Origin of the sequence: Paenibacillus sp. VTT E-133291, from assembly GCF_002264395.1 — a bacterium.
In the GTDB taxonomy this organism is placed as follows: domain Bacteria; phylum Bacillota; class Bacilli; order Paenibacillales; family Paenibacillaceae; genus Paenibacillus_AQ; species Paenibacillus_AQ nitricinens.
Window position 1 is genome coordinate 1 of sequence record NZ_NFVA01000001.1, and the last position, 57,671, is coordinate 57,671.

Genomic DNA, 57,671 nt, shown 5'->3' on the forward strand with positions numbered 1-57,671 from the left:
CACTGTGAAGCGCTTGCTCGGCAGAGAGCCCCTACGCTAAATGCTTTTCTGCATGAGTGGTAGAAAATTTCCGGTAGACGCGGAGTCCACCTATTTTGAAATTTGTGTCGTCGTTGGCAGCATTTTATTCCGATCTCAGACAAGTCTTTGAGCTGACGAAAAACGATACTTTAATAAATAAGCAGCAGTCTAGGGCATTATTTTCCTTGAACAAGGGTAATGGTTCTAGAGTATGATAGCGGAATTCTTGGATGAGAGATCAGGATTACTGATGTACAAGGTAGAAGACAACTGAAAGTAGAACAAAAGAGTGAATTCCTTCCAAAAGCGCCGTAAGGCGTTTTTCATTGTGCAGTTTGTCTTTGAAATCCGATATGATACTATAAGCTTAATGTGCTGAAAACGTATAAAAGAGAGGGATACATATATGACCAACAAGCTATACTACAATTCTACATACCTTACTGATTGGGAGACTTGTATCGCTGAAACCATAGAACGAGAAGATGGACTCTATGTTATTTTGGAGGAGACGGCTTTTTATCCGCATGGCGGTGGGCAACCTTGTGATTTAGGGACTGTTGGGGATATCCCGGTACTTGATGTAATCAGTGAGGAAGATCTTGTCCTGCATAAGCTGGAACGTCTGCCTGATGATTTATCCGTCACTTGTCAAATCGATTGGAAGAGAAGATTTGATCATATGCAGCAGCATAGTGGACAACACTTGCTCTCAGCCACCTGTCTCGACTTGTACCAGTTTATGACTCTAAGCTTTCATTTGGGTGAGGATTATTGCACTATTGATATTGAAGCGCCAGAACTGTCGCCTAAACAACTTCATTCCATAGAGTGGGAGGTTAATCGGCAGATTTACCAGAACCATAACATCCTTAGCTATTTTGTAACAGGGGATGAGGCTTCACAGCTTAAACTGGTCAAACAGCCAACGGTGACGGAGAATATCCGGATTGTAGAGATCAAAGATGTTGAATATAACGCTTGCGGTGGTACACATGTATCTGCAACAGGTGAGATTGGTATGATTAAGCTACTGAAAACAGAGAAAATAAAAGGGAATACACGGATTTATTTTAAATGTGGATACCGTGCTCTAGCGGAATTTAATAACACACAGCACATCCTAGGAACATTATCTTCCAAATTGAAGACGGGAAAAGATGAAATCATCGATCGCATTGAAAAATGGGAGAATGAACAAAAGCAGCTGCAGGCTGAAAATAACCTTCTTAAAGAGAAAAATGATGATTATGTCGTACAGGAACTTTTAACACAACTAGAAGGAAAGCAGATCGCTAAAGTGTTCGAGGATAAATCGCTGAAAGATTTACAAAACTTAGCGAATAAGCTGACTGCCAAAAGTGATGTTCCGGTATTGTTGGCTACTTCTGCAGAGAATAAAGTTGTATTTGCACAGAATGGCAGCGCGAAGGTCTCCTGTGGAGCCTTTTTCAAAGAGCATCTCAGTTCCTACAATGGAAAAGGTGGAGGCAGTGATAAATTAGCACAAGCTGGATTCCCGACATGGGGAGACGCTTTGGCGTTTTATGAGTTTGCTAGGAGTTAAGATTGCTTTATAAAAGACAGAAGACCTGACTACGGTAAACTACTGTGGATCAGGTCTTTTTTATGCCTAAAGCGAAAACAAGAAACTTTTTCCAAAATATACCGTCTAATTACATATAATTTAAAGCCGAGGGAGACGAAAAGAAATGAATAAATGGAAGGTAACGTTAGGAATCTTGACTGTTTTGATTTTAAGTACGGGGTATGGATCGGTATCAGCCCAAGCAGAAAAGCAAATTCAATTCAACTATAAAGAAATCGGAATCAGCAGTAAACAGGTGATCACGGAGAATACAACTTTTGTGCCCCTGAAATCACTCGCAGATGCTATGGGGTATACATTATCTTGGGATCAATCATCCCAAACGGCCAAGCTTGTTCGTCCTGAGCGTGAGGTTATCTTCACAGCCGGTACTGTAAAGTCAAAAGTGAACGGGGCGGTAATGACCTTAACAACATCCCCGCGTATTATAAAAGGCACGGTGTATGTGCCATTGGTCTCAGCGGTCAGTGTACTTGGAGGTAAAGCGGGGCTTAATAAAACGGATGGCGTTATCCAAATTGTAGATGAAGCTAAATTGGTTTCTGCTTCTGTAGATGGAAGATCCTATTGGATATCTCAGAAAAACGGAAATTTGTATTACCGTGCTACGTCAGCTGGAAAACCCGTAATTATTGGGCAACTACCTTTTAAGGAATCTGCGTACAACTACGCTTTTGAGATTAAAAAAATGGCCAATGGTACGGACCTACTCCAGTTGACGGACAATCATTATGCCATGTTCACGGATTTCAATAGCAGTTATCAAGTATTGGTCAAAGCGGGCACTATTCTCAAGCAAATGGACTATCATTACAACAACTCGGCTTATATCCATGCACCACAAGTGCCTTCCACTCAGGTGTATATGACCGATGGGAAGAATGTGCAATATATTTCTAAGGATGGCGGTTTGGGCAAGTTATTTGAGATGGAAAAGTTAACAGGAGCAACTGGAGATTTCATAGTGGAGTATGCTGCGGAAGATGTGGCGCTCATACGTTTATTAGATACGACACACTTATATTTGGTTTATAGCAGCAGTGGGAAAATCATCAATCTCAGCGAACAACTCATTACCAGTGAGGATCGTAAAGAATGGGATAGAGTAAATGATGGCAGAGATCCATATGTATTGACCAGAATGTTAGTGTTGAAGAGTCGCAAAGGGAATGTAATGACATTCACCTATACTCCAATCCTTGAGGAAAAAACAAAAACAGTGACATTTACACTTCAAACAAATTAATTTCAATCACTTTTATGTAATAAGTAAAAAGAGAGCGATGTTTAAAATCGCTCTTTTTTGTATTTTGGATTATTTCATCATCATCGTACTTCCACCCTTAATCTGAACAGGTTGATCATTTACGGATACCCAGACATCTATAGCCGAGTTGTTCCGGATGACCGTTTTGTCAGCACTCATTTTCAGTGAATATAGCGCAGCAACGTAATCATAAATCTCTATATTGGTAGCGTACCAAATATCCGAATGTCCACCTGCTTGTTGGCAAAAGGATTCGATAAGCTCCCAATTGTTTTGCTGTGCAAATTCATAACTATGACCCCAAACATAACAGAGTCTCAATTTCTGGGATGGCCCTTCCATTGTAAATCGCTCCCATACGTGATGCAGATCTTCTATATGATGACATGTTGGATGCCACTCCATGAAATTCAAAGGCATATCAAACTGTTTGGTAGAATGGACAGTTCGGCTATATTCAATCCCAACAGACTGTAGAGGAGCAATGATCTCCTGAGAATATGTACCGTAGGGATAGGACATGCCTCGTACCGGATAATCTACTAGTTTCTCCAGTCGCTTACGATCTTCGAACAGCTCATCGATTACCATAGGTAAAGGTAGACGCTCTAGATGTGGATGGGTAACGGAATGGGCAGATACTTCATGGTTTTTGAGCGAATGTTTAACATCAGCAGAAGATAAGAACCCGGGTGCGTTTATCATAGCGCTATTTAAATGGAAAGTTCCTTTAATCCCATATTGATCAAAAATCTCCGCCAAGCGAATATCGTGTTTTTGTCCGTCATCATAGCTCATGGTGAGCGCCTTGGGCAATCCGCCCGGGAATAAGTTAAATTGAAGTTTCATGAATGTACACTCCTGTTCATTTGGTTATTTCGAAAATTACCTCTTCCAATTATAATCATTAAACGTTATAATCGGTTTCCACATCTAAACAATGAAAGTGTTTACAGAATGGAATACACTTATAAGGAGAGATGCTGCCTGCCTGACTTTCTCTATGTTGTAAAACTATTATATGTGAAAGACAGAAGAAACTCACTTTTATATTTTATCACTAACTTACTGAGTGCCCCAATCCTTTTTGCAGAATTGTTCACAACGAAATATGTGGTCGACCTCATTCAGAACTTCAATCCTAACGCCTACCAACATATTTTGTTATTAGTGAGTTTGCTTATCCTAATGGTATATCTCGCGGGCATTAATAGTTCTCTTCGAGCCATTTCTATCACCAATTTAACATCCACTTGTATCTATGAACTGGAACATAGTATTTTGGAAAAGACTTCTAAATTATCTACGGCACTTTTGGAAGACCCCACTACAAAAACTAAAAGAGAAAAAGCGAAACGACTTTCTTTGATTGATCTGTTAGACCTATGGACGAGCGTAACAGTTCACCTAATAACATTAGTTGCGTTAATGGTTGTCTTATCTGTTTATGGCTTCTATATTCTGGCTTTGATTATTTTAGGGGTGCAGATTCTACAGCTTTATCTTATGAAGCGAATGTCACAGAAAGTAGAGTCCATTTCAGCGGATCAAACCTCCTCTATACGTATGATCAACTATTTAGTTGATTTGTTAGTTAATAGAAATACGATTCCAGAAGTAAGCATGTATAGAATGTCCTCCTATTTGTTTTCCTCAATGAAAGAGAGCTTTAAGAGTAACTTCAAACAAATGCACCGTAAGGTTATTTATTCTGAAAGCCTCAACTTCTCCCAAAGCTTAATCATGATCTTATTAAATGGGACAACGATTGCCATTTTGGCGATCACGATTGGAAGTAGCGGACAGAGCGCTGGACTGTTTGTGTTATTACTTCAGATATCCAGTCAATTATTCATCGTTATTCCTGCATTCACAAGAGTTTACGCTGATTTGGTGAAGAGTCGTTTACGGTACGAGGATTATACGTCTTATTTAGATTTGGAAGAGCAGGTACTTAGAGATCAGGAGGTGAACTCAAATAGAAACACGGATCCGATGAAGGTCCAAGTTCACCAGTTGTTTTTTAGATATCCGACCAACGCCAATAACACCCTTAGTAATATAAACATGACTATTCATCCAGGTGAACGAATTGCTTTTGTAGGTGAGAATGGCTCGGGTAAATCTACGCTTGTTAAGTTGATCTTAGGGTTGTATCCTGCAACAGCTGGAAACATCCAGTGGTTTAAAGGTGCGCATGAAGTCTTAGCGCATAATGTGACACAGGATACCAGAGTTGTTTTTCAGGATTTCATTAAGTTACAAAGACCAATTAGAGAAAACATTGCGTTAGGTAATATGGCTACTATTCATGACGATTCAAGACTATTATCCGCGATGAGAACAGCAGAGGCTGATCATTATGGTGTTGCGTTGGACTCCTTAGTAGGTCCTCAGTTTGGAGGGATAGATTTATCTGGGGGGCAGTGGCAAAGACTTGCAATTGCGCGAGCCTATCTCAATGACGGTGCTCTAATGATTTTTGATGAGCCGACTGCTGCCTTGGATCCTTATGCAGAACAACAGGCGTTTGATACTTTTATGAAATTAGGAGAACAGCAGACTTCCATAATTGTGACTCATCGGCTGTATATGTCCAAATTCGTCGATAGAATTTTTCTGTTTGAGCATGGAGAAATCGTGGAAAGTGGAACACATGATGAATTAATGAGGGTGGATGGTAAATACAAAAAGATGTTTAATCGCCAGTCCTCTTTATATGTATGAGAAAGGAGCGATTCATGCTGAAGTCTGACATATCTAATTTTGTAATAATACTCATGAGAATGGTTAAAAAAAGTCCGATGACCTCAACGATCACTATCATAGTCCCTATAATCAGTGGATTATTAACTTTTTATTCTTACGCTGTCCAAGTGAATATCATCAACGGTGTGGCTCGCGGTGTTATGACCCTGCTCCCTATTCTATGGTTTGTTGTGATTCATGGCGTACAAGCTTGTTCATTAAGCATAACCAACATGATGAAGAATCGAATGAATGCGGAACTAACCCTAGCTTTTCAATCCGAATTGATAGATATTGCAAACCGGGTTGATTTTGAGGATTTTGATGATGAAGAGTTTGGAAATAAACTGCAAAGAGCTAAAAAGGTAGTTGGAGAAGATTTAGAGGGATTACAGGTTTTTTGGTATCGAGTGTAGGAATTATCTCAGGATTAATAAGCATCATCTGGTTGTCGGCGACAAGTGGTTATTTCTTGGTCACATTCGTAGTAACACTAATGATCGTGACTACCTTATCCATTCGATTATTTACGGAAATTAAAGTGAGAAGAACAGGAAGAGAGCTCACCTTTGATGGAAGAATGGGTGACTATCTTGCTAACACTTTGGAAGACCCTAATGCGATTAGAGAAATGCGAATGTATAACTCCATCTCTTATTTTACAAATCTCTGGGCAATGATTATGAAGAAGCAGCATAATAAAAGATTTAGCGCCAGAAAATTCGAGATCAAAACAGGGATGGTCGTGGGTATGGTCCAGACGAGTGCTATCTTTGTAGTTCTAGTGTACCTGTTAAACAAAATGGGGGATTCTAATACAGTTACAATTGGAACAATTTCGGTGTTATTTCTAGCGCTGTTATCGAGTGGTGGTAAGATTATGAGTTTGACCTGGCCATTAAGCAAGCTTTACATCAGCAGTAGCAAATTATATGACTTAAATGAAGTACTTACATATAAGAACAGGGATTTTCGCAAAAATAACATCAATAATTCAACTGATGCTATGCTCCCAATTAGCGTTTCAAATGTCTATTTTAAATACGCCAAATCGAACAAGAATGTCTTATCTAACATCAATATGACCATAAAGCCAGGTGAGAAAATAGCCATCGTCGGTGAAAATGGAGCAGGGAAATCTACGTTGATTAAAATGTTGTTAGCTCAATATAGACCAAGCTCCGGAACGATTTGCTGGAAGGGTCATTTAGAACCTCACGGAAAGGTGTCCGTCGTATTCCAGAATGCTGTAAAGTTTGAACTGACACTAAGAGAAAATATCCTATTGGGCGATGCGAATACACCTTCAGATGATGCTAAAATACTAAGGGTTCTAGAACAATGTGAGCTGATAGATTTGCTCCATGAATTAGGCGGATTAGATGTGAATTTGGGGCAATTAGTAGAAGGAAGCAGGCAGCTATCAGGTGGACAATGGCAAAAGCTGGCGATTGCCCGCGCGTTATACAATGATGCGGAGCTTATAGTATTCGATGAACCTACTTCTGCGATTGACCCGAATGCCGAGATGGAGATCTATACGAAATTATTAGAAATCTGCCAAGATAAAGCAGCTATTTTTATTTCACATCGCTTGGGTTGGGCGAAGAATGTTGATACGATCTATGTTATGTATCATGGAGAAATTGCTGAAGTAGGAGATCATCAAGACTTAGTACATCACAATGGGATTTATGCAAACATGTACGCTTTACAATCCTCTTGGTATAAGTAGCTTATTAGATGTGATTGCGGTTGATATAAGATGGCATATTCTCCTTAACTATACTCATGAGGTTTACTAAAAAAATCCACAACAAATTTCTGGAATTGTATAGCCGCTTGCGATAAAAAGTGTTTTCTGCTCCAGGCGATGCCAAAAGTGCGCTGACAAAACGGATCGGTTATTTTCAATTGAACGATTTCTGTGTTTTTACTTCTCCTGCTTAAGGCTAAAGGGAGAGTAAAGGTGATACCCAGCCCCATCTCAACTAAGGTTTGAACGGCACTTACTTCTTCGAGCTCGAAAGCAATTAGTGGTTCGAATCCAGCTTGACGGCAAAATGCATCTGTAATTTCACGGAAATTAGATCTAGAAGACAAAGAAATGAAATTCTCACCTGCAGCTTCAATCAAAGAAATACTTTCGCGATTGGCAAAACGATGATTCTTCGGCACACTTAAACATAATTCCTCTTCTGCTAAGGTAAACCATTCGATGTCTGGTCCGGTAACAGGTGTCGAAGATATACAAAAATCAATCACTGCACTCTCCAGATCGTTTCTCATTTCTAATGCTGAGCCAAGCTGACGCTGAATGATCCGAACGTGCGGGTGAAGGGTAAGAAACTCTTTTAGTAAAGTGGGCAATACATACGGTAGTGTTACTGCTATAGATATTACTCCATGTTCAAGTCCGGCCATATCCGTGAGCTGATGCTGACCTTCATCCAGTTCCAGAAATGCTTGCTCCACACGACGAAGATATATTTTTCCGAATTCGTTCAATTTTAAATTTCTGCCTTGGCGTTCAAATAAGGGAACACCTAAGCTTTTCTCCAAACGTTGGATGGAATTGCTAAGTGAGGGTTGAGATACATTTAATTCTTTGGCGGCATTAGTCATGTGCTCAAGACGAGCAACTACACGGAAATATTGAAGCTGAAGGAATTCCATAACATTGACCTCTCTTTATTCATAACTCTAATATGATATATCCATCATATAATATGTATTTTACTTAATTAATTTTCGGTCCTATACTATTGTAACATATAAAAAGATATAGGTAGGATGGAGAGAGTCTGCTGTGATTAGAGAGAAAATTTGGACCCGGAATTTTATTGTTGTTTGTTTGAGTAGTTTTTTTATGTTTCTGACCTTTTACATTCTGGCGACTGCATTCCCGTTATACGTGAAGGAAAGCTTGCACGGGAATCAGCAGCAAATGGGGTTAGCCATTACCATCTATGTCCTCGGAGGTGTATTGATCCGTCCTTTTTCAGGACAATGGGTTGATAAATTCGGTAAAAAGAAAATGGCGGTTATTGGGCTGGTCTTATTCCTACTCGCCTGTATAGGATACTTCGGAGCTAATGGAATTGTATTGTTTCTGGTGATTCGTTTCATTCACGGTATGAGTTATGCGGTTGCTTCGACAGCGACAAGTACAATAGCTTCCACACTAATCCCGTACTCACGCCAGGGTGAAGGCATCGGTTATTTTAGTATGTTTATGAGCATTGCGATGGTCATTGGACCAGCTTTGGGTCTTTTTCTATGGAAAGATGAGAACATTCATGTATTGCTGTTAGGTGTATGTGTGATTGCTGCGCTTTCGCTGTTATTCACATTAGGCGTTCGTATGCCCAAAGAAGCGAAGGATACGGTTAAAGAGGCCATTAGGGAACCTGTGAAGATGCGAAAGGGTCTTCGCTGGAGTGATGTCATTGAACCCAAAGCACTGCCCATCTCGCTTGTCGGATTTACGCTTGCGTTCTCCTATAGTTCTTTATCTGGTTTTATCGCTTCTTTTACAAAAGAAATTAACCAATCACAGCTTACCGGTTATTTTTTTGTGGCCTTTGCGATTATGATTGTGCTGTTTCGACCGCTAATCGGTAAAGTATTCGATAAATATAATGAACATATTCTCATTTATCCCGGAATTCTGATCTTTGCTGTAGGTCTGCTTAGCTTAAGTCAAGCTAAATCCGGATTCATGCTGATGTTCTCAGGCATCATTATGGGGGTTGGGTATGGCGCACTTATGCCATGCTTTCAGACGCTTGCACTAAAATTAGCCGATAAAGAACGTAGAGGAAGCGCAAATGGAACCTTTTTCTTGTTATTTGATTTGGGGTATGGAGCGGGTTCTTATATTATGGGTGTAGTTGCTTCTTATACAGATTACCGTATGATGTACGAAGTTGCAGGGTTCGTGACGCTTATCTCAGTTGCTGTATACTATTTGCTTCATCACCTACCTCAATCTAAGCTTCGCGTTCAAAAATCTAAAGCTGACGTTGCATAAATGTATACGTTCAGCTGTATGATATAATTGTTGAAAAAAAAGCATGGGGAGAACAATATGACTACAATCATTGATAAAATCGCCTGGATTCATATCGAGAATGGACAAGTCTTATGTGCGCGTTCCAAAGGGAAAGATATGTATTATTTACCTGGAGGAAAAAGAGAAGCGGGAGAAACAGACGAAGAGACACTCGTGCGCGAAATCGAGGAAGAGATTTCTGTTCAGATCAAGACAGAGACGGTCTCTTATTTTGGCACGTTTGAGGCAGAAGCTCATGGTAAAGCAGAAGGTGTTATAGTTAAAATGACCTGTTATATTGCGGATTATGAAGGGACATTAAAGCCAGCGTCCGAAATCGAGGAATTATCTTGGTTAAGCTATAAGGATCGGGATCGTGTGTCTGTTGTTACCCAAATTATTTTTGATCAATTGCATGAGAAGAATTTGCTCTCATAATCAACCATATATAGTATTTGAAGTCCGTTTTAAGCCAGCAAGTTGGCTTGAGACGGTCTTTTTATTTCTACGTGTAACGCTCGTTCGTTGGACCATAGCAACGTTTCTTCTCATTAAGGACAGATGTCCTTTTTTAAACCCTTGAATTGCTATTTAATATGTAAGAGATCGAAGTTGAGGAGAGAGAGAAATGAGAGGAATTATATTTGCGTTTTTAGCGGGGGCTTGTATTACACTACAGGGCGTATCAAATGCTCGAATTAGCCAGGATATCGGGACTTGGCAGGCAGCGACAATTACACAGTTAACAGGGTTCATCATGTCCTTCCTAATTCTTTTGTTCGTTAGAGATGGGAAATGGGGAGGATTTAAGCAAGTAAAACCCTTATATTTGATCGGCGGCGCTTTTGCAGCTGTAATTATTTTCAGTGAAGTAACGGCCATTCAGCAAATCGGTGTTACGTTTACAATATCCTCGTTATTGATTGCTCAGCTATGTCTGACGTTCTTAATCGATATTAAAGGCTGGTTTGGAATGGAAAAGAGAAAAATGAGACTGCCGCAATTCATCGGCATCGGGGTGATGATCGTTGGCGTAGTGATACTGAAATTCTAATGGCCTTGTGCAAAGTTGATAAATGGAGGAGTTAAGTTATGATTATTGGTTTGATATTAGCGCTTATCGCGGGATCATTCGTGAGTCTGCAAAATATATTTAATACAAAAGTTAATGAAAAGGTTGGATCTTGGGCCACGACAACTTTAGTGTTAGGGATGGGATTCCTCGCTTCATTTATCATGAGTCTTATCGTTGAAGGAAACCGCATATTTACTTTGAGAAATATGGAGCCTTGGTATTGGATCAGTGGTTTGATCGGGGTTGGGGTAGTAATATGCCTTGTGCAAGGTACAAAACGGCTCGGCCCAACGTATGCGATTTCGATCGTATTAATCTCTCAGCTTGGGTTTGCACTGCTCTGGGATTCACTAGGCTGGTTAGGGCTTGAAAAGGTTCCTTTTACTTGGAAGCAGTTGGTCGGAGTGATTGTTATTGTTGGAGGTATTCTCGTGTTTAAGCTAGGTGGCGAACGGGAAACGCAGAAGGCGGCTTAGTCTTCCCCTCAGTCGCATGTCTGTCAAAATAGAAGTGATGGCAGTCACACGAGGATGGAAGTAAATGAAATTATACTTGGGAAAGTAATAGCTCAATTATAAATAAGGAGTAGATCATCCTATGTTCATACAATTGAACTCCCAAACTATTGAAAAGTTAGAAAAAAGCCTTGATGAACGACCAGGATATTTTAAATTATTCTTCGATACAGAGGGCTGTGGTTGCAATGGCGTAATCGTAATTCAAATCATTAGTGAACCTCATCACACAGATATCCAAGTGCAGAAAGAGCCTTTTACTTTTTTGGTTGACCGGCAACAGGAGTCTTTATTTGATGAACAGATGCGACTTGAAGCAGATGAGAATTACCCGTCATTCCGATTAAGTAGTGATTCGAGTTTGTTAGGAAGTAATATTCGTCTAAAAGATATTCGTTAGGCAGGTTGGAGCAGTTGAATGTAGAGTGTGTAGAATAGCTGATGAAGCGATTCTACACACTTTTTTTATTTTTCGAGAAATAATATTGCAGACTATGTCACGTCGTGATATAGTCACGTTAAGACATATTTGAATTCGACGTATTCATAAAGGGAGCTGGGCATGTTGAACCCTGAGAAAGTATTGAAGAAATATGTACCCATGACCGAAACGGCATTCTATATTCTTTTATCCTTAGATGAGCCACGACATGGATATGGAATAGTGAAGCATGTGGAGAAAATTACGAAAGCCCGTCTTTTGTTAGGCTCTGGTACAGTATATGGCACGTTAACGAAGATGCAAAAAGATGGGATGATTACTGTTTTTGCGGATGAAGAGAGAAAAACGGTTTACGAAAGAACAGACATAGGGATGCTAATTCTTGCTACGGAGATTAATAGACTTAAAGAGCTACACGAGAATGCTATAAAATATGGAGGTGACGTAGATGATCATCAAAGTATGTAGACCCTTTTGGACTTATGATGTTCAGAAAACCGAAGACTGGTTGGCTTCTATGGCGGAAAAAGGCTATGCACTTATCCGACTCAACCGTTTAACTAGATATTTTTACTTTGAGCAGGGCGAACCGAAAGCAGCTACCTATCAGATCGTATTTGATAAAGTTCCAAATCAGTCCCTTTCAAAAGGATTATCAAATTTTGGATGGACGAAGGTGTTACAGAGCGGCAAATGGGTTGTGACGATGAACAGGCTGCCTTTAGAACAAATAAGAACATTTCCTGATCGAGAAGGGATCGTAAAGCATAACAAGAAGATCATGTATATTTTTATGGGGATATTGATTTATTTAATGGTTGCATTCCTCAATGTAATTTTGATAAGTGCAATAGCCATGAGTGTTTCCGAGTTTGGCCATTTTAATGTCTTTAACGGACCGTATGGTTTTATTCCTGCTACTGCATTAGGGCTTAGCGTGATCTTATGTATTTTCACCGTATATTCGCTGATCACATTAAACAAGACTAACAAGAGATTAACAGGGGAATTCATACAACCAAACAAGAAAAATGGCCAAGGGACATCCTTTCTGAAAGACAGGTTAAGTAAGAATGAAGAGAAACGTCTGAAAAGTTCAGGTCAACTTGTTATGAAGTGGAAGCTTGGATGGATGTATGCGCCGGATCGTCTTGAGGCGTGGCTAGAGGAAATGGAAGAAAAGGGATATAATCTGTACAGAGTTGGCAAAACAGGAACTGCCTTTTATTTTAAAAAAGGGAAGCCTCGTAAGATCTGTTATTGTGCGGACTTACAAAATACTGCTGATACCAATTATTTCAACATTCACACGGATTCTGGCTGGGTATGTCTGTATCATTCGAGTTCATGGAGTCAGAAATGGGTCTTATGGGGCCAAGAATATGTGCCAGGCGAAGTAAAACCTCGAATTTATAGCGATAAGTTAAATCAATTGAAACTGGCTAGACGTATAGCTTTAACGTATACAGCCATGTTCTTACCCCTCACTATTTTATATGTGTATATCATAATATTAAATATAAAATTATCGACTTACTCGAATTTGGATCGATTGCAGCTCATGAATTTGATCTTGTACGCCATCTTAATTCTAATGTTTGGCTCATATGTTAGTCGAACTTGGCTATATTACAACCGGCTTCGTAAACATCATCAATAATATCGTGGAGGTGGATCATGCAACAGAACATTTATGACAACTCTGAGTTTTTTCAAATGTATAAGAACTTAAGGGAATCAAGAATTACATACAATGACTTTATTGAACAACCTGCAATAAGAGGTTTGCTTCCAACTCTACAAGATTTGAATGTTCTCGACCTGGGTTGTGGTTTTGGTGAAATGGCAAACTATATGATTGATAACAATGCTTCACACGTAACAGGAGTAGATATATCAGAGAAAATGTTAGCTATGGCAGGGAAACGACCTCAGATCCGTTATGTACAGGGCTCTATGGAGGAAATCGATTTTAATAGCAATGAATTTGATTTGGTAGTAAGTTCGTTAGCTTTTCATTATGTCGAGGATTATAAAACCCTCATTAGTAGGATTTCAGATTGGATTAAACCCAATGGGCACCTGGTATTTTCAACAGAGCATCCGGTTGTTCTATCGAATAAGAGCCAAAGTGGGTGGGTTAAAGATCCCGATCAAAATATTCTTCATTGGCCTATTGATAATTATGGCGAAGAAGGTCTCAGATCACAGTTTTGGGGAATCGATGGAGTTATTAAATACCATAGAAAGCTTTCAACATTACTTAATACTTTGATCCAAAATGGACTCGCTATTGAAGAAATTGTTGAACCTGAATCTAACCTTGAGGGTCTTGAGAAGATGCCCAAATTAATAAATGAAAGAAGGAGACCTTCATTCATATTAATTAAGGCTAGGAAAACAGTTATGCATGGACAGTAATTTTCAGTTATGAATGAATTTTACCAACCGATTAAGGACGATTACTTTATACTTATGTATACAGCATCTGCAAGGAAATTAAGGGGAGTGTTTGTATGCATGAAATACCTCATGAGGATTATTATAAAGTGAAGCCACTACTTCAAGGAGAGCATATCCATCCCGAAATTCTCTCTTTAATTGAAGGCAATAATCCAGGTTGGATCTTTGTCGATCAACTTACAGCACCAAAGAGTGCGTTAGTGTGGAGTCAGGGGATTGAAGGGTTTTATCTTATCGGTAATCACACCAATCAAGCCTTTATCCATGCACTGGACAGTTATGTAACAGATCATATTGTACCTAGAATGAAGGAACTGGGGATGGAACATTTCGAAGTTTCTGGTCAACATGATGAATGGAATCTGGAATTGATGTTTCCTTCTAGGAAGCTATATCCTTTTGAACAGATGGTGTTCAAGTTACTTCACAAGCCGCCTGCGACGCAGACTAATGGGATTAGAACTATAAATCTTAAAATGCTGGATTGGGAGAACTCAGATCTAAAGAATATAGAATTTGTACATGAAAATATTGATTTATTCTGGTCATCGAAAGAAGACTTTGCCGAAAAAGGCTACGGATATGCTGCTGTTGAGGGATCTGAGGTTATGGGTGTGTGTTATTCTAGTTTTGTTACACAGGATACACACGCAATCGGAATTGAAACCCTTCCTAAATATCAGAAACAAGGAGTAGGGGCACATTTAGCAACGCTAGTAGTTGAAGATGTGCTTGCCAATGGCTTTATTCCTTACTGGGATTGTTCTACTGATAATGAAGCTTCGAAAAAATTGGCACTACGGCTAGGGTTTCAACAGATACATCAATATAAGTGTGGTGCTTTTGCAATATAATCCTTTTAGAGACGTCTATTCCATGGAGTAGACGTTTTTATTATATTTACCGTGGAGTTGTAAATACTTTAATATGAATAGTAATTTGGTATAACTCTATAATTATGAGAGAATGATCATCGGAACCAATGGAACGATTGAATATATTATAAGGTTAGGATGATCATCCATGAAAATTTTTCTTGTCGAGGACGATAGAACGATAGCATCAGGACTTGAATATTCATTACAGCAGGATCATTTTGAAACCCTTCTATGTTATGACGCCTCCTCAGCCAAGGCGGTGTTATCAGAGCAGTTATCAGAGCTCACCTTATGCATCTTTGACCTCTCACTTCCAGATGGCAGCGGTTATGAATTGTGCAAGATCGTGAAAGCGCAAAGTGATATACCGGTAATTTTTTTAACGGCGATTGATGATGAGGTCAACGTGGTGATGGGACTCGATATGGGGGCAGATGATTACATAACCAAGCCTTTTCGGATTCGGGAGCTGCTATCGCGGATTAAATCCGTCTTAAGGAGATATAACAAGCAGGCTCAGACCCAATCCATTATCGAATTAGAGAATATACGGATTAACACGCTTGAAGGAAAGGTTTATAAGAACGGCGATGAAGTGCTATTGACCGCATTAGAATATCGATTATTACTGATCTTTGCTAACCATGTTGGTCAGGTTCTCTCAAGAAATCAATTGTTAGAACGGATTTGGGATGTGGCAGGTGAATTCGTGAACGACAATACATTATCGGTTTACATAAAAAGACTTAGGGAAAAGTTAGAAGATAACCCCCAAGAACCAACACTGATCAAAACAGTTCGAGGGTTGGGTTACAAGGTAGGTGATTAGGATGCTTCGTAATAGAGAATTTAGATGGTTATTGTTTACGATGTGCTTGATCAGTCTTGTGGCTACAGCGGTGGCGACATTTATATCGTTAGAGGCGGTAGGGCTCACAGCTGGGACTTCAGCTTTGCTTATAGCTTGTAGTGTATTGTTTACCCGCTGGAGATATGGTGAAATTGAAAAGCTCTCAGGATATCTACGTCAAATCAGCAGTGGAAATTATTCGCTCGATGTTCGTGATAATCAGGAAGGTGAGCTTAGTATCCTGAAGAATGACATTTATAAAGTGACGCTGATGTTATCCGAGCAGAGTGCGCAATTACAAGAAGATAAAATGAAGCTCACCAATGCGATTTCAGATATCTCTCATCAGCTCAAAACCCCGCTTACTTCCATGACCGTGATGGCAGATTTATTAAGTGATCCTGAGCTGCACACTGAGAAGAGAATGGAGTTTACCCGGAAAATTACGATCCAACTCGAACGAATTGGTTGGCTAGTCTCCTCTTTATTAAAGTTTTCCAAGATCGATGCTGGAACCATTCATTTTAAAAAAGATCTTGTTGCGGTGACCAAGCTTGTTCAAAAATCGTTGGAGCCCATGTTAATTCCAATGGATATTAAAGAACAACGCATCTTGATTGATGGAGAAGATAGCACCACATTTGCGGGCGATCTCAATTGGACAACTGAGGCGATCATTAATATTCTGAAAAACTGTGTAGAGCACACACCTGCTGGGGGAGAGATTTCGATTTCTTTTGCAGAAAATACACTGTTTACGGAAATTATCATTACAGATAACGGCAAAGGAATCCCAAAGGCAGAGATCCCCTATATCTTCAAACGATTCTATAAAGGTAAGAATGCAAGCGAAGATAGTGTAGGGATTGGACTTGCCTTGGCACAAAGCATTATCACAGGACAAACCGGAACGATCGATGTGAAGAGTGAAGTGGGGAAGGGTTCACAATTTCAGATCAAATTTTATAAACAAGTCATTTAGCACATATGGCTTAGTGACTAGAATGTCACTTTAGAGTCACTGGATAGTCATTGTAGACAGATATACTGATCTCATCAACAAATGGAGGTCTAACAATGGACATTTTAAAGATTGAACATCTGTCTAAAACATATGGAAAAGGCGAAACAGCGGTAAAGGCATTGGATGATGTATCTTTTTCGATTAAAAAAGGGGAATTCGTAGCGATTATCGGGCCATCTGGCTCCGGGAAATCGACCATTCTGCACTTATTAGGCGGAGTGGATAGACCGACAAGCGGCAAAGTATTCGTAGATAACACGGATATATATGAATTGAATGAAACACAGCTGGCGATCTTTAGACGCAGACAAATTGGGCTGATTTATCAATTCTATAATCTTATACCAGTCCTAACGGTCGAAGAGAACATCACTCTCCCTTTACTTCTTGATCAGCACAAGGTAGATAAGAAACAATTTGCGGATACTGTAAAGGCGTTGAATTTGGGAAATCGCTTAAACCATCTTCCGAATCAGCTCTCAGGCGGGCAACAACAGCGGGTCTCTATTGGTAGAGCGTTAATTAGTAATCCCGCAATCATGCTGGCAGATGAGCCAACCGGTAATCTGGATAGTAAGAACAGTGGTGAAATTATAGATTTATTAAAAATGTTTAATAAAACCTATAATCAAACGCTGATTGTCATTACTCATGATGAACGGATTGCACTGCAAGCAGATCGAGTCATTACCATTGAAGATGGAAGGATCGCTAAAGATGAGGTGATTCGTCCGTGAATATCGTAAATAAATTAACACTTAGACATTTGAAGCAGAATAAGCGAAGAACCATGGTTACCATCATTGGAGTCATCATTTCTGTGGCTATGGTGACGGCTGTGGCAACGCTTGGTTTTTCATTTATGGAATTAATGAGGAAGCAGAGTATCTCGACTAATGGAGAATGGCATGTCCAATATAGAAATGTTACTAAAGCTCAGCTCAAAGCGATAGAAGATGATGATGCAACGAAAACACTTGTCATCTCAAATGATCGTGGCTATGCCCCTTTAGTGGGGGGACAGAATGAGAACAAGCCCTATTGGTATATCAAGGAATATAATGCAGCTGGTTTTAAACAATTTCCGATTAAACTTCTGGAAGGAAGACTCCCGAAAACTAACTATGAAGTAGTCATTTCTGAAGAAATTGCAAAAAATGCTAAAGTAACCTACAAGATTGGTGAAACTTTAACGCTCGATGTCGGAGAGCGAGTCACTAGGGATGATAAAAATAGTGGTCAGCCCTTATCTCAGAACGAACGATTACGGACTGAAGAGGATACCCTGAATGAAGAGATCATTCATAAAAAACCAATGAACTACACGATTGTGGGAATGATAAAGCGTCCCACTTGGGAACCAACATGGTCTCCGGGTTATACTGCCCTAAGTTATGTGGATGAAAGTTTGATTGGAGCAGCCGAAAAAGCTACAGCGACAGTTGTATTAAACAAGGTGGATAGCTCCATATACAAACATGCAGAGGAATTGGCGAAAGAAAACAATATAGAGTCGATTTCTTATAATAATAGTCTGCTGCGCTATTATGGTGTGACGAATAACGATGGCTTACGTAATGCACTTCTTTCATTGTCGGTCATCGTTATGACTGTGATTATCATTGGCTCTGTTTCTTTAATCTATAATGCATTCGCGATTTCTGTCTCGGAACGTGCACGTCATTTAGGAATGCTCTCCAGCGTAGGTGCTACAAAGAGGCAGAAGAAGAATTCGGTGTTTTTTGAAGGAATGATCATCGGTTTAATTAGTATCCCTATTGGGATCCTTTGCGGAATTGCAGGAATCGGGATCACTTTTATGTTCATCAATACGATGATTCAAGATGTACTAGGGATAACTGAAAAATTAACAATGGTTGTTACCCCGCTGTCCCTATTCACCGCTTGTATAGTATCGATACTGACGATTTTTATATCCACCTTTCTTCCAGCTAGAAAAGCTTCAAAGATTTCGGCGATTGATGCAATCAGACAAACAACCGATGTTAAGCTCTCTGGTAAAGCGGTGAAAACATCTAAGTTCGTTCGCAAGTTATTTGGAATTGAAGCGGAAATTGGTTTGAAGAATTTAAAGAGAAATAAACGCAGGTATCAAGCAACTGTGTTCTCCCTTGTCATTAGTATTGTTCTATTTTTAACCGTATCATCATTCACTACAAATATGAAAAAGTCGGTAGAACTCTCACAGGATGGTTTGAACTATGATATTCAAGTTTATATGGGGACAGAGGACGCTCAAAAAGTAGATCGGCTGACGAAATCGATATCTGCCTTACCCAATATAACGGAATATAATGTGGTCAGGGAACTAAGCTTGAGTTCATGGATTGATGAAAAAGATATGGCAAAAGAATTGCAAGAGATCGTGGAGAAGGATAGCAGTATTTTAAAGAATGGGAAATATCCTTACTACATTCAGATCCATGCCCTAAATGAACAGAGTTTGAGAACCTATGCAGAATCCGTCGGTGTAAGTTATGAACAATTAACGAATCTCAATCAGATGTCAGCTATTGTGAATGATACCGTCACCTTTGAGGATGAGAACGTCAAAAAGATTATTGAGACCAAAGCTCTTCATTCGGAAATCGGTCAGAAGCTTGATTTAATTTATACGGATTGGAACACAGAGAAAGAGACGAAATTACCACCAGTAGAAATTGTCGCATTAACTGATAAACGTCCTATGGGTGTTCATTCAGCACTAGTTGGTGGATTAAACATCATTGTCTCTGAACAAGTCTTCGATCAATTAACAAATGATACGATGAGTAACGATATACAGAGCCGACTAAACCTGAACAGCTCTGATCCGTTAGCGACACAACAGGCCATTGAGGAAATGAAAGAACGGAATGTCTATGTTCAAAATGTGTTTCAAAATAGACAAAATAGTGAGCAGATGATCATGTTAATGTCTATTTTTACCTATGGTTTTATTGCTTTGATTACATTAATATCGATTGCGAATATTTTCAATACGATATCAACCAGTATATCACTTCGTAAAAGAGAGTTTGCGATGTTGAAGTCTGTAGGGATGACGCCAAACGGTTTTAATAAAATGATTAATTATGAAAGTATCTTCTATGGGATAAAATCACTACTTTACGGGCTTCCGATTAGCATAGTCGTGATGTACTTGATCTATAGATCCATGATGAGTAGTTTCTCCTATGGATTCGCACTTCCGTGGATGAGTATCTTGTATGTCATAGTCGCTGTATTTATCATCGTTAGCTCAGCTATGCTGTACTCCAGTTCAAAAGTGAAGAAGGAAAATATTATTGATGCTTTAAAACAGGAGAATATATAAAGTTTAGCCGCGATCATCGCGGCTTTTTTAGACTTATTTGAAGGTATATATTTTTGGGGGGTATTTTGTGTCATATATGACACGAACAGTATGTTATTACATATAAATCCCTATGATATAATGTATTCAATTGAATTTAACAGATTATAACTTTAGAGGCAGGTGTCAACGCTTGAGAACGGTCGTCGTGATTGGCGGGGGGATTACTGGATTGTCTACCGCTTACTATCTACAGAAATCTATACAGTATAATAAGTTGGATGTAAAAATCATTTTGGTTGAAGCCAGCGATAGACTAGGCGGAAAAATCAGAACACTTCAGCATGAGGACTTCATAATGGAATCTGGTGCTGATTCAATTGTCACTCGCAAGACAAATGTAGCCCCATTGGTTGAAGAATTAGGTATTCAGGATGAGGTTGTATATAACGCGACAGGAATATCATACATCTACACAGAAGGTAAGCTGAAGCAAATACCTAAAGATGCAGTCTTTGGCATCCCTCTCAGTATTGAATCGCTTGCTACTACAGATTTGATCTCTGCTGAAGGTAAAGTTGAAGCACTTAAAGATTTCTATACTCCGAATGATCGTTTTACGAAAAACGATTCTGTAGGTGATTTTCTGGAAGCTTTCTTTGGAAAAGAACTTGTCGAGAAGCAAATATCACCTGTCCTATCAGGTGTATATTCCGGGAAATTGAGTGAACTTACCATTGCCTCGACCCTTCCCTATTTGATTGATTATAAAAATGAATATGGAAGTATTATTCAGGGATTGTCCGCGAATAAGGCTAAATTCCAGGGGAACGGCGATAAGAAGTTTATGTCTTTTAAGGGTGGTGTGTCTGCTCTGATTGATGCTATGGAAGAACAGCTGTCCGATGTAGAGATCATCAAAGGGATTCGGGCCGAGCGCATTGCAAAGGATGGAGAACAGTACCGAGTAACACTGGCCGATGGGCGAATCTTGGACAGCGATTTTGCCGTACTGGGAACGATGCATTCTACTGCACAAGATTTACTTCAAGACGAAGCGCTGAATGAAGATTTCAAACAGTTGTTTAACAGCTCTATGATTAGTGTGTATCTAGGATTTGATATCCCTGACAGTCAACTGCCAGCGAACGGTACAGGGTTCATAACAGCCAACAGTGACGATGTTCTTTGTAATGCTTGTACGTGGACAAGTCGCAAGTGGGAGCACACGTCTGGTCAACAACGTCTGCTTGTCAGACTCTTTTATAAAAGCTCAGGACCGCATTATGAGTCCTTGATTAAGCTTTCAGAAGAGGAATTATTAAAGGTGGCGTTGAATGATATACAGACCAGTCTTGGAATTACTGGACAACCAGTTACCCACGATGTGACCAAATGGCATGATGTTATGCCAAATTACCATAAACGCCATCATGAGATTGTAGTATCCTTAGAGAAGAAGATTGCAGATCATTATCCGAATGTAATCCTTGCTGGATGTTCTTATTATGGTGTGGGTATTCCCGATTGTATTGCAAATGGAGAGAAGACAGCGGAACGTATTTTGGAACAAGTAATTACACATTAAACAAAGGAGGGCGGACAATAGTGAGAAAATTAAAATTAGCGATAAGCTCTATGCAAAGTCTAGACTATAAACAACGGCGGTTGTTTGTATAGAGCGAATAAAAATTGATTTACCGCCAGTGCACTGTGCAGGGTTGTTTTTAGAATAGACTTTGCTACCTTCAAACTCAAAAAAAGTTTAAGGAGCAGAGTGACTATGAAATATGTAAATGCAGATACGATTTTTCCAAAGGAATTATTAGAGGAAATTCAGAAATATATTAACGGTGGTTTGGTATATATCCCTAAGCCTGAAGAAGCACATGTAAAATGGGGCGAGAAGTCAGGGAGCAGAAAATACTTAAGATCTAGAAATATTGAGATTTGTTTAAGGTTTGCCGTTGGAGCAACGGTTGACCAGCTTTCGGATGAATATTGCCTATCAAGGGACAGTATTAAGAAGATTGTTTACACAAAAAAATAGCTGTAATCCTAAAAATCCACGTTAGAGGAAGCTCTGACGTGGATTTTTGGGATTTAATTATCATTCAATCTTAAATACCATACTTTTTCCGATATTTATCGATCCCATCTACAAACTGTCCTTCATATTTCACGCCTTCATCCATCTTTTTATTTGCTGCTGTAAAAGCTGCTATCTGATTAGAATAGGTTGTGAAATCTAACACTTCATGAGGTGTTTTCATCTTTTGTTCGTAAGCAACCTTGGATAGAACGGTAATTGGATATCTTTCTTCAGTCCAACCTCGGAATATCCATCCAATTCAACGGTAAGTATGGATTCATCAGAAACTTCCGGTGTCAATTTTGCATATGTAAGACTGGTCATTTCAGCTAGTAAGCGAACTTTTATTTTTGTAGTTCCACCCACAGGAATAACATCGCTAGATAAAGTAATACTTGCCTCATTGAGTAATTTCTTATCAGCAGCAAACACAGTGGATGGCATTAATAAAGCAAAAACCATAGTACAAAGTATAAAACATTGACTAAACCTTTTCATTAGCAATCATCCTTATCATTTGATTTAGTAGTCACTCGAAGTAATCTTGTATTCCATAATATTCCTGATTCCTCTTAAGTTTTGCTATCAAGCGTTTCTTCTCACCGCACCACAACTAACAGTACAACAATTCCGAGCCAAAACAGCCAGCTTACTGGGTGACCGAAATTTAATCCCCAGCCGACTCCGAGCCTTTTCTTGACGATTAGGTTTGGATCTTTGCGATTGAAATAAATCATACCTAATCGCCATTTATCATCATCATCATGGACAGGTCTGACATTGGAGTGATCGGCAGATCGCTCCAAGCGGCTTTCGCCCTGACCAGCCCAGAACGTTAAGGCGAAGGCGTATAGGATGATAAGGGCTATTATGATTAGGATAATAGGGATAGCGAAATTCATATTAAGCAGAGATATCATGTTTAGTTGCACGACGGAAAACAGGATAACTATTAAGAAGCTTGCTGTAATCATAAAATATGACCAAGTACGGCGGTAAGTTACGTCTTGTCTGATGGATCGATTAGGATCAGTGGGTTGAACCTGCTGCTTCACTCTGCGAATACTCCAATTCTCAAATATGAACAAAAGTGTTATCAACACTTGCATTATCGTAGGCATAAATACAGTACTATAAGATTTAGCTGCATAGCCGTCTACGTTCCAACTACTGTTGTAATGGATCGGAATCTGATCAGGAATCAGATCGTAGTTGCGTAGGACAGTTACAATACTAACAACAATAATTAAAACATGTATGAGGAACCAAATACTAGACAAGCCAATGTTTCTTTTCCGAAATCCAGTGTCCACTGCCATGATCGATGGTTCCGGAGCAACAGGCAGCATAGGTAGTAAACTTTTCATTTTGAAACGATAGCTTATGTTTATGACTAGGGAGATTACGATCATGGCGAGTGAATAAGTGACAGTGATCCAACTTTGTTGCTTGGAATGTTCATCACCGTACATTAGACAGATGATACAAACAATGAATAGGATGGTATGCAAGGTAGCACTAATCCAAGCATATGACTTCCGCATCTGGCGCAGAGGCTCACTTTGGAATTGTACAGCGCTGACGGTGACCCCAAAACTAATCGTCTCTCTTGATAAATAAGGCATGCTTACCATGAGTACAATGGCAGGTACAAATACAAAGATCATTACTATAACAGGCATTATCGTCATATCATTCGCCTCCTCTTATACATAAGTGTGTATTTGAAAACTCTATAACCCTTTTAGCATAGGCGATTCATCACTATGCCTTTTTGCGTATGACTATCCTATTAACTTAGGATAGGTAATCAACTTGAACATAAATTTAATTATAAACGATTTTAATGACTATAAGGGTTGAATTAACAATTTATCCAGATATTTTTGCTAGGCAGAGCTACTCATCTGACAACTGAATTGTGGCAAGTACATCTGTTTGAAATTGCGATGTAGGATAGTATTTATTCAAATTTTAATCAACACATATTTATCAACTGTTGCTTTATTAACGCTTTCAGTATTTTTGTAGATTGCTTAACTCCTTAATAACTACTACCATGAAAGTATTGAAAGTAATAGATAGTAATAAGGAGTGTTAATGAATGATGAAAGTCGGCATTTATCACGGTCAAAATAGTGTGGGGATAGAAGAGCGTCCAATACCTCAAGTTGGAGCAAAAGATGCGTTGATTCGTATTTTAGCGGGTGGAATTTGTGGTACAGATATTAATATAGTGAAAGCAGGCTCTGAAATGGGTATTCGTTTCGGCTCAGAGTTTGGACATGAAATGTTTGGTGAAATCGTTGAATTAGGTTCTGATGCGGAAAGCGATTTGAAAGTTGGCATGCGTGTAGGTGTGAATCCAATTACTGCAAAACGTGCAGGTCGCCGTTATTCGTTGGAGGTAGGAGCCTTTTCACAATATGTCTTAATTGAAGATGCAGCACTAAATTATAATCTTTATGAATTTGATGATTCCGTTTCGGCAACAGAGGCTGTATTAATGGAACCCATGAGCGTAGGCTTCCATGGCGCTTTTAGCGTACTGCCCAAACTAGGTGAAAAAATCGTAGTTCTAGGTGCGGGTCCTATTGGCTTATCTGCAGCTGCAGGATTAATTGGTGAAGGCATTAAAGATGTTTGCGTAGTGGATATTGACAACTGGCGTTTGGATAAAGCAAAAGAATTAGGCGCATTAACAGTTAATACGTCGACTGAAACATTAGCAGAGGGTTTAATCAAACACTTCGGCGAAGTGAACGTATACGGTGTTAGTGTACCCAATGTAGATGCTTTTGTGGACGCAGCGGGCGCTCCAATATTATTTGAACAAGTGATGCAGATTGTAAAGCCACAAGCAAGAATTGCAATCATTGCCGTTTATAAAAATGAAGTACCTATAAGCCTTGCTCAAGTGATGAGTAAAGAAGTTAACATAGTTGGAGCTAGTGGATACACACATGAAGATATTGTAAAGGTAATTGAACATATTAACGACAAGAAAACGAATATCTCTACTATGGTGACACAGACTTATAAATTAGAGGATATTCAAGCCGCCTTCGATAAAGCGATTGCAGCAAAAGAAACGATCAAGGTTATTGTAGATCTTACTTAACCATCAGTTAATGATATTGGAGTTCATTTGAGTGTAAAACTCAGGTGAACTCTTTTAATTTAGAAAATAAAGACTTTATATAAAATTTAATTCTAATTGAACATGGCATATTACTGGAGTGTGGTCGTAATTATACTGAGTATAGAAGTGAAATTAGAGAGCGATTTCCAAAAATATATTCAAGCATTCGATAGAAAGGGGAGAAGGAAATGAACATCACCCTAACATTAACTGATAGCACAACGAAGTTTATGATTAACAATCTATACCCACTATACTTACACGATCTATCAGAGATATGGGGGAACCTTCCTAATCAATACGGGGTATACGAGGATAATGAAACACAGACGCTGAATGAACAGAACAAAGTCTTCGACATATGGTGGGAGAAGCCGGGGATTTTATATCCTTATTTAATAAAAGAGGATGGTATTCCTGCTGGCTTTGCATTAGTTGCCACACCACCTCATACATCACCAGGTTGTGAATTTTATTTAAACGAATTCTTTATCCTGCGCCCCTTCCGAGGAACGGGAATCGCTGAACGTGCGGCTAAGGAGGTATTTAATCTTCATATTGGAAAATGGGAGCTACAAACCAATCCCACAGCTACAAATAGGAGAGCCCAGCATTTTTGGAGAAAGACACTAAAAAAATATACTGGTAATAGCTTTCAAGAAGAATGTAAGAAGTCTTTTGATGATGAATTAAAGATGATTTTTAATTTTTGTAATGGATAAAGCTAATCAAATTGATTATAAACGGTGGTATGGTCTACGTTTCAAAGCCTGAAGAATTACATATAAAATGGGGCGAGAAGTCAGGGAGTAGAAAATATTTGAAATCAAGAAATATTGAGATCTGCCTGAGGTTTGCTGCTGGTGCAACCGTCGACCAGCTCTCAGGTGAATACTGTCTTTCTAAGGATAGTATTAAGAAAATCGTTTGTAGTAAAAAATAGCCGGTCAACCGTAGTGGTTGACCGGCTATTACATTTATTTGAAGCGTTAACTCGCAAATATATGCTTACCAATTTTTAAGTTCTGAGGACGAGTCCAGATCCATGCACTAGTAGCTGTATCTGGATTGAAATAATAGATTGAATGGTTTGTTGGGTCCCAACCTCGGACAGCATCAAGAGCAGCTAAATAGGCGGTCCGGTTTGGAGTAAGCCAGTATTGACCGTCAGATACGGCTGTAAATGCGCCTTTTTGAAATACAACGTCTTTAATATTGTCTGGGAATTGACTTGATTGTATGCGATTCATAACTACAGAGCCAACTGCGACTTGACCTTTATAAGGCTCACCGCGGGATTCACTGTAAATGACTTTCGCCAGAATATCCATTTCCTCAATATTAAGCGTGTATTTTTTAAGAGAATTCCAAGTTTTTGAACCAGTAACTCCATCGGCATTTAATCCGTAGGCCTTTTGAAATTTAGCAACGGCAGCCTTCGTTTGTGATCCATATACACCATCTAAAGGCTGAGTATAGAAATCCAGAGTTTTTAACCGATACTGAAGATCCCACACATCTCCAGAAGAATTCCCTACGGTTAATACCGGAGCAGCACTAGCCGTACCGATCGTAGCCATGCTTACCAGACCCAAAAGAAGCAACAAAGTGAATATTTTAGTCTTCATTGTAGTAGCCTCCTTTCAGAAAACATTATAAATAACCTTCAATAACTGAGACAACACTCATTTATTGGTAATCTAATAATCACTTTATATTTTTAAAAATACTTCATTCGGTTTGTGATCTTATGAAATGGGTAAATGAATAATCAGAGGCACATCAACTTCGGAGGTTTTATATATGAAAAAGCAAATATTTCTATTCATAATCGCAGCTGCACTTACTCTAAGCGCATGTGGTAATGACAATAGCTATGGCAATAAAATGTCTTCAAACGATAGAAAAATGGAACATACCGCACACTCTAGTTCAAGTGAAGTACCCGATAATTTGAAAGTGGCAGAGCATCCTGCTTTTGAAATAGGAAGTAAAGCGATTATCCAAACGGATCATATGGAAGGTATGAAAGGGGCAACAGCAACGATAGTTGGAGCTTATGATACTACAGCCTATATGATTTCTTATAGACCTACAACAGGTGGAATGCCAGTTACAAACCACAAGTGGATTATTCATGAAGAAATCAAAAAAGCAGCCGACAAACCCTATGAATCCGGCTCAGAAGTTGTAATGGAAGCTGACCATATGAAAGATATGAAAGGTGCAACCGCTCAAATTAACGCGGCTGAACACACTACGGTATATATGATTGATTACACACCGACTACGGGTGGAGATAAAGTGAAAAATCATAAATGGGTAACGGAAGACGAGCTTTCGGCTAAAAAGTAACCAAAATAAATTTAAGTCCATAAGTAATGAAAAAAATAAGGTAGGAACAGTCATAGACTTTGTTAAAGGTCTAGGCTGCTCCTACCTTTTTGATTGTTCTTTTATGGGTAGTGAAGTGTTAAAATATCTTTATAAAACACAACTTTGTAAAACATTCCATTTAAATGGTATTTTCTTTAGAAGGTAGGAGGGTGATTAAATGCCTAACTGGCAGGTGAAATTCGATGAAGAGATGCTTAAGCAAGCTGCACAACAGATTCAAGTAGATTGGACAACGATAAAGTATATTGGTGGGTTTGAAAATGTTGTTTATAGCTTTCCAAAAGATGCTCATGAATTTATTTTACGTGTAACTCATCATTCTCATCAGGAGCAGGAGATGGTTATCTCTGAACTTGACTTTATGGATCATCTTGCAAAGCATGGAGTGCAACTGGCTCCCCCCATTCCCTTTCAGGATGGTAGTTTGGTACAAACGCTAGTCAAAGATGGGGAAAGATTTATGATCTGTGTAATGGAGAAAGCTCCTGGTGGTCATGTTAATGCTTCCGATCCCTATTGGGGAACAAATCTTTTTGAGCAATGGGGTGAGGTAACAGGAAGAATGCATGCTTTAGCTCTGCAATACGAGCGTCCGGAGAGTGTTCTGGCAAGACCACATCAGGGTAAGCTAGAGTTTGACTTTGCTAACTTTGGTATTGTTGAACAGCAGCTTTTTGAAAAGTTGCTTCAAATAAATGATCAGATTAACCAGTTGCCGCGGCATCGAGAAGGTTATGGACTATGTCACCGTGATTTGCATCCGGGTAATTTTTTCGTGCATGAGGGGCAGATCACCGTGTTTGACTTTGATGATTGCGGATACGACTATATGGTGCATGATATTGCCATTGCCGTTTATTATTCGACTATCTTTGGGGATTGGAGCAAACTGGAAGTAGAGCAGAGTAGAACTTCTGGTCTTGCGGCAGCCATGTTGAAGTCCTTTATGAAGGGGTATAATCGAGAGTATGCGCTCGACAATAAGTGGCTAGAAGAGCTCCCGCTCTTTATTGAGAAGCGTCGACTGGAATTAGTGCTATTGTTATTTCAAGAGTTTTCGGAGTCACAACGTGAGGAGAATAGAGTGTGGCTTGCCCGCAATATCCACGATGCTTTAAATGACAAAGCTTGTTTAGAGCTTTAATGACGGAGGTAACCGATATGACACCTCCAAAGTATATTTCGAAGCTTGGAAGTGGGCTTTTTCTCCATAGAACAAGCAATGAATATGCTCACATGGAAAAACCTCAGACTGCGGCTAGAGTATTGTCTAAATGATGCTGTCCAGCCTTTTTACGTAGAGTTTCAGGGTACAGAAGTAGAAGAAATTTTATTTAAATTAGAAAATCAGCAAACTTTTTAGAGGTCCCCCTGCGTCCTAGCTAATGAGTGTCATCGGAAGGCACTTATAAATAGAGATGGAGGATGACGAGATATGAACAAAACAACAAAAAATCTATTTAAAATGAGTGCAGTTGGATGTGCGGCAATTATGGGGGTGAGCTTAGCTTCCATACCGGTTCATGTGATGGCATCCACATCAGTAGCAGCTAGTGTTTCTTCAATGGTGCAATCTCCGTCCCCAGCGCTTGCTGGTGTTAAGATCCAAGAAAAAGTTCTTAGCACAACAAGTAAATATCTAATTGCTGATATTAAAGTTCCACAACTAACAGGCATGCTGGACAAGCAATACCAAGATGAGCTGAATGATATTATTTTGTCTCATGCTGAAAAGGATTTGGCACAATGGGAACATGACGCCGCTGAAATGGGTAAAAAAGCACAAGCAGATAATAAAGACTACCATCCCTACACTCTTAATATCGCTTATGAACTGAAGTCAGATGGAACAGGTAATCCAGCAGGTGTTATTTCCTTGACGATTATTACTGAAGGCTCTGAAGGTGGAACTAGCATGCCGCGGATTGATACTTATAATGTGAGAAATGTAGCTGAGGCACAACTGGTTACTCTTTCAGATCTGCTCGGTGCTAACTACAAAGAGAAGCTCGATGCAGATATTCTTGCGGAGATTAAAAAAGACACTGACAAGTATTTTTTGGAAGAGTACAAAGGAACTTCAGTCGAGCAGTCATTTTATATCGATAAAGGTGAATTAGTGGTTGTCTTCCCTAAATATAGTATTGCACCTGGATATGTAGGATCACCAGAGTTTCGTTTCAGCTTGAATAGTAATTCCACGGACGCAGCTAAGCTTGATTTGAAAAATATCCCCAATTTCACTAACAAGCAAGGTGTGCTGATGCTATCATTACGTGATTTAGCCAATCAATTAAACTTTCAATTGAAGTGGAATCCATCTACCAAAACATCTGAGTTAATGAAGGGAGCACAGTGGACGAGTGTTTCTATTAACAAAGATTCTTATTTTATAGCAAAAATGGCTCCTAAAGCATTAGGTATTGCTCCAGTGCTTCAAGACAATAAAACGTATGTCCCTGTCCAATTTGTAACAGATATTCTACAGATTGAAGTGCAAGGCATTTAATAGAAAAGATATCTGGCAGATTTCTCTGCCAGATATCTTTTTTAAATTAATAACATTTTCACTTGTTTACAGAACTTTTCATGCGTTTACAGCGTCTTACTAATGGAACGATAAATCGACGGTAAGGACTGAAACATAATGAAAGACAACACGAAGCTTTTCAGAAATAATATGAGGAGCCAGTCTTCTATACAATCTGTAGGCGGCAGGCGTTATGTGCCAGGAATTGATGGTCTAAGGGCTTTATCAGTACTCGCTGTAATCGCATATCATTTGAATCTGAAATGGGCTGAGGGTGGACTTCTCGGCGTTGGAATATTTTTTGTTATCTCAGGATATCTCATAACTGACCAAATCATTACCCAGTGGGAGCGGCACCGAAGACTGAACCTTTTAGACTTTTGGGTTCGTAGGGCGCGGAGGCTGTTGCCTGCGATGGTCGTCATGCTTTTTGTGGTTGCCATATGGCTTTTAATTATAGAACCATCAAGATTGTTTGGGCTCAAGGGTGACTTTATGTCTTCCTTATTTTACTTCAACAACTGGTGGCTAATATTTCATAATGTGTCCTATTTTGAAAGCTTTGGCCCACCATCTCCGATCGGACATTTATGGTCGCTTTCTATTGAAGGGCAGTTTTATATTCTATGGCCAATAGCTCTCATCATCGTGATGAAAATCGCTCGTCGGCGAGGTAAGCTTATTGCATGGATTATGGCTTGCGCTGCAGTCTCGGCCTTAGCGATGGCATTGATCTACGTACCGGGCACAGACCCAAGTAGAGTGTATTATGGAACGGATACTCGCGTATTTGCGCTTCTCATTGGAGCAGCACTTGCAGTTGCTTGGCCAAGTCAGAAACTTAATGATAAGGTCTCAGAACCGGCTCGGCGTATGCTTGATATTGTTGGGGGATTAGGACTCATACTATTGTTAGTCCTTTTTAATCAGGTTAATGAGTTTAATGATTTGCTTTACCGTGGTGGGTTTCTAGTGATTTCTTTGATTGCTGCAGTAGTTATTGCTGTACTCGCTCATCCTGCTAGCCGCCTGGGATCGATCGTAGGCTGTAAACCTTTGCGTTGGATCGGGTTGCGATCATATAGCTTGTACATATGGCATTTTCCAGTTATTATCCTTAGCAGTCCGAATGTGAGTACTGAAGAAAGCGGCATACTTCGTATTATCGTTCAGGTAGGAGTAAGTTTTCTTCTAGCAGCATTATCATATAAGTATGTAGAGGAGCCTATTCGTCGAGGTTCACTTAAGGAAACTTGGAAGAACATCAGTGTAAAACGACGGGGTGGTCTTCGTCCAGGCTTCTTAATGGCTATCATTGCTGTGATTCTTATCCCTATTGCATGTAAAGGCTATTTGTTAAATGCTGGATCGGATACATCTGCGATCGAATCGGCAGATATGCAGTATGAACAACAACAGCTGCAACAGCAAGAACAACAAGATTCGGGAATAAAGGATGATCCCATAGATCGCAAAGCGATAGACAAGAGTGAAACTGATAAACCATCCTTACCAGCCATGACAACAGCTACATCCGAACCTGAAGTGAACAAACCTGATCCTAAAGTGAACAAACCTGATCCTAAAGTGGGAACTATTAATAAAGAAGTGTCTAAGCCTGAATCAGATGTGAACAAAACTGTTCCTGAAGAAAAAAAACCTGTGGCTGTGAAGAGTCAAGCTGGGAATGACGTTACGGCCATTGGAGATTCTGTCATTTTGGACGTAGCACCATACCTCTCAAAGAAAGTACCTGGCATTGTCATCGAGGGCGAAATTGGTCGTCAGATGGCGAAAGCTCAGGAGGTAGTGGATCAGCTTAAAGCTCAAGGCCGGTTAGGTAAAAAGGTGATCATTGAGCTGGGGACTAACGGATCTTTTAGTTCAAAGCAGTTACGTAATCTCCTGGATTCACTAAGTGATGCTGAGCAGATTCTTTTGGTCAATACACGTGTCCCAAGGAAGTGGGAAAATAATGTGAATCACAACATTTCAAAAGTTTCCAGTGAATATAGTAATACGACCGTAGTAGACTGGTACTCTGCTAGTGAAGGGAAAGACGATTATTTCTACGAAGACGGCGTGCATCTGAAGCCTGAGGGTTCTAAGTATTACGCCTCACTTCTCGCGAAAGCTTTGGATAGTGAATAAAAATAATTAATTCTCCAAACTTTTTGAACTCGCTAAACGTCTTACACCTATTACAACACTAGATAACAAACAGAGAAGGATAATCTACAATGTTGAAGTTGAATAGGAAAACCGAAAAAATACTAACCAATTGTATCATCGAAAACAAAGAGAATGTCTACAGACTCGCCTACAGCTATGTCAAAAACAAAGAGGATGCTCTTGATATTGTTCAGGATTCCATTTATAAAGCGATGGATAATCTTGAGTTGTTGAAGAATCCTGATGCCGTGAAAAGCTGGTTTTACCGTATTGTCGTGAATACTTCGCTAGACTTTCTGCGCAGAAATAAAAAGGTCCAGACGATGGAGCCAGAGATGATAGATGTCTATTGTCCTGGTGCAGAGGATGTTTACTCGGATATAGATTTGAAAAGAACCCTTGAAGATCTGCCGGCGAAATACCGAAGCGTGATCGTATTGAGATACTTTGAAGATATGAAGATTAGTGAAGTGGCGGAAGTTCTAAACGAGAACAACAATACGATAAAAACAAGACTGTATCAGGCACTTCAGTTATTGCGGGTGAAACTGAAGGATGAAGCCTCAAAGGAGATTATGTAAGATGGTAGACCATTTAAAAGATTTACATAAGGAATATAGCGAGGTTCCTATTCCAGAACAATTAGATTTAATAGTGAATCGGTCTCTGAAGCAATCACTTAAAGAAAGAAGAAAAAAACGGTTGAAATATAAATGGTTTGCCAGTGTGAGTGTTGCTGCTATTGTCTTTTTGATTGCGATTAACACTAGTATAACCGTGGCGAGTGCATTATCTGCCATTCCAGGTGTCGATCGACTCATTAAAGTGCTAACTATTAAAGAATATATAGTAGCGGAGGATAACTACGATGCCAATATCAAAGTTCCTGCCGTTACGAATATGGAGAACAAGGATCTCGAGCTTGGATTAAACCAGAAGTATTTGAGCGAGAATAAGGCACTCTACGAAAAGTTCCAATCTGAGATTGAACAGTTGAAGAAGCAGGGCGGAGGTCATTTGGGTCTGGACACGAATTATGAAGTCAAAACAGACAATGATCGTATTTTCTCCATTGGAAGATATGTTGTAGAAACGTCAGGTTCTTCTTCTGAGGAAGTTGCTTTTGATACGATAGACAAAGTGAACCAAATCCTTATTACATTACCAATGTTATTTAAGGATGAGCAATACATTGAGCGGATTAGCCAAAATATTAAAGAGCAGATGATTGCACAAATGAAGGCTGACCCCGATATTGTGTATTGGATCCCGGAGAACGGGGATGAAGTGTCAACTGATATGTTTACTTCTATTTCAAAAGATCAGAGCTTCTATATCAATGATGATGGCAAGCTTGTGATTGTGTTTAATAAATATGATATAGCTCCAGGTTCTATGGGTTCTGTTGAATTCGTGATCCCAACTGAAGTCATAGCAGGGGATCTGGTAAGTCAGAAGTATATTCAGTAATAATAAAAGACCGGCTGGAGAGTTCTCTCTTTGCCGGTCTTTATTCAAATATAAGAAAGTATAAGTGTACACTATAATTTATCCTTATATTTCTCGCTTAAACACTACTGTCCTTATAAGGACGCCGAAGCCGTTTATGCTTGCTCGTAAACGAATGATTATTGAAGAGCTAATTCATTCCTAGTCGTAGATAAAATGCTCCACCACAGCCACAGTCTTCGTTATGTCTGGATTAGAATTATCGACCACCTTCACATTGGAACTTGGAAGCGGCCACTTCACACTACGGTTTCCAAATGCTTTACGAAATTCATCCCAATGCTGGAACTTCCATTCATCTAATGGCGATTGTCTATCTTGAATCCGCTTCCGGTACAATTCCTCATCAGCTAGTTCGACCAAAACAACTTTGACCTCAACATCTTGCAGAGAACGTCCGATATGAGATAACTCACTCCAGATCCAGTCAGGATTGGCAGCTTCTTTGGTAAATGGTCCAACTACAAATGCATCTACATTTAGGCTAATATTGTCTAGTGCGGCGTCCATCGTAATCCGGTAGCCTAAATCACGGCATAATCTTTTGTAGTCGGCGGAGTCTCTGTCTGCCGGGTCCAATCCGTGAAAGGTCATGATGGCATCTGCTGCTGGTCTTAAGAGGATATCCATATCAAAGAAGGGTACTTTACGCCGGGAAGCGATCGCTTTAGCTAATGTCGTTTTGCCTGCCCCAGCTGGCCCTAAAAAAAATACAAGTTTGTTCATCGTTGTCTCTCCTTAGAACCTCAATTCAACTCCATAATGTATCTCTGCATACTATCATATAAAAGATAGTGAGCAATCGCCACTGCAATATCTCCATCACACAGATAGGAACAGACTACCTGAGATATTTCGTATTATAGGCCAAAATATGATATTTTTTTGCTTCTCCATTGAGTTTTTGTGTAATCCTGCTTATAATATAGCGAGAAAAATAAGAAAAAGGTGTCCATAAATGAGCATATTAAATGTAGAAGGATTAAGTCATGGTTTTGGAGATCGTGCGATCTTCAAGGATGTTTCATTCCGTCTTCTAAAAGGCGAGCATATCGGATTATTCGGCGCTAACGGCGAAGGTAAATCCACTTTTATGAATATTGTTACAGGAAAGCTGCAACCGGATGAAGGTAAAGTTGAATGGTCCAAGCGGGTGCGTGTTGGCTACCTCGATCAGCATGCAGTGTTGACCAAAGGCATGACCATTCAAGATGTACTCAGAGGCGCTTTTCAATACCTCTTTGATCTTGAGCAAGAGATGAATGATATGTACGGCAGAATGGGTGACGTGTCGCCTGAAGAGTTGGAAAAGCTGCTTGAAGAAGTTGGTACGATCCAAGATACGCTTACAAATCAAGATTTCTACATGATCGATGCGAAGATACAAGAAACCGCGCGCGGTCTAGGAATCACAGATATTGGTTTGGATCGTGACGTAGCTGATCTTAGTGGTGGTCAGCGTACCAAAATCTTGCTTGCGAAGCTGTTGCTTGAAAAACCAGATATTTTGCTTCTAGATGAGCCTACGAACTATCTGGATGAGCAGCATATTGAATGGCTGAGACGTTATCTTCAAGAGTATGATAATGCATTTATTCTGATTTCACATGATATGCCATTCTTAAACAGCGTTATCAACCTGATCTACCATATGGAAAATCAAAAGCTGACCCGTTATGTGGGTGATTATGAGCAATTTCAACAGGTCTACGAAATGAGAAAACAACAGCTTGAATCTGCTTATAACCGCCAGAAACAAGAAATTGCAGAGCTGAAAGACTTCGTTGCGCGTAACAAAGCCAGCGTGGCTACTCGTAACATGGCAATGTCCAGACAGAAAAAGCTCGACAAGATGGAGATCATCGAGATTGCAAAAGAGAAGCCAAAACCACAGTTTAACTTTAAAGAAGGTAAAACTGCGGGCAAGATGATTTTCGAAGCTAAAGAATTGGTTATCGGATATGACACCCCGTTGTCCAGACCGCTTAATTTATTAATGGAGCGTGGACAAAAGATTGCGTTGGTCGGTGCGAACGGGATTGGTAAAACCACCTTGCTACGCAGCATCTTAGGCGAAATCCAAGCATTATCCGGTTCCGTAGAACGTGGATACCATCAGGAGATTGGTTATTTTGAGCAAGAGATGAAGGAAGGTAATTACAAGACTTGTATCGAGGAGATTTGGGATACATTCCCATCCCTGTCACAATTCGAAGTACGTGCTGCCCTTGCCAAATGTGGACTGACCACGAAACATATCGAAAGTAAGATTGCTGTTCTAAGTGGTGGAGAAAAAGCTAAAGTGCGTCTTTGCAAACTCATTAACAGTGAGACCAACATTCTCGTATTGGATGAGCCGACGAACCACTTGGATATCGATGCCAAAGATGAACTGAAACGTGCGCTGAAAGCATATAAGGGAAGCATTCTCATGATCTCTCACGAACCAGATTTTTATCAAGACATTGTGACGGATATCTGGAATTGCGAAGACTGGACAACAAAAGTATTCTAATAAGACAATTCTTTATTGAACAAGCCTATGAGGTGTTAACGAATCAGTTACGCTTTATAGGCTTTTTTATGGATAATGGGAGGGGCTATGTGTTAGAGAATAAAATGGATCAGCTTAACATCAGTGTTCAACAAATTTTTGGAGAACAAGAAGTAGAAATAGTTAATTTCACATGCGAGGATTTAGATTATAAAACACCTAACTTTACAACAGCGGGTATCTTTCATCTTCAGGGTATCGCATTAATTAATCACGAGCAGCTTCCATGGTCAATCATATTAAAAATCATTAAGTCTGATAGTGCAGAAAAAGAGGATCCAGCACATCACAATTACTGGCGACGAGAAGCCTTAGTCTTTGAATCTAAGATTCTGGATGAACTTCCGGGCTCAATCCAAGCTCCTAAGTGTTATCTTGTTGAGGAGCAAGTAGATGGTACTGTATGGTTATGGATGGAACGAATTGAAGGGGAATTTGCACATACGAAGGAGCAGTTTGATATTATCGCTGAACGGTTAGGCCAGTTTAATGGAGCTTATCTTTCAGGAAAGAACACTCCTAATGACCAATGGATATGTAGAAGTTGGCTTAGATCCTGGACTACTTCGAGTATTATGTATGCACCTAACCCTGAAGAATATATTCATCATTTATATAGAGACAACGACCAAAGCCTTTGGGCTTGGTTCCAAGGCTTCATGAAGCGGATAGACAATAATTTGAATGCTCTCCATCGCTTGCCGCGAGTATTAGCTCATCAGGATCTTAGTCAAATGAATATGCTGCTAACTCAAACCGGAGAGTTAGTCTTGATAGACTGGCAATTTATGAGCTTATCAGGCTTAGGGGAAGATCTTGGTAAAATGTTTGGCGTAAATATGAGTCTTGGTGTGATTCCTATCGATCGTTACGAGGAATTCAAAGATTCTTTATTCCATTCGTATATCAAGGGATTAAAGGCAAGCGGATGGCAGGGGGACGAATCCCTTGCAAGATATGGTTATTGTTTAAGCACTGCTTTACGTAGTGTCTGGGAAGTACCACAATACTTTTTATTATCCACTCAGATGTGTGCTGACTCTAATTACTTAAAGCTTCAGGATCGAGTTGCCCGGCTGGAACAAATTATTAATATTCAACGTGAAATGGAAGAAGAATGCAGCGCATTGAAGGTATATATATAAGGTTAAAAGCGATTCTCATCGGGATTTTATAGATGAATGAATCGCTTTTTTTTTATGGATAAACAATGTAAATTAGCTGCCGGCAGCATTTCAAACCGCATAATTAAACAGGTTGGAAGAAATACTACTTTCATCCATATCGAAGAATCGCTGTAGGAGATGAGATTGATGAATGGCTGGAGTAAATTAAAAAAATACGTGCTAGCGGATATATCGCAGGATACTCACACCCGTGATTCTTTTTCACTTGGCCATTGGGATGTAGATGACACATCAAACAATAACCAAAACAATAAGTCAACGAAAGAGACTCAGGTGAATTTGCCTCAAGAAAGACCTCTTGGAGGAGAAAATAACCATTTTAATATGTCTTGTGATATGGATAGGAACGTGGATTGGCTGAAAACAAAATTCTCCTATCCTAAGAGTAAGGGGCTGATTATACGCTCCCTTCTGCTAGGTTCCAAATTAACAAAAGGGACAGTTGTTTATCTGGATGATCAAGTAAATGCCCAATTATTATACGAAACTGTTATTAATCCATTGTTAACAGCCAAGTTTCCAGAGGATCTCCCCCTTAAATCTGATATGTTCAAGGATGAAATTCTTAGAAATGGTCAAATAAAATCAATCTCATCTCTGGAGGAGCTTGTACAGGAGATACTAAACGGTGCAGCGGTGTTAATCGTAAATGGCTTAAAAGAAGCAGTATCTATTGATGTTAAGGGTGGGGAAGAAAGAGGCTTGGAGAGCCCTAAAACTGAAAATGTAATTCTAGGATCGCAAGTAGGTTTTACGGAAAATCTGCACACAAATCTTTCGCTGATTCGTAGACGTCTTAACACTCCTGATCTAATGGTCGAAACAGGAGTTGTTGGGACGATTTCACGAACAGAAATTTCGGTTATTTATCTGAAATCAATTGCTAACTCGGAGCTTGTAAACGAGGTGCGTAGACGAATCGCTGCTATAAAAATCGATTATATCGGTGATAGTGGAATGATTGAACAGCTGATCGACGATCGACCAAACTCCATTTATCCAGGACTGCTCAGTACAGAGCGGCCGGATCGGGCAACTACGCAAATTGTAGATGGTTATGTGTGTATTATGGTGAATAATTCACCGTTCGCTTTAATTGTTCCCAGCCAGTTTCCCTTGTTCTTACAGACAGCTGAAGACAGTTATCTTCGTTGGCAATATAGTTCTTTTCTTAGAATTATTCGGACGGTGGGTTTCTTTTTATCCATGTATTTGCCTGCTCTATTTGTTGCAGTTGCAAATTATCATCAGGAGATGATTCCGACAACTCTAGTTCTGGCGATTGCAAGTACAAGAGAATCTGTCCCACTTCCCGTAGCAGCAGAAGCATTCCTGTTAGAATCGATGTTTGAATTGATTCGCGAAGCTGGTGTCCGGATTCCCAGCGTTATTGGTCCAACGATCGGGATAGTGGGTGCCTTAATATTGGGACAAGCGGCGGTGCAAGCTAATATCGTTAGTCCCATCATGGTAATCATTACATCTGCTACAGCTCTAGCATCCTATACGATTCCTAACTATAACATGCAATTCACAACCCGTATTCTCCGGTTTGTTTTTTTGGCCTGCGCTTCGTTTATGGGCTTAATTGGGATTGTTTTATTGTCGATGATTTTGTGGACGGATTGGATTTCATCCAATCATTTTGGTGTGCCTAGTTTTGCTCCGATTACGCCTCATCATCCTGGTGAAAATTCACTATTACGTAGTCCTATGTACAAACAAAATAAGCGACCGATATCAGTGCGACCTCGCAAGAGACTTAAACAACCAGATGCTCAAAATACGGACGTTCCCACTACACCTGATCAAGAGGGTGATGGTGCTTACTCATGAAAAAAAATCATATCGGGATTCAAGAAGCTGCTTCTATTGGGATCATATTTATAATTACAAAAATATTCTTACCCTTTCAAAGATCACTTGCTGAACTTGGGGGTACTGCTGCCTGGATTATTGTTCTCATTGCTTCAGCGCTTTGTCCTCTGACTTGGTGGGCCATAAAAGGTGTGCTTAACAATGCTTCTCAAGGTGCCACCTTAATTGAAGCAACGGAAGAGATTTGGGGCGCGTGGATCGGTACTTTTTTGAATTTTATATATTTTTGCTTTTTCTTTATGATCACGTTTTTGGTCCTGCGTGAGTTCTCGGAGCTATTGGCCTCTGATATTTTACCTCACACGCCAATGAACATTATTCAAATCTCATTGCTCATTCCCATTGCTTTCATTGCGCATTCCGGGATTGAGGCTGTTGGACGTTTATGCTGGATCACGATTGGGTTAATCATCGGAAGTGTTCTGCTTATCCTATTAGGTGGGTTATTTACGCATTCAGAAGTAAACGCGTTGTCTCCCTTCTGGGGAACAGGGCGTTCACATGTGCTAAAGTTAGGCATCATAAAAAGCTCTTTGTTTTCAGAAATGCTTGTATTCGGTTTTTTGCTCCCCAGAATGCGAAAAGCTAAGGATTGTAGTAAAGCAGCTTGGTGGTGTATTGCAATCTCCTCGATCATACTTTTCAGCACCACAGTCGTGTACCTCTTTGTGTTTCCGTACCCAACGGCCATTAGACTTAACGTTCCTATGTATGAAGTAAGCCGTCTGATCATTTTTGGTCGGTGGATTCAACGATTAGAAAGTGTATTTCTTATCGCTTGGTTGATTTGTGCGGTCATTAAATTGGCCATAGGGTTATATTGTGCTGCAGCAACAATGTCTCAAATATTGCGATTGACAAAGGTTAAACCATTAATTTTTCCTTTGGCTATCCTTGTATATACTTTTGCTTTACTACCTAGAAGCGAGATGGCTGCCGTAGCTTGGGACGGTGAAATTTTGCGAACGTATGGTTCAATCTTATCTATAGGTTTACCATTGCTCACTTGGTTTGTCGGTGTAGTCAGAACTAAAATGGGGAGACAAAAGACATGAGAGGATTTAAACGGATCATAAACAGGTACGTTCTTCTTTTGCTAGTTGTTCCTATGTTATCAGGCTGCTGGGATAGACTCGATCCCGAAAATATGGCTTTTATTATGGCTATAGGCGTTGATCCAGGTCCTAACAATGATTACATCTATACGTTTGCACTCGCGATGCCCAAATCGAACGGTGGCATGAATAGTGGAGGTAACAGCCCTTCGGGGCAGAATCGTATCGTTAGTATTTTTTCAGAAGAGGGTGCTAGTCTTTCCGCAGCCCTCCTTACTAGCCAAAGCTTTATAGCGCGAAGATTAACCTTGATTCATTCTAAAGCTTTTATTCTGGGAGATGGAGTGACTCGGCAAGGGATCATGCCCATTTTAGGTGAGGTAGTAAGAAATGAAGAATTCCGCAGAACCGTCAATGTAATTACGGCAAGAGGGAGCGCAGAAACTTACATTAATAATATTAAACCTAAGATGGAAAACGATATTGATTTATGGTTTGAGTTAGAAATGGACCCCCATAATATTGGAGCAATTACACCTAAGAACTCACGGTTTCACGATTTTATTATGGATATCGAGCAACCAGGAACTGGAGGCACAACGATTTTGTCCGCAGTACATCCTAGTGTTGATAAAAATACCAATAACCATGAGATGGGTGAGGCATCATCAGAGTCGAAAGACCGTCAAACGATTGCTAGCGATATATATGCAGGTGATCTTCATAGAACTGGAGAAACACCTATCGATTTTTTTGGCAGTGCCGTGTATAAAGGTCAAAAAATGATAGGTTATCTCACCGCTCAGGAAACGAAATTGCTTAACATTCTACGTGGTGATTTCGAAAAAACAGTCATGGAATTTCACGATCCATTAGATTCTAAATACAATGTAACCCTTAATATGAATGCGGAGAAAAAAACGAAGCTTAAATTAAAGCGGAAAGACAATCAGATTAACGTTACATTTATTGCTCATATGGAGGGGGAGTTATCAGGTTCTATGTCAAATGTTGATTACACTACACCCAAAAACACAATAATTTTGGAGGAAGCGGTGGAAGAGCAGCTGATCCAGCAGGCTTCAAAGCTTCTAGATAAAACATTGTATGAATGGAATGTTGATTGTTTTCATATTGGTAACCGATTAAGGGCAACTTTTCCGACACTACAGGAATGGTATGGATATAAATGGCGTGATCATATCAAGGATACCAAATACAAAGTAGATATCGACTTTACGATGACAAAACATGGTGACCAAGTGGGTCCCGCTGTGGAAGGAGATGAAATGGTAAAATGATTATTCAAGTCATGAAGATCGTTATACTCGGGATCATTTCTTTGTGGGGAAGCATTTACATTGGCAGCCTAACCCCCACACTGTGGAAGCAAAAAAACTACCGAGGTGCGGTTGGAGCGGCGATTCTAGCCGGTCTCACGTTATTTTTACCATTGGTCTTTAGTTTGTTGAGAGGCATGTAAAAAACATAACTTCACATATCCGAAAACAATAACACTAAAACCGAAATAGAAAGCCTATTATAATCTTCATCCAGATGAAAATATGGTAGTGATTCAAGAAGAACCTGTGGTGCAGAGTTTAGGCTTTGAACAAAAAGTTGATAAAATTATGGAAGAAAATATGTTCTCAGGTTCTATATTACTCGTCGAGGATAACAAGGTTAAGATTGCAAAAGGATATAATATGGCCAACTCAGAGACCATGCAATTAAACGGACCAGATACAGTATTCCAAATCGGCTCTTTGACAAAAGCATTTACCGCTGCAGCGATCATGCAATTACAAGAAATGGGTAAACTTAATATTAATGATTCAGTTCAAAAGTATATTGAAGATTATCCTTATGAAAATGTTACGCTCTACCAATTATTAACCCATACCGCAGGAATTCCGAACTTAACAGCATTTCCAGATTTCATAAGCACGATGGATATCCCGGTATGTGTCTCAGAGAATATCGCTAAATTCTTAAATAAACCATTGGAATTCGAACCCGGAAGCCAATTCGCTTATAGTAATTCAGGATATATACTACTTGGGGCTGTTATTGAAAATGTAAGTGGCCAATCTTATAGTCAGTTTATCGAGGATCATATCATGTCGCCTTTAGGGATGGGGAATAAATGATGCAGAAGGCTTGATTTACGCACATGGCGGAGCGATCAATGGATTTTCATCGTTTATCTATAGGGATATTTCTAAGGGAACAGCAGTTATTATACTTAGCAATGTGGAAGGTGTCCAAACATCAAAATTATTGGATCTTCTTTTAAATGTGTTAGAATCAGAATAATGTATAATCACGAATGAATCAGAATGGCTTGGAGGCAATTTAAAGATGAACATCAGACGCATACATATGAACGATAATCGCACAATTGAACAGATCATTAGGAACTGCCTGATTGAGTTTGGCGGGAACAGAGCAGGGCTTGCGTGGGAAGATGACAGCTTAAGTCATTTATATGAATATTACAATCAAAGCGAGAATCGGGCTTATTGGATTGTTGAAAAGGACGGGGAAGTATTAGGAGGCTGCGGAATCGCGCCTTTCGGGAGTGAGGGGAACATATGTGAGTTGCAAAAAATGTACCTATCTCAGTCCGTTAGAGGTAGTGGGATATCTTCCGAACTCTTACATACGGCTCTGGATTTTGCTAAGCTTCATTATAGCAAATGTTATTTAGAGACATTACAGAACATGCATGGAGCTAACCGTTTTTATACGAAAAATGGATTCAAGCTTTTACCCGCCCCCTTAGCAGGCTCGGAGCATTTCGCCTGTGATGCTTGGTATATTAAAGATTTAATCTAATACTTGTGAAAATAGCCTGAATGATCAGGCTATTTTTAATTTGACACAAAACCGTCCAGACGGTATAGTAAATTAACAGAGGTGATCAACGTGAACAGTAAATCTAAACGTAAAACTATTTTAATCGCTGCATCCACGATTGTGAAAAATAACGGAGTGGAGAAGCTTACGCTTGAAGCTGTGGCTAAAGAAGCTGGAGTCAGTAAAGGCGGATTACTGCACCATTTTCCCAATAAAGAAGCTTTGATAACAGGGATGGTGGAAGAGTTAACGAATGATTTTTTTACCACTCTGCAAGATAGGGCTATGAATGCAACGGTTGAAAAAGGGAAGTGGAGCCGAGCATTTACGGAGGTAATGAGTGAAGATAGTATGGAAGGCGGAGAGATAAGCACAGCGCTTACAGCTGCTCTTTTTACAAATCCGGATATCCTTCAGAAATTTCAAAATCAATATGCCAAATGGCAACAAAACATAGAGAACGACGGCATTGATCCTGTAGTTTCTACTATTGTTAGGTTGGCAGCAGATGGCTTATGGTATTCTGAAATGTTCGGATTAGGGGCGTTGGATGATGAATTACGCGAGAAAGTCATTCGAAAATTAATAAATATGACAGAGTAAGGAGAGGTTATCTTTGAATTCATATGTATTGCTTGCAGCAGCGATCATCTTTGAGGTATTTGGTAGCTCCATGCTAAAAGTATCTAACGGATTTAAAAAGGTACTTCCTTCCATTGGAGTCATCCTTGGAATGGGTTTCGCTTTTTATAGTCTTTCTTTAGCGCTTAAAACCATTCCATTAGGGACAGCTTATGCGATTTGGTCAGGGGTAGGTACAGCTTTGACAGCCTTAATTGGCGTACTCATTTATAAAGAGAGCTTTAACCGTAAGAAATTATTAGGTTTACTACTCATCATTGGTGGCGTAATTGTTATGAAGCTCTCTGGTGGGGCTCATTAGAATTTGGAGGGTGCAGCATGAAAAAAAATGTAGGATATATAGCTCTAAGTATAGCAATTGCTAGCGAAGTCGTAGGGACAACTATGTTGAAACTGTCTGAAGGCTTCACGCAATTACTGCCTTCTATCGGGGTTATTATTGGCTTTGTCATAGCTTTTTATAGTTTATCCATAAGTCTTAGAGAATTACCGTTAAGCTTAGCTTATGCGATTTGGTCGGGTGTAGGTACTGTTCTAACTGCGATTGTGGGTATTGTCGTGTGGGGAGATCCATTTGGTATTCTTATGTTTGTTGGAATCGTTTTAATCGTAGGAGGGGTAGTTTTATTAAATGCACCTTCTGCAAAAAAAGAAGTAGCCTGATAAAATAGGCTCAGGCTGTCGACATTCTACTTGTCGATAGTCTTTTTATTTAGTTTAATTTTTGTTTTAAGTATGATTTAACTTGCATTAATCGGATGTTCATGATGAAAATTTATATACAGAATAATGATGAATAAAGGTGATGAAATGTACATTGAAACCAAAAGGCTGATTCTCCGCGACCTTATAGAACAAGATACAGAGGCGCTATTTGAAATGAAAAACGACGAGCAGGTCATGAAACACCCATTTTTTCAAGGTGACGTATCGATTGATTTTATTAAAATAATGTTAGCATTCTTTCAAAGTGTGAAAGACAAAGGCCTTATTATCGATGATCAACATCCTGAACGTGGCAATTTATTTGCTATATGCTTAAAATATTCTGGCGACGTAATCGGTGTCATCTCAGTTCACCCATCAAAGATCTCCTATGAAGTGCATATGGGGTGGTATATGAAAAGTCTATACACCAAAATGGGATATGCATCGGAAGCGGGCGCGGCAGCGTCAGATTATTTACTTGAAGCATTATCACTGGAATACATTACCGCAAGTGTAGCGCTTGATAATCCAGCTTCATTCAGAACCGCTCAAAAAAGCGGGTTCAGACTTTTTGAAAAAGGGGCAGGCGATTACTATCATGACAACGTCTGTAATGTTGAGGATTTTAATGTAGTTGGCGAATCTTTCACGAAAAAACAAAATGAAATCGGCTCATATGGTTATCATTTCCGAAAGTTTAAAAAGAATAGTAAAACAAAGAGCCAATTCTATGACGATACGGTAGACGAAGGCAGATTTTCGTAGCCCTAAGTATAAGTATTTTTTACATATCGCATTCTTGATTTTGAGTGAATCAAGAAACCAATTGCGATGTCATAGATTCCGTAAATCGCATAGTTTTGTGATAATGGTATCACTTACCTTTTCCGTAGAATTACATCTTATAGCTGTAGGCTCACTTCTCTATAATGAAAGTGTCTGAAAGCGAAGGGAGGGTGTGGTTCTGTTTAATGTGCTCTGAGATGACTTTATTTGTAAACGCTATCATTCGGGCACTCTGATAGGTTCGTGTATTACTGAGAATCTAACATATTTGAGGAGGATTAACATTAAAATGCGTAACAAGTATGTTGTATGGTCCCTAGTAGTATCCATGCTGATTTCAAGTATATTCTTGGCTGCGGGTCCGTTTAATTTTGTTTCTGCCTCCGGAGGACCAAACCTGGCACTCGGCAAAAATGTAACAGCGAGCGGTCAATCTCAAACGTATAGTCCTGATAATGTTAAAGACAGTAATCAAAGCACGTATTGGGAAAGTACAAATAATGCATTTCCGCAATGGATTCAGGTCGATTTAGGGACAAATACGAATATTGATCAAATCGTTCTTAAGCTCCCTGCGGGTTGGGAGACACGGACGCAAACACTGGCCGTTCAAGGTAGCACCAACGGTTCAACGTTTACTAACATTGTAGGGTCTGCGAGTTATGAATTTAACCCCTCAGTGGCAGGTAACAGTGTTACAATCGACTTTGCCTCAACCAGTACGCGTTACGTTCGTCTAAATGTAACGAACAACACCGTCTGGCCGGCAGCGCAGCTGTCCGAATTCGAGATTTACGGCACTAGTGGTCCTACTCCAACTCCAACGCCTTCCGGCACTTATGAAGCTGAATCTGCTTCACTATCTGGAGGAGCTAAAGTGAACACAGATCATGCCGGTTACTCCGGTACGGGCTTCGTGGATGGATATTTGACACAAGGTGCAACAACGACATTCACGGTTAACGTGCCAGCAGCAGGTAGTCGTGAGGTGACATTGAAATACGCTAATGCAAGTGGCAGTGCAAAGACAATCAGCATTTATGTCAATGGTACCAAAACTAGTCAGACCTCCCTATCTAACCTGGCAAATTGGGATTCATGGAGCACTAAAGTGGAAGTTCTTAATCTGAATGCGGGTAACAACACCATCGCATATAAATATGATGCTGGTGATTCTGGTAACGTTAATCTTGACCAAATCACAGTAGCGTCGACGACAACAACACCTCCTGCAACACCTCCTCCGACACCGACAGCCACACCAACACCGTCGGCAACACCAACGCCAACACCAACGCCAACACCAACGCCAACACCAACGCCTACAGTCACACCAACAGCAACGCCGACACCAACACCGGCGGTCACACCAACACCTGCTCCTGGGAGTAATATTGCTGTCGGCAAGACGATTAACGCTTCTTCCAGTACACAAACGTTCGTAGCAACAAATGCGAATGATAACGACACAAGTACGTACTGGGAAGGTGGCAGCAATCCAAGCTCGCTTACGCTCGACTTAGGCGCGAACCACAACATTACGTCAATCGTATTGAAGCTGAATCCATCTTCTGCATGGAGCACTCGCACGCAAACGATTCAAGTACTCGGTCACAATCAAGACACGACTACCTTCGGTAATTTGGTATCGGCTCAATCGTATACATTTAATCCAGCTTCAGGCAATACAGTAACTATACCGGTTACGGCAACGGTTAAACGTCTGCAGTTGAATATTACTTCGAACTCTGGCGCTCCAGCGGGGCAAATTGCGGAGTTTCAAGTATTCGGATCACCTGGGGCAAATCCTGATCTAATGATAACGGGAATGTCTTGGTCACCTGCATCTCCGGTCGAGACAAGTGCAATTACTTTAAATGCAGTGGTTAAGAATAATGGAAATGCTAGCTCCGGAGCAACAACTGTAAATTTCTACTTAAACAATGAGCTAGTCGGTTCTGCTCCAGTAGGTTTACTAGCTGCAGGCGCTTCGACAACAGCCTCAATGACATTAAATGCTGGAGCCAAAGCCGCAGCGACCTATGCTCTGAGCGCTAAAGTAGATGAGAGCAATTTGATTTTCGAGCAGAACGAAGGGAATAACAGCTATTCGAATCCCACATCGCTTGTTATCGCACCAGTATCCAGCTCTGACTTAGTGGGTGTAGTTTCATGGACCCCAAGTAATCCAGTTGCTAATAGTACAGTAGCTTTTAATGTAAATCTTAAGAATCAAGGGACCATTGCATCTGCAAGCGGTGCTCATGGTATTACAGTAGCCCTTAAGAACTCAGCAGGCTCCACGATCCAAACCTTTAATGGATCTTATACCGGGACCCTAGCTTCAGGTGCTTCCATTAACGTCACGATTCCAGGGACATGGACAGCTGTCAACGGCAATTACACTGTAACCACTACCTTGGAAGTGGATGCGAATGAAGTAACAGCTAAGCAAGCAAACAATGTAAGCACGACTAATCTGGTTGTGTATGCTTTACGTGGTGCAAGCATGCCTTATAGTCGGTATGATACTGAAGATGCTACTCTCGGCGGGGGGGCTATACTAAAAACTGCACCTACGTTTGATCAAGCCCTAACTGCTTCAGAAGCGTCTGGTCAGCGTTATGTAGCCCTTCCTTCGAATGGATCGAACATAGGATGGACGGTCAGACAGGGGCAAGGCGGCGCGGGTGTGACTATGAGATTTACGATGCCTGACTCATCGGATGGTATGGGATTGAATGGTTCACTTGACGTATATGTTAATGGAGTAAAAGTCAAAACGGTATCGTTAACATCCTATTACAGCTGGCAGTATTTCTCAGGCGATATGCCTGGTGATGCTCCTAGTGCTGGGCGTCCACTCTTCCGATTTGATGAAGTACACTGGAAATTAGATACCCCTCTGCAACCTGGAGATAACATACGGATACAGAAGAACAATGGTGATAGCCTGGAATATGGTGTTGATTTCCTCGAAATCGAACCCGTTCCTACGGCAGTCGCTCGTCCGGCTAACTCCGTGTCGGTGACAGATTATGGTGCAGTACCTAATGATGGTCAAGACGATCTTGCAGCCTTTAAAGCAACGGTGAATGCAGCAGTTGCTAGCGGGAAGAGCATGTATATTCCTGCCGGAACATTCAATCTTAGCAGCATGTGGGAAATCGGTTCTGCCAGCAATATGATCAACAACTTTACGGTTACGGGTGCTGGTATCTGGCATACGAACATCCAGTTTACCAACCCTAATGCGGCAGGTGGCGGTATTTCACTCCGTATTAGCGGCAAGCTAGATTTTAGTAATGTGTATATGAATTCGAATTTGCGATCCCGGTATGGGCAAAATGCGATTTACAAAGGATTTATGGATAACTTCGGAACCAATTCAATCATCCATGATGTCTGGGTAGAACACTTTGAATGTGGTATGTGGGTAGGCGACTATGCACATACACCTGCTATCTATGCCAGTGGGCTTGTGGTTGAAAACAGCCGGATTCGGAACAATCTAGCCGATGGCATCAACTACTCCCAAGGCACTAGCAATTCCATTGTTCGAAACACCAATGTACGTAATAATGGTGACGATGGTCTTGCAGTATGGACCAGTAATACGAATGGTGCTCCGGCAGGTGTGAATAATACGTTCTCGTATAACACCATTGAGAATAACTGGCGTGCAGCAGCTATAGCATTCTTTGGAGGCGGTGGTCATAAGGCTGATCACAACTACATCATTGACACTGTAGGTGGTTCTGGTATACGGATGAACACCGTGTTCCCTGGCTACCATTTCCAGAATAATGCGGGCATTGTTTTCTCCGATACTACGATTATTACAAGTGGTACAAGTAAAGATCTGTATGGTGGAGAGCGTGGAGCTATTGATTTGGAAGCTTCAAATGATGCCATCAAGAACGTGACCTTCACCAACATCGATATCATCAATACACAACGCGATGCGATCCAGTTCGGTTATGGTGGTGGATTTGAGAATATCGTATTCAACAACATCAATATTAATGGTACCGGCTTGGATGGAATTACCACTTCACGTTTTTCCGGGCCACATCAGGGTTCGGCCATCTACACCTACACAGGGAATGGTTCAGCAACGTTTAACAACCTAACAACAACGAATATTGCTAACCCGAACCTGAATTATATTCAGAGTGGTTTTAATCTAACGATCCATTAATGATAGCCTGAGGGAAGAGTTCTTCGGAACTTTTCCCTTTTTTTCTTATTTTGTAGCTAGTGGAAATTAACAATCACGCAGAAGGGTTTTGACTTAATGAGCAAGAAATAAATAGTAGTAGAAAACATGCTGAAATTTTAACTGTTATGTACATAAAGGAGAGATGAATAATGAATCAGGAAGTCATCGATTTTATTTAAGGGTTAAAAGAAGCATGGCAGGTGGAGTTATCCACTACTCTTCGTGAGGTGGTTCATCAAGCTATTCCGGATGTGCAGGAACGAATTCAGTATAAGAAGCCTCATTTTTTGAAAAATGGTAAATACGCAGCAGCGATCTCAACTTCGAAAGATGCGGTAAGCTTTGTTATTTTTAATACGAATGAGCTCGTGTTTCCAGAAGGGATATTTGAAGGCCCCCCGGAGAGAAAAACACTGAAACTGCGTAAAGGGGATACCGTGGACATGGCTCAATTAGTGAATTGGGTCGGCCAAGCCTCAGTTTCTCTTTAATGAATAGTTTCATGATGTAGGACGGTGTCTCAAAGTCAGTTGACTTCATGGGATATCGTCTTTTTTTGTGTGGAATTTGCTCCATCCATACATAATCGTTGAATAAATTGTGAAAAATACATCAATAGCTAGCAAGGAAGGGAATGAAACCCATGAAGAAATTAAAGCAAACTTGTTTGTTACTGCTTATGGCCTTTGCCCTTAGTGCATGCTCAAAACCAGTACCAGATAAATCTCAGCTTCCACCTCCAACTACTGCACCAAGTGGAGCTGAGAGCAGCTATAAGCTTGACTCATTAGCCACACTGATTGGAAAAGAAGATGCTGAAGTTGTCCAATTACTCGGCGAAGGAGCACCTAATAATGAAGGTACGAAGGCTACCCTTATATCACGGGAATATGATGAGAAGATTGTGAATCACGAGGCAACTCTTCAGGTCTCCTACGATGACTCTGGAAAAGTGATTGGAGAGACTATTCATTTTGAACAAGCTACCAGGGAAGAATTAACAGAAGAGATTACGCAACAGCTTGGAGAGCCTGCCACTAACAGTGAAGAGAACACCACAGATACGGAAAAAGATGGCGAAGATACAAACTTTCGTAAGGTATGGCAGACGGATAACGCCAAAATTTCTTTAGTTGAATCTAATGGGACGTTATCTATATCTATAGATACGAAGTAATAACGTTATGTAACTTGATCAGAGCATAAGGTTTTCATTTAAAAGTTCCCACTCCGGTCGTTCATCTAAACGGATAGAGAGGGTACTTTTTTATTTTGCTCTCTGAAAAATAATGTTCATCTCAAGTGTTAAATAGCTGTAGTATCTATGGTTTATATCATATGCTTGTCAGTCAGCCATTGGACTAAAGTTTAGCAGCCTAGGCTTCTATAATATTGTAGCGTGAATGCAAATACCAAATAAGTTCTCTACGGCTACTAACTCCTGACTTGTTGAAAATAGACTTTAAATGATCCTGAACGGTGTATGCGGAAATATGTAGAGCAGAAGCCAATTCTTTAGTGGATAATCCGCGAATTACACCGTGTAATAGCTGCTGCTCGCGTTCCGTCAAACGATATGCTTCAGAAATGATTGGAAGCATGTCAGCTGGACGTGCGGGTTCGAATGAAATAGCACACTGGAACTGACCGTCGGAAGCGTGAAGACGGCTTGCCCGAATGACTAAATACGGACCCTCATTCATACGGATACATACCTTAGCAGGACCCGTTGATTCGGAGGGGCTGTTGAGCGCTTGCGTGCTAACCGCACGGATTGGCCGTGGCAGGATATGAGCATCGATCTTTTCCAATGATCGAAGTTTATCTAACCAGCGATCCGCTGTGGGATTGGAGGAGAGAAGAGCAAATTGATCAGATAGAACAGCAATGCCGGAACCATAATGATTATCAAGCCAAGTCTCATCCCGCTCAGGAAGCTCAAGACTGAAAGCACGTATTCTGGTGGCAATGAGAGGGATGAGCGAGGCGATCCAATCATATTCTTCTGGTAAGAATTTTGATTGCTCCGCTTTCCTGTACAACGTCAAATAACCCCAACATGCGCCTCCAAGAATTAGCACTGCACGTAGTTCATCCCCCAAACCTGCTGGATTCAAAACCTTTCGATATCTAGCGCTTCGCTCGGGTTGCTGCTCGGTTGCTTCGTATAATGTAGCGACAAGAATTCTACTATGAACCAACTGCTCATAGCTGTTCACATCCTCCTCCCCATATTCATTCTGGAACAAGTAGGGATGAATGGACTCCACATGATCTTCCGTAACTGCACCCGTAGAAAGCAATGTCTGTGGATCAACATGAGTACAGCAAGCAGCATCAAAAGGAACAGCTTCACGTAAAAGAGACAGCAAGGAAGTACGGTAGTGATGTGATGAATCAGTAACCATTCCTAGCTTAATGATTTGTTTCTTTATTTGACTGAAATGTTTATTAGTGTTCATTGGGTAGACCTCTAGTCATGAATGTAGTATAACGAACCCCCACATTTGTGGGATAGTGAACGGAAGCGAAATCCGTATAATTGAGAATGATTATTAATTAACTCTATTATATAGGATGCGGTGATAAAATGCAGGATAAAGAAGATATTGTTGTCGTTGGTGGTTATGGACATGTAGGGCGTACGATATGTGAAATATTAGAGAAGAAGTACCCAGGTAAAGTATTCACTGCCGGGAGAAGTCTTGAAAAAGCAGAGCAGTTCAGTCAATCAACACACGGTAAAGTTAAGCCGTTGCAGTTAGATATCAATAAGCCGTTACCTGCACATTTACTAGATCGAGTGAAACTAGTTATTATGTGTTTGGATCAAACGAATACGGATTTTGTAAAAGCTTGCTTTCGCAGTGGAACGCATTATGTAGATGTATCAGCGAGCGGTCCGTTTTTATCTCAAATTGAGGCATATCGTGAGCTGGCTGGACAACATGGGTCTAGTGCTGTTCTTAGTGTAGGGCTTGCACCCGGTATTACCAATCTTATGGCACTTGAAGCTGAAAGACAGATAGAACAAACGGAAGAAATCGAAATCGCAATTATGCTCGGACTTGGTGATTCTCATGGGAAGGCAGCGATCGAATGGACGGTGAATAGTTTAGGAGAAACGTTCGAAGTGAAGCAGGATAATCGTCTAGTAGAGGTGGAGAGTTTCACTGACCGCAAATCGTATCATTTTGGCGATAATTTAAAGAGCCATTATGCGTATCGTTTCCCCTTCTCAGATCAACAGACACTTGCCCGAACGCTCAAAGCATCGTCCATCTCCACACGTTTCTGTCTAGATTCGGCCGTTGTTACCAAAATACTGGCATTAGTTAAAATAACAAAAGCCGTTCGTTTACTGAAGACAGGCGGGGTGAATAGGTCAATTGTTCGCGCCATGGAGAGGTTCCATTTAGGTAGTGACCGGTTCGCGATCAAGGTTGAGGCTCGTGGAACAAATCGTGAGGGGAAGCCCATGTTTGCTGATCTTTTGCTGCAAGGGAAAAATCAATCCATCGTTACGGCAAAAGTGACTGCAGCAGTCTCAAAGCTACTGTATGATTCACCATTTCCGGGAGGTATATATCATATTGAGCAGATCACAGATCTAGCTTATGTTCAAAAGGAATTAGGAGCAGCTCTATCGCTGGACATCCAAGTAAAGGAGCATAATACAGATAAATCAAAATAGAATAATTTGTGTATAGAAAAATTGAAAGAAGCTTGATGAGTCAGGCTTCTTTTTCGTAACCGAAGAGCGTTTTGACCGTATTAACTGATGAACATTTCATTCAGGAAGAAATTCTGATTTCCTAATGGGTCATGTTAACAAAAAGAGAAGTTGAGGTCATCACCTATGAATGAAGAATTTACAGATCACGCGGATACAGCATACCCGAGCGCTGAGCGGAAGGCAGCTCAGTATTTTACATCTCTTCGTGAACAGTTCAAAGAAAAAACTTACGTGACTACCTTAACTGAAGATTTTCGGTTGTGGAAGAAGAATCACATTCATCGTCGTTCATGGTTGTCCTTTTTATCTAGAGGAAAAAGGAAACCTGATTCAAAGGATTACCATAGATATCTAGGATGGCTGAATCAAACCGGTAAATTGGAAGATTATTTGGATCGAAGCGTTTCTTATCTTTATATGAGAGATCTGGGGCAAGCTTTGGATGCACCGAACACACAAATCCGAATTAAGCGTATGGTTGCCGACATTAGAAATCAGATGATTCATCCGGGTTCGTCCAATTCGGGGGATCAGTCAGATTTTATGAGTTTTACGGGGATTTATCGTTGGGCTCAGAAGGAAGGCGTTGAAACTGCTACGATTTGGGTGATAGACAAACTTAAGCAGGTGTCAGCACATCTTCCGAAGGAAATGAATCCTGAGCAAGCGCAGCGCAAATTGATAAAGATCATCATAGGAGTAATTCTTCATGTGATGGAAGAGATGGATGATAAAGTATCGCCTGTGGAGCGTGCCGCAAGAATTGGTGAAGCAATTAGGCTTGGTTATTCGTATGGCTTAACTTATCCATTTATTGATGATCTTCTTGATTCCAGTGTCTTAACCGACCCTGAGAAAGAACAATATTCTCAAATGATACGCATGGCGATCCTTAATAGAGTTGTGCCGGAATTGGGTGAATGGTCCGGAGAGAATATACCGTTCCTTCGATTTGTACATTCGGAGCTCAAGGAGGCTTTTGAGTATATTAGGGGATATCAGCGGCCAGAAATGCAGAATACATTCTTCGAGCAGTCCTTTGTGTTTTTTCATTCCCAGGAGTTGGATCGTATGAAGAATCTATCTAACCCTGAATACAGTAATGAAGAACTTTTTATACCCATCATTTTAAAATCCTCTTCTTCCCGTTTAATTGTCCGATCCGTAATTAGTGCTCCAACCGATGACGGATTTGATCAACGTACTTTCTTCTATGGGCTTTACAATCAGCTCGCGGATGATTTTGCGGATATGTTTGATGATATGGAAATGGGAGCGGTAACTCCCTATACATATTATTTAAAATACCGTGGTCAACGTTCAGATCTGATCAACCCTTTTGAACTATACTGGACGGTCATCTCCCATTTAATACACACGGTGTATCAATCTGATCCTAAAACCCGTGAGGTCATATTAGATCGAGCCATCAATGGTCTCAAGCGCTGTAAAGAACGTGTAGGTATTGAAAAGTATAAAGAGATCATGGAGATCTTCGCTTCGGGTCAACCAGAATTTAATCGACTTGTACAGCAGTTGGTGCAGAAAGCGGACGATGTGGATTTTTTCGATAAACTACTTCGGGACCAGTTGCTTTTGAATTTAAAAAACAGTAAGAAGGAAAAAGTGGAGTTTCGAGAAACGATTCAAAAGGTCCGTGATCAAGTCAATAACCAATTGCTGATATTCAAGCCAGACGAGACACCAGCCATGAAAGAACTGCTTATTGATGCGGCTAACTATAGTCTAGAAGGAGATGGCAAGCGCATAAGGCCTATATTAACATGGGTCATGGGCGTTAACGAATATGGTCTTGATGAATCGGCAATTGTACCGCTTCTTCGATCTTTGGAATATATGCATACGGCTTCCCTAATCTTCGATGATCTTCCGTCCCAGGATAATGCCTCAACCCGAAGAGGTCGTGCAACGCTGCACGAAGTGTACAATAGCTCCACGGCGGAATTAACCGGTCTGTTTTTGATTCAGAAGTCGATCGAGGAACAGGCGTCCCTTCATTCTTTTGATGCTAAAGCTGTGCTTGCCTTAATGCAATATTCAGCCCAAAAAGCAGGAGATACTTGTATGGGGCAGGCGATGGATTTGAATTCTAAGGGACAAACGCTGACACTAGAGCAATTAAATATGATTTGTTTCTATAAGACTGGAATTGCCTTTGAAGCTTCACTAGTGATGCCAGCCATTCTTGCTCAGGTGCAGGGGTCAGAAATTCAGTGTCTGAAAAAATTTGCCTACCATGCGGGAATTGCTTTTCAGATTAAAGATGATTTGCTTGATTTGGAAGGGGATCATCATTTATTAGGCAAGCCGATCGGTCAGGATGTGGAGAATAACAATTCGACATTTGTATCGATCCTTGGGGCAGATGGTGCGCGAAAAGAGATGTGGGAGCACTACTGTCTCGCCATGGAAGCATTGAAGGAGATTCCTCGTAATATTGCTTTTCTAAAGCATTTATTGAATTATATGATTAATCGAAATCGATAATTGATTATGAAGTGTTGGCTTGATTGCCAGCACTTTTTTAATTTTTTTGTTATTTTTCACTTAATAAAACTAATTGATTTTTATTGTTTGTAATTGTTTTCGAGTGTATGATAGATTGAAGAAGGGGTGAAGGAGGTGTAACTTGTGAAGCTGGGAATTTTCTCGAAAATATATTTGAACGATGATCTGGAGACCGCCTTACACAAAATCAAAGCCCAAGGGATGAGTACGGTTCAATTCAATTTTGCTAACGTAGGGTTGGCGAGCTTACCTAAAGAAATTACTCAGGAGATCATCCTTCAAATCAAAGAAGCAACCATGAACAGTGGGGTTAGCATTGCTGTGATCTCAGGGACTTTTAATGCGCTGGAGCTGAATGAAGGGAAGAAAGCCGAGAACCAGCAATGTTTTAACAATGTAGTTGAAGCTGCAGCAGCATTAGCGGTGCCGTTTGTTTCTATTTCTACAGGAAGTTTGAATCAAGAAGATTTTTGGAGTCCTCATCCGGAGAATCATACAGAGAGAGCATGGTCACTATTGCATGATAGTCTTGCCTGGATGCTTGAAATTGCCGAAGCCAATCAAGTGACTTTAGTATTTGAACCTGAACAAGCCAATGTGGTGAGTACGGCAGAGGATGCTTTAAGACTACTGAGAAATCTGGATACACCTTATCTTAAGCTTCTGTACGATGCGGCAAATCTTGTAACTCCAAAGGATCATAAAGATATCCTTGGTAAAATCGAAAAAACGTTAACCGCGCTGAAGGATTACATAGCCATTGCCCATTGCAAAGATGCTTTAGTCACCGAAGAGAAGATCATTTTTGCAGCTGTGGGGAAAGGGAACTTGCCTTTAAGAGAATATCTGAATGAATTAAGTAAGACTTATGATGGGCCCGTTATTATGCATGGGTTAGAGGAAGATGACGTAATGCATGCTTTGAATTACCTTAGGTAGAATAGGGGGACTAAATATATGAATAAGGAAACGAAATTGTTGAATATTGGGGTGCTAGGCTGTGGTCAGATTTCTCAGGCGGCTCATTTTGATTCCATTAAAAGATCACGTAATGCTAATCTATATGCGATCTGTGATGTGGATGAATATTTACTCCAAAGAATGAATGCTATCTATGAACCGGATAAGGTTTATACGGACTATGAGCAAATGCTGGCAGACCCTAACGTTGATGCTGTAGTTATCGGAATAGCGGATCAATTTCATGTGGAGGCTGCAAAACAAGCCGTGCGAGCAGGGAAACATGTCTTGGTAGAAAAACCTTTGGGTGTATCGATCGAAGAAGCGGAGGAATTAAAAGAACTTGTGGATCGTACGGATCTCAGAGTGCAAGTGGGAAATATGAAGAGATTTGACCCTGGTATAGTGGCTGCAAAAGAATTTGTTGATCATGAAATGGGTGAGATTATTG

General features: G+C 40.3%; 56 protein-coding genes (1 of these 56 running past the window's edge). 48 read left to right on the top strand and 8 right to left on the bottom strand.

Translation table 11 applies throughout. The annotated features are described in order from the left end of the window. The first annotated feature begins 427 nt into the window (after positions 1-427). Both CA598_RS00005 and CA598_RS00010 read left to right on the top strand, forming a co-directional pair. A complete protein-coding gene (locus CA598_RS00005; RefSeq protein ID WP_094874852.1) occupies positions 428-1,588 on the top strand; it encodes an alanyl-tRNA editing protein in 1,161 nt (386 codons plus the stop codon). A gap of 145 nt (positions 1,589-1,733) precedes the next feature. Beyond that, positions 1,734-2,876, top strand: a complete 1,143-nt coding sequence (locus CA598_RS00010; protein ID WP_094874853.1) for a copper amine oxidase N-terminal domain-containing protein — start codon at positions 1,734-1,736, stop codon at positions 2,874-2,876. 69 nt (positions 2,877-2,945) lie between these two features. Here CA598_RS00010 and CA598_RS00015 read toward each other — a convergent pair whose 3' ends face one another. Further along, positions 2,946-3,746 (bottom strand): polysaccharide deacetylase family protein, encoded by an 801-nt coding sequence (locus CA598_RS00015; RefSeq protein ID WP_094874854.1) that lies wholly within the window; start codon positions 3,744-3,746, stop codon positions 2,946-2,948. Between the two features lie 339 nt (positions 3,747-4,085). Between CA598_RS00015 and CA598_RS00020 the strand changes: the two genes are divergently transcribed. From CA598_RS00020 to CA598_RS00030, 3 genes are read left to right on the top strand one after another with little or no spacing between them, the layout of a single operon-like run. Then, the gene (locus tag CA598_RS00020; RefSeq protein WP_179283535.1) at positions 4,086-5,624 is read left to right on the top strand and encodes an ATP-binding cassette domain-containing protein; all 1,539 of its coding nucleotides are present in this window, start codon (positions 4,086-4,088) and stop codon (positions 5,622-5,624) included. 14 nt (positions 5,625-5,638) lie between these two features. Continuing rightward, positions 5,639-6,061: a hypothetical protein gene (locus CA598_RS00025; protein ID WP_094874856.1), complete on the top strand. Its 423-nt coding sequence runs from the start codon at positions 5,639-5,641 to the stop codon at positions 6,059-6,061. Further along, entirely contained in the window at positions 6,046-7,380 is a 1,335-nt protein-coding gene (locus tag CA598_RS00030) for an ATP-binding cassette domain-containing protein (RefSeq protein ID WP_094874857.1), read from the top strand. Before CA598_RS00025 ends, CA598_RS00030 begins: the two co-directional genes overlap by 16 nt. A 44-nt stretch (positions 7,381-7,424) precedes the next feature. Here the strand turns inward: CA598_RS00030 and CA598_RS00035 are convergent, their stop codons facing one another. Further along, on the bottom strand, positions 7,425-8,321 hold the full coding sequence (locus CA598_RS00035) for a LysR family transcriptional regulator (protein ID WP_094874858.1): 897 nt from the start codon (positions 8,319-8,321) through the stop codon (positions 7,425-7,427). 133 nt (positions 8,322-8,454) lie between these two features. On the opposite strand from CA598_RS00035, the gene CA598_RS00040 reads away from it, so the two are divergent. From CA598_RS00040 to CA598_RS00110, 15 genes are all read left to right on the top strand, one after another. After that, the gene (locus CA598_RS00040; protein WP_094874270.1) at positions 8,455-9,678 is read left to right on the top strand and encodes an MFS transporter; all 1,224 of its coding nucleotides are present in this window, start codon (positions 8,455-8,457) and stop codon (positions 9,676-9,678) included. A 57-nt stretch (positions 9,679-9,735) separates the two neighbouring features. Beyond that, positions 9,736-10,137 carry an NUDIX hydrolase gene (locus CA598_RS00045; protein WP_094874859.1) on the top strand — a complete coding sequence of 134 codons (402 nt, stop codon included), beginning with the start codon at positions 9,736-9,738 and terminating at the stop codon, positions 10,135-10,137. Positions 10,138-10,327: 190 nt separating this feature from the next. Beyond that, the gene (locus CA598_RS00050) at positions 10,328-10,753 is read left to right on the top strand and encodes a DMT family transporter (RefSeq protein ID WP_094874272.1); all 426 of its coding nucleotides are present in this window, start codon (positions 10,328-10,330) and stop codon (positions 10,751-10,753) included. A 38-nt stretch (positions 10,754-10,791) separates the two neighbouring features. Further along, positions 10,792-11,250: a DMT family transporter gene (locus tag CA598_RS00055; RefSeq protein WP_094874273.1), complete on the top strand. Its 459-nt coding sequence runs from the start codon at positions 10,792-10,794 to the stop codon at positions 11,248-11,250. Between the two features lie 121 nt (positions 11,251-11,371). Further along, positions 11,372-11,689, top strand: coding sequence for an iron-sulfur cluster biosynthesis family protein (locus CA598_RS00060; RefSeq protein ID WP_094874860.1), 318 nt, complete (start codon positions 11,372-11,374; stop codon positions 11,687-11,689). Between the two features lie 162 nt (positions 11,690-11,851). Then, positions 11,852-12,199 carry a PadR family transcriptional regulator gene (locus CA598_RS00065; protein WP_373455801.1) on the top strand — a complete coding sequence of 116 codons (348 nt, stop codon included), beginning with the start codon at positions 11,852-11,854 and terminating at the stop codon, positions 12,197-12,199. Continuing rightward, positions 12,180-13,391, top strand: coding sequence for a DUF2812 domain-containing protein (locus CA598_RS00070; RefSeq protein ID WP_094874861.1), 1,212 nt, complete (start codon positions 12,180-12,182; stop codon positions 13,389-13,391). Before CA598_RS00065 ends, CA598_RS00070 begins: the two co-directional genes overlap by 20 nt. A 17-nt stretch (positions 13,392-13,408) precedes the next feature. Continuing rightward, the gene (locus CA598_RS00075) at positions 13,409-14,152 is read left to right on the top strand and encodes a class I SAM-dependent methyltransferase (RefSeq protein WP_094874862.1); all 744 of its coding nucleotides are present in this window, start codon (positions 13,409-13,411) and stop codon (positions 14,150-14,152) included. Positions 14,153-14,247: 95 nt separating this feature from the next. Next, complete coding sequence (locus tag CA598_RS00080) at positions 14,248-15,048, top strand: GNAT family N-acetyltransferase (RefSeq protein WP_094874278.1); 801 nt, start codon at positions 14,248-14,250, stop codon at positions 15,046-15,048. 169 nt (positions 15,049-15,217) lie between these two features. Further along, positions 15,218-15,901, top strand: coding sequence for a response regulator transcription factor (locus CA598_RS00085; protein ID WP_094874279.1), 684 nt, complete (start codon positions 15,218-15,220; stop codon positions 15,899-15,901). A gap of 1 nt (position 15,902) precedes the next feature. Then, the gene (locus tag CA598_RS00090) at positions 15,903-16,904 is read left to right on the top strand and encodes a sensor histidine kinase (protein ID WP_094874863.1); all 1,002 of its coding nucleotides are present in this window, start codon (positions 15,903-15,905) and stop codon (positions 16,902-16,904) included. A 95-nt stretch (positions 16,905-16,999) separates the two neighbouring features. After that, entirely contained in the window at positions 17,000-17,683 is a 684-nt protein-coding gene (locus tag CA598_RS00095) for an ABC transporter ATP-binding protein (RefSeq protein ID WP_094874864.1), read from the top strand. Continuing rightward, entirely contained in the window at positions 17,680-20,283 is a 2,604-nt protein-coding gene (locus tag CA598_RS00100; RefSeq protein ID WP_094874865.1) for an ABC transporter permease, read from the top strand. Before CA598_RS00095 ends, CA598_RS00100 begins: the two co-directional genes overlap by 4 nt. Positions 20,284-20,455: 172 nt before the next feature. Then, positions 20,456-21,850, top strand: a complete 1,395-nt coding sequence (locus CA598_RS00105; RefSeq protein ID WP_094874866.1) for a protoporphyrinogen oxidase — start codon at positions 20,456-20,458, stop codon at positions 21,848-21,850. 195 nt (positions 21,851-22,045) lie between these two features. Continuing rightward, positions 22,046-22,312, top strand: a complete 267-nt coding sequence (locus CA598_RS00110; protein ID WP_042127555.1) for a CD3324 family protein — start codon at positions 22,046-22,048, stop codon at positions 22,310-22,312. A gap of 70 nt (positions 22,313-22,382) precedes the next feature. Here CA598_RS00110 and CA598_RS32085 read toward each other — a convergent pair whose 3' ends face one another. The 3 genes from CA598_RS32085 to CA598_RS00120 form a co-directional block, all read right to left on the bottom strand. Next, entirely contained in the window at positions 22,383-22,535 is a 153-nt protein-coding gene (locus CA598_RS32085; protein WP_179283536.1) for a hypothetical protein, read from the bottom strand. Continuing rightward, complete coding sequence (locus tag CA598_RS00115) at positions 22,532-22,852, bottom strand: hypothetical protein (RefSeq protein WP_094874867.1); 321 nt, start codon at positions 22,850-22,852, stop codon at positions 22,532-22,534. The genes CA598_RS32085 and CA598_RS00115 overlap by 4 nt, the downstream gene beginning before the upstream one ends. 101 nt (positions 22,853-22,953) lie before the next feature. Then, entirely contained in the window at positions 22,954-24,045 is a 1,092-nt protein-coding gene (locus CA598_RS00120) for a DUF1648 domain-containing protein (RefSeq protein ID WP_094874868.1), read from the bottom strand. Positions 24,046-24,458: 413 nt separating this feature from the next. Here CA598_RS00120 and CA598_RS00125 point away from each other — a divergent pair, with 413 nt between their 5' ends. The 3 genes from CA598_RS00125 (at position 24,459) to CA598_RS32815 (ending at position 26,439) form a co-directional block, all read left to right on the top strand. Continuing rightward, complete coding sequence (locus CA598_RS00125) at positions 24,459-25,475, top strand: zinc-dependent alcohol dehydrogenase (RefSeq protein ID WP_256990281.1); 1,017 nt, start codon at positions 24,459-24,461, stop codon at positions 25,473-25,475. 209 nt (positions 25,476-25,684) lie between these two features. Then, positions 25,685-26,218: a GNAT family N-acetyltransferase gene (locus CA598_RS00130; RefSeq protein ID WP_094874869.1), complete on the top strand. Its 534-nt coding sequence runs from the start codon at positions 25,685-25,687 to the stop codon at positions 26,216-26,218. 29 nt (positions 26,219-26,247) lie between these two features. Next, on the top strand, positions 26,248-26,439 hold the full coding sequence (locus CA598_RS32815) for a hypothetical protein (protein WP_306440444.1): 192 nt from the start codon (positions 26,248-26,250) through the stop codon (positions 26,437-26,439). Between the two features lie 46 nt (positions 26,440-26,485). On the opposite strand, the gene sleB is transcribed toward CA598_RS32815, so the two are convergent. Further along, positions 26,486-27,124: a spore cortex-lytic enzyme gene (sleB, locus tag CA598_RS00140; RefSeq protein WP_094874871.1), complete on the bottom strand. Its 639-nt coding sequence runs from the start codon at positions 27,122-27,124 to the stop codon at positions 26,486-26,488. 175 nt (positions 27,125-27,299) lie between these two features. Here sleB and CA598_RS00145 point away from each other — a divergent pair, with 175 nt between their 5' ends. The 6 genes from CA598_RS00145 (at position 27,300) to rsiV (ending at position 34,065) form a co-directional block, all read left to right on the top strand. Continuing rightward, positions 27,300-27,851: a YdhK family protein gene (locus CA598_RS00145; RefSeq protein WP_094868672.1), complete on the top strand. Its 552-nt coding sequence runs from the start codon at positions 27,300-27,302 to the stop codon at positions 27,849-27,851. 199 nt (positions 27,852-28,050) lie between these two features. Beyond that, the gene (locus tag CA598_RS00150) at positions 28,051-29,037 is read left to right on the top strand and encodes a phosphotransferase enzyme family protein (protein ID WP_094874872.1); all 987 of its coding nucleotides are present in this window, start codon (positions 28,051-28,053) and stop codon (positions 29,035-29,037) included. A 291-nt stretch (positions 29,038-29,328) separates the two neighbouring features. Beyond that, the gene (locus tag CA598_RS00155; RefSeq protein ID WP_094874873.1) at positions 29,329-30,402 is read left to right on the top strand and encodes a stalk domain-containing protein; all 1,074 of its coding nucleotides are present in this window, start codon (positions 29,329-29,331) and stop codon (positions 30,400-30,402) included. Positions 30,403-30,618: 216 nt separating this feature from the next. Next, the gene (locus CA598_RS00160; RefSeq protein WP_306440438.1) at positions 30,619-32,574 is read left to right on the top strand and encodes an acyltransferase family protein; all 1,956 of its coding nucleotides are present in this window, start codon (positions 30,619-30,621) and stop codon (positions 32,572-32,574) included. A gap of 89 nt (positions 32,575-32,663) precedes the next feature. After that, positions 32,664-33,176: an RNA polymerase sigma factor SigV gene (locus CA598_RS00165; RefSeq protein ID WP_094874874.1), complete on the top strand. Its 513-nt coding sequence runs from the start codon at positions 32,664-32,666 to the stop codon at positions 33,174-33,176. A 1-nt stretch (position 33,177) separates the two neighbouring features. Further along, a complete protein-coding gene (gene rsiV / locus CA598_RS00170) occupies positions 33,178-34,065 on the top strand; it encodes an anti-sigma-V factor RsiV (protein ID WP_094868676.1) in 888 nt (295 codons plus the stop codon). 180 nt (positions 34,066-34,245) lie between these two features. Here the strand turns inward: rsiV and CA598_RS00175 are convergent, their stop codons facing one another. Beyond that, positions 34,246-34,830 (bottom strand): P-loop nucleotide/nucleoside kinase family protein, encoded by a 585-nt coding sequence (locus tag CA598_RS00175; RefSeq protein ID WP_094874875.1) that lies wholly within the window; start codon positions 34,828-34,830, stop codon positions 34,246-34,248. A 232-nt stretch (positions 34,831-35,062) separates the two neighbouring features. Between CA598_RS00175 and CA598_RS00180 the strand changes: the two genes are divergently transcribed. The 15 genes from CA598_RS00180 to CA598_RS00250 all read left to right on the top strand — a co-directional run bounded on the left by CA598_RS00180 (position 35,063) and on the right by CA598_RS00250 (position 51,172). Continuing rightward, on the top strand, positions 35,063-36,619 hold the full coding sequence (locus CA598_RS00180; RefSeq protein ID WP_042188035.1) for an ABC-F family ATP-binding cassette domain-containing protein: 1,557 nt from the start codon (positions 35,063-35,065) through the stop codon (positions 36,617-36,619). 89 nt (positions 36,620-36,708) lie between these two features. After that, positions 36,709-37,803: a phosphotransferase gene (locus CA598_RS00185; protein ID WP_179283537.1), complete on the top strand. Its 1,095-nt coding sequence runs from the start codon at positions 36,709-36,711 to the stop codon at positions 37,801-37,803. Between the two features lie 168 nt (positions 37,804-37,971). Beyond that, positions 37,972-39,681: a spore germination protein gene (locus CA598_RS00190; protein WP_179283538.1), complete on the top strand. Its 1,710-nt coding sequence runs from the start codon at positions 37,972-37,974 to the stop codon at positions 39,679-39,681. Continuing rightward, a complete protein-coding gene (locus CA598_RS00195) occupies positions 39,678-40,778 on the top strand; it encodes a GerAB/ArcD/ProY family transporter (protein ID WP_094874878.1) in 1,101 nt (366 codons plus the stop codon). The genes CA598_RS00190 and CA598_RS00195 overlap by 4 nt, the downstream gene beginning before the upstream one ends. Continuing rightward, positions 40,775-42,079, top strand: coding sequence for a Ger(x)C family spore germination protein (locus CA598_RS00200; protein WP_094874879.1), 1,305 nt, complete (start codon positions 40,775-40,777; stop codon positions 42,077-42,079). The genes CA598_RS00195 and CA598_RS00200 overlap by 4 nt, the downstream gene beginning before the upstream one ends. After that, positions 42,076-42,261, top strand: coding sequence for a hypothetical protein (locus CA598_RS00205; protein WP_094868682.1), 186 nt, complete (start codon positions 42,076-42,078; stop codon positions 42,259-42,261). Before CA598_RS00200 ends, CA598_RS00205 begins: the two co-directional genes overlap by 4 nt. 88 nt (positions 42,262-42,349) lie before the next feature. Then, on the top strand, positions 42,350-42,928 hold the full coding sequence (locus CA598_RS00210; protein ID WP_179283539.1) for a serine hydrolase domain-containing protein: 579 nt from the start codon (positions 42,350-42,352) through the stop codon (positions 42,926-42,928). Between the two features lie 211 nt (positions 42,929-43,139). Then, positions 43,140-43,616, top strand: coding sequence for a GNAT family N-acetyltransferase (locus CA598_RS00215; RefSeq protein ID WP_094874881.1), 477 nt, complete (start codon positions 43,140-43,142; stop codon positions 43,614-43,616). 90 nt (positions 43,617-43,706) lie between these two features. Further along, complete coding sequence (locus tag CA598_RS00220; protein ID WP_179283540.1) at positions 43,707-44,240, top strand: TetR/AcrR family transcriptional regulator; 534 nt, start codon at positions 43,707-43,709, stop codon at positions 44,238-44,240. A 13-nt stretch (positions 44,241-44,253) separates the two neighbouring features. After that, the gene (locus CA598_RS00225; RefSeq protein ID WP_094868686.1) at positions 44,254-44,580 is read left to right on the top strand and encodes a DMT family transporter; all 327 of its coding nucleotides are present in this window, start codon (positions 44,254-44,256) and stop codon (positions 44,578-44,580) included. A 17-nt stretch (positions 44,581-44,597) separates the two neighbouring features. After that, a complete protein-coding gene (locus CA598_RS00230; protein WP_094874882.1) occupies positions 44,598-44,942 on the top strand; it encodes a DMT family transporter in 345 nt (114 codons plus the stop codon). Positions 44,943-45,089: 147 nt separating this feature from the next. After that, positions 45,090-45,752 (top strand): GNAT family N-acetyltransferase, encoded by a 663-nt coding sequence (locus tag CA598_RS00235; protein WP_179283541.1) that lies wholly within the window; start codon positions 45,090-45,092, stop codon positions 45,750-45,752. Positions 45,753-46,062: 310 nt separating this feature from the next. Then, positions 46,063-49,974 (top strand): discoidin domain-containing protein, encoded by a 3,912-nt coding sequence (locus CA598_RS00240; protein WP_094874884.1) that lies wholly within the window; start codon positions 46,063-46,065, stop codon positions 49,972-49,974. 221 nt (positions 49,975-50,195) lie between these two features. Beyond that, positions 50,196-50,486, top strand: a complete 291-nt coding sequence (locus CA598_RS00245) for a DUF1801 domain-containing protein (RefSeq protein WP_256990284.1) — start codon at positions 50,196-50,198, stop codon at positions 50,484-50,486. A gap of 152 nt (positions 50,487-50,638) precedes the next feature. Further along, entirely contained in the window at positions 50,639-51,172 is a 534-nt protein-coding gene (locus tag CA598_RS00250) for a hypothetical protein (protein WP_094874885.1), read from the top strand. A 199-nt stretch (positions 51,173-51,371) separates the two neighbouring features. On the opposite strand, the gene CA598_RS00255 is transcribed toward CA598_RS00250, so the two are convergent. Beyond that, a complete protein-coding gene (locus tag CA598_RS00255) occupies positions 51,372-52,457 on the bottom strand; it encodes a helix-turn-helix transcriptional regulator (protein ID WP_094874886.1) in 1,086 nt (361 codons plus the stop codon). Positions 52,458-52,585: 128 nt separating this feature from the next. Here CA598_RS00255 and CA598_RS00260 point away from each other — a divergent pair, with 128 nt between their 5' ends. The 4 genes from CA598_RS00260 to CA598_RS00275 all read left to right on the top strand — a co-directional run. After that, positions 52,586-53,689 (top strand): saccharopine dehydrogenase family protein, encoded by a 1,104-nt coding sequence (locus CA598_RS00260; RefSeq protein ID WP_094874887.1) that lies wholly within the window; start codon positions 52,586-52,588, stop codon positions 53,687-53,689. 165 nt (positions 53,690-53,854) lie between these two features. Beyond that, entirely contained in the window at positions 53,855-56,239 is a 2,385-nt protein-coding gene (locus CA598_RS00265; protein ID WP_094874888.1) for a polyprenyl synthetase family protein, read from the top strand. A 144-nt stretch (positions 56,240-56,383) separates the two neighbouring features. Beyond that, positions 56,384-57,199 (top strand): sugar phosphate isomerase/epimerase family protein, encoded by an 816-nt coding sequence (locus tag CA598_RS00270; protein WP_094874889.1) that lies wholly within the window; start codon positions 56,384-56,386, stop codon positions 57,197-57,199. Positions 57,200-57,217: 18 nt separating this feature from the next. Continuing rightward, positions 57,218-57,671, top strand: the beginning of a protein-coding gene (locus CA598_RS00275) for a Gfo/Idh/MocA family protein (protein ID WP_094874890.1). It continues 620 nt past the right edge of the window; only the first 454 of its 1,074 coding nucleotides appear in the window; its start codon is at positions 57,218-57,220; its stop codon lies beyond the right edge, outside the window.

Bases quoted from the DNA above. Each gene is read 5' to 3' on its own strand.
- sleB (WP_094874871.1), bottom strand. From the start codon at position 27,124: ATGAAGACTAAAATATTCACTTTGTTGCTTCTTTTGGGTCTGGTAAGC.
- CA598_RS00050 (WP_094874272.1), top strand. From the start codon at position 10,328: ATGAGAGGAATTATATTTGCGTTTTTAGCGGGGGCTTGTATTACACTA.
- CA598_RS00020 (WP_179283535.1), top strand. From the start codon at position 4,086: ATGGTATATCTCGCGGGCATTAATAGTTCTCTTCGAGCCATTTCTATC.
- CA598_RS00120 (WP_094874868.1), bottom strand. From the start codon at position 24,045: ATGACGATAATGCCTGTTATAGTAATGATCTTTGTATTTGTACCTGCC.
- CA598_RS00080 (WP_094874278.1), top strand. From the start codon at position 14,248: ATGCATGAAATACCTCATGAGGATTATTATAAAGTGAAGCCACTACTT.
- CA598_RS00190 (WP_179283538.1), top strand. From the start codon at position 37,972: ATGAATGGCTGGAGTAAATTAAAAAAATACGTGCTAGCGGATATATCG.
- CA598_RS00130 (WP_094874869.1), top strand. From the start codon at position 25,685: ATGAACATCACCCTAACATTAACTGATAGCACAACGAAGTTTATGATT.
- CA598_RS00195 (WP_094874878.1), top strand. From the start codon at position 39,678: ATGAAAAAAAATCATATCGGGATTCAAGAAGCTGCTTCTATTGGGATC.
- CA598_RS00215 (WP_094874881.1), top strand. From the start codon at position 43,140: ATGAACATCAGACGCATACATATGAACGATAATCGCACAATTGAACAG.
- CA598_RS00070 (WP_094874861.1), top strand. From the start codon at position 12,180: ATGATCATCAAAGTATGTAGACCCTTTTGGACTTATGATGTTCAGAAA.
- CA598_RS00025 (WP_094874856.1), top strand. From the start codon at position 5,639: ATGCTGAAGTCTGACATATCTAATTTTGTAATAATACTCATGAGAATG.
- CA598_RS00235 (WP_179283541.1), top strand. From the start codon at position 45,090: ATGTACATTGAAACCAAAAGGCTGATTCTCCGCGACCTTATAGAACAA.
- CA598_RS00090 (WP_094874863.1), top strand. From the start codon at position 15,903: ATGCTTCGTAATAGAGAATTTAGATGGTTATTGTTTACGATGTGCTTG.
- CA598_RS32815 (WP_306440444.1), top strand. From the start codon at position 26,248: ATGGTCTACGTTTCAAAGCCTGAAGAATTACATATAAAATGGGGCGAG.
- CA598_RS00265 (WP_094874888.1), top strand. From the start codon at position 53,855: ATGAATGAAGAATTTACAGATCACGCGGATACAGCATACCCGAGCGCT.
- CA598_RS00165 (WP_094874874.1), top strand. From the start codon at position 32,664: ATGTTGAAGTTGAATAGGAAAACCGAAAAAATACTAACCAATTGTATC.
- CA598_RS00240 (WP_094874884.1), top strand. From the start codon at position 46,063: ATGCGTAACAAGTATGTTGTATGGTCCCTAGTAGTATCCATGCTGATT.
- CA598_RS00075 (WP_094874862.1), top strand. From the start codon at position 13,409: ATGCAACAGAACATTTATGACAACTCTGAGTTTTTTCAAATGTATAAG.
- CA598_RS00055 (WP_094874273.1), top strand. From the start codon at position 10,792: ATGATTATTGGTTTGATATTAGCGCTTATCGCGGGATCATTCGTGAGT.
- CA598_RS00045 (WP_094874859.1), top strand. From the start codon at position 9,736: ATGACTACAATCATTGATAAAATCGCCTGGATTCATATCGAGAATGGA.
- CA598_RS00010 (WP_094874853.1), top strand. From the start codon at position 1,734: ATGAATAAATGGAAGGTAACGTTAGGAATCTTGACTGTTTTGATTTTA.
- CA598_RS00175 (WP_094874875.1), bottom strand. From the start codon at position 34,830: ATGAACAAACTTGTATTTTTTTTAGGGCCAGCTGGGGCAGGCAAAACG.
- CA598_RS00060 (WP_094874860.1), top strand. From the start codon at position 11,372: ATGTTCATACAATTGAACTCCCAAACTATTGAAAAGTTAGAAAAAAGC.
- CA598_RS00155 (WP_094874873.1), top strand. From the start codon at position 29,329: ATGAACAAAACAACAAAAAATCTATTTAAAATGAGTGCAGTTGGATGT.
- CA598_RS00260 (WP_094874887.1), top strand. From the start codon at position 52,586: ATGCAGGATAAAGAAGATATTGTTGTCGTTGGTGGTTATGGACATGTA.
- CA598_RS00180 (WP_042188035.1), top strand. From the start codon at position 35,063: ATGAGCATATTAAATGTAGAAGGATTAAGTCATGGTTTTGGAGATCGT.
- CA598_RS00110 (WP_042127555.1), top strand. From the start codon at position 22,046: ATGAAATATGTAAATGCAGATACGATTTTTCCAAAGGAATTATTAGAG.
- CA598_RS00145 (WP_094868672.1), top strand. From the start codon at position 27,300: ATGAAAAAGCAAATATTTCTATTCATAATCGCAGCTGCACTTACTCTA.
- CA598_RS00200 (WP_094874879.1), top strand. From the start codon at position 40,775: ATGAGAGGATTTAAACGGATCATAAACAGGTACGTTCTTCTTTTGCTA.
- CA598_RS00085 (WP_094874279.1), top strand. From the start codon at position 15,218: ATGAAAATTTTTCTTGTCGAGGACGATAGAACGATAGCATCAGGACTT.
- CA598_RS00065 (WP_373455801.1), top strand. From the start codon at position 11,852: ATGTTGAACCCTGAGAAAGTATTGAAGAAATATGTACCCATGACCGAA.
- CA598_RS00205 (WP_094868682.1), top strand. From the start codon at position 42,076: ATGATTATTCAAGTCATGAAGATCGTTATACTCGGGATCATTTCTTTG.
- CA598_RS00115 (WP_094874867.1), bottom strand. From the start codon at position 22,852: ATGAAAAGGTTTAGTCAATGTTTTATACTTTGTACTATGGTTTTTGCT.
- CA598_RS00250 (WP_094874885.1), top strand. From the start codon at position 50,639: ATGAAGAAATTAAAGCAAACTTGTTTGTTACTGCTTATGGCCTTTGCC.
- CA598_RS00015 (WP_094874854.1), bottom strand. From the start codon at position 3,746: ATGAAACTTCAATTTAACTTATTCCCGGGCGGATTGCCCAAGGCGCTC.
- rsiV (WP_094868676.1), top strand. From the start codon at position 33,178: ATGGTAGACCATTTAAAAGATTTACATAAGGAATATAGCGAGGTTCCT.
- CA598_RS00095 (WP_094874864.1), top strand. From the start codon at position 17,000: ATGGACATTTTAAAGATTGAACATCTGTCTAAAACATATGGAAAAGGC.
- CA598_RS00125 (WP_256990281.1), top strand. From the start codon at position 24,459: ATGATGAAAGTCGGCATTTATCACGGTCAAAATAGTGTGGGGATAGAA.
- CA598_RS00150 (WP_094874872.1), top strand. From the start codon at position 28,051: ATGCCTAACTGGCAGGTGAAATTCGATGAAGAGATGCTTAAGCAAGCT.
- CA598_RS00230 (WP_094874882.1), top strand. From the start codon at position 44,598: ATGAAAAAAAATGTAGGATATATAGCTCTAAGTATAGCAATTGCTAGC.
- CA598_RS32085 (WP_179283536.1), bottom strand. From the start codon at position 22,535: ATGAAAACACCTCATGAAGTGTTAGATTTCACAACCTATTCTAATCAG.
- CA598_RS00005 (WP_094874852.1), top strand. From the start codon at position 428: ATGACCAACAAGCTATACTACAATTCTACATACCTTACTGATTGGGAG.
- CA598_RS00035 (WP_094874858.1), bottom strand. From the start codon at position 8,321: ATGGAATTCCTTCAGCTTCAATATTTCCGTGTAGTTGCTCGTCTTGAG.
- CA598_RS00255 (WP_094874886.1), bottom strand. From the start codon at position 52,457: ATGAACACTAATAAACATTTCAGTCAAATAAAGAAACAAATCATTAAG.